The sequence below is a fragment of the Bacillus sp. L_1B0_5 genome, assembly GCF_000836715.1.
Taxonomy (GTDB): Bacteria; Bacillota; Bacilli; order Bacillales; family Bacillaceae_G; genus Bacillus_A; species Bacillus_A thuringiensis_S.
In genome coordinates, this window is record NZ_JXIS01000024.1 from 57672 (window position 1) to 115342 (window position 57671).

Sequence of the window (57671 nt, forward strand, 5' to 3'; positions counted from 1 at the left end):
TCTGTTGTTTCGTCTTCAATACCTAATTCTTTTTTAATCCAGTCGTAACCTTCAGCTTCTAGACGTTGTGCAAGCTCAGGGCCACCAGATTTAACGATACGACCGTTCATCATAACGTGAACGAAGTCTGGAGTGATGTAGTTTAATAAACGTTGGTAATGCGTAATCATTAGGCAACCGAACTCTTCGCCGCGCATTTGGTTAATACCTTTAGATACAACTTTTAATGCATCGATATCAAGACCTGAGTCGATTTCATCTAAGATTGCGATTTTTGGCTCAATCATCATTAATTGAAGAATTTCGTTACGTTTTTTCTCTCCACCAGAGAAACCTTCGTTTAAGTAACGTTGTGCCATTTCTGGATCCATTTCTAGGAATTCCATGTTTTTATCTAATGTACGGATAAATTTCATAAGAGAAATTTCATCGCCTTCTTCACGACGTGCGTTAATTGCAGAACGTAAGAAGTCAGCGTTTGTTACTCCGCTAATTTCACTTGGATATTGCATTGCTAGGAATAGACCTGCTTGTGCGCGCTCGTCTACTTCCATTTCTAATACATCTTCACCGTCGATGATGATGCTACCTTCTGTTACTTCATACTTTGGGTGACCCATAATCGCAGAAGATAAAGTTGATTTACCTGTTCCGTTAGGTCCCATAATTGCGTGGATTTCTCCACCTTTTACTTCAAGGTTTACACCTTTTAAAATTTCTTTGCCATCAATTGATACGTGTAAGTCTTTAACCGTTAATGTAGAACCAGCCATCTCAATACCTCCATTAATCCTATATATACATTTTAAAAATTCCTAAAACGTTCATATTCTCATTTTATTCTCATTCTAATCTTATATCAAATAAAATGATATCGCAAACGACGAAAAAAAGTAACAATTTTTTCACAAATGTATATAAGTATTTCCCTTGCATCCTTATATGATACACCTTTCTTCTTATTTATATAAAGAAAAAAGGACTGGTAATTTTCCAGTCCTTTCCTCATATTTATTCACTTACCGGAAGTACAGCACCTTTATATTCTTTATTAATAAAGTCTTGAATTTCTTTTGAATGCAGTACTTCTACTAATTCTTTAATTTCTTTTTTCTTCTCGTCACCTTTACGAACTGCAATAATATTTGCGTACGGAGAGTCTGATCCTTCAATCGCAATTGCATCCTTTGTTGGATTTAACTTCGCATCAATTGCATAGTTCGAATTAATGAATAAAGCATCTCCCTCATTATTTTCATACAACTTCGGTGAAAGTCCAGGTTCAACATCTGTTTTAAATTTTAAGTTTTTCGGATTTTCGACTACATCTTTTACTGTCGCCTTAACCACATCTACACCATCTTTAAGCTTAATCACGCCGCCTTTTTGTAACAATGCTAACATACGGCCACGCTCCGCTACGTTATTACTCATAATCACTGTCCCGCCATCTGGTAAGTCTTTTAAGCTTTTATATTTCTTAGAATAAATGCCCATTGGCTCTAAATGGATTTTTCCTGCGTTTACAATTTTATATCCTTTTTCTTGGATTTCTTTATCTAAGTAAGGAATGTGTTGGAAGTAGTTCGCATCAATTTCCTTATCCGCTAACGCTTTATTCGGCAACACATAATCTTGGAATTTTTTAATTTCTAATTTAATACCCTTTTTCTCTAATATCGGCTGTGCCTTTTCTAAAATAACAGCGTGCGGCACGTTAGAAGCTCCAACAACAAGCTTATTCTCCTCTTTCCCTCCGCAAGCAGCTAATGTAAATACAGACAGCGCTGTAACAACTGACAATAGAATCTTTTTCATATGATGTCCCCTTCTCCCCAATAGTTATGTAGTTATGAAAAAGAGCTGGCATCAGACCAGCCCTTTTCAGCAATTATTCTTTTACAGGAACAACTGCCCCTTTATATTCTTTATTAATGAAGTCTTCAATTTCTTTAGAATGTAATACTTCCACAAGAGCTTTAATCTCTTTCTTATCTTTATCGCCTTTACGAACAGCTACTATGTTTGCGTACGGTGAATCATTTCCTTCAATTGCAATTGCATCTTTTTCCGGATTTAACTTTGCATCAATTGCATAGTTAGAGTTAATTAAAACAGCATCGCCTTCTTTATTGTTATACACTTGTGGCAATAAACCAGGCTCGATATCCGTTTTGAATTTTAGATTTTTCGGATTATCTGCAATATCTTTTGGAGTTGCTTTAACTGGATCTACTCCGTCTTTAATTTTTAAAATGCCTTCTTTTTGTAAAATCGCTAAACCACGTCCATGGTCAGCAACTGAATTACTCATAATAATTGTTGCACCATCTGGAAGCTCTTTTAAGCTCTTATATTTTTGAGAATATACACCAATCGGTTCTAAATGAATTTTTCCTGCTATTTCAAAATCATATTTTTTATCTTTAATTTCTTTTTCTAAATACGGAATGTGCTGGAAGTAGTTTGCATCTAAATCTTTATCCGCTAACGATTTATTTGGTAATACGTAGTCTTGGAATTTTTTAATTTCTAACTCGATTCCTTTTTTCTCAAGTAACGGTTTTGCCTTTTCTAAAATAACAGCGTGAGGTACGTTAGAAGCACCAACAACAAGTTTCTTTTCATCTTTATCTTTCCCGCCACAAGCAGCTAAACCAAAAATTGAAGTTGAAATAAGTGCCGTAAGTAATAATTTTTTCATTTGAAACATCCTCCCGTTTTTTATTATCGTTTATCTATTCGAGTCGTTAAACTATCACCAATCCACTGAATTAAAAATACAACTAGTAATACACAAATTGTCGCAACAATTGTTACATCGTTATTCCCTCTCTGGAATCCTTCTAAGTAAGCAAGTGTCCCAAGGCCACCAGCACCAACAACTCCCGCCATTGCTGTATAGCCTACTAAAGCAATTGTCGTAACCGTAATACCAGATACTAATGCTGGTAACGATTCTGGAATCAATACTTTTAAAATAATTGTGCTTGTTTTTGCTCCCATTGCTTTTGAAGCTTCAATTACACCTTTATCAATTTCGCGAAGTGCGATTTCAACCATTCTCGCGTAGAATGGTGCCGCTCCAATAATTAAAGCCGGCAGCGCTGCACTTGCTCCAAGAATTGTTCCAAGAAGAATCTTTGTGAATGGGATTAATAAAATAATTAAAATGATGAACGGTATAGAACGGAATATATTTACGAATGCTCCAATCACCGTATTAATTGATTTGTTTTCCCATAAATTATCTTTTGCTGTCATGAAAAGTAACAATCCTAAAATTAGTCCTAAAACAAATGTCGCAAGAGCTGCGATTGCCGTCATATATAACGTTTCACCAGTTGCTTCTAACATTTGATTCCAATCAACATTTGCGAGTAACTTATCCATGTGCAATCACCTCCAGCTCTACTTGATCTTGATGAATTCCTTCTATTGCTTGCTGGATCGCTGTTTCCTCACCATTTAAATGAACAACTAAACTACCGTAAGAACCGTTATTCGTTTGTGCGATATTTCCTTGCAAAATGCTAACTTCTATATCACTACGTTGCATTAATCGTTGAAGCACCGGTCTTTCTACAGCCTCACCGATAAACTGCAAACGAATCACTTTTCCATCTGGATATTTTTCAATTAAACTTTCAATCGTTTCATTTGTATCTTCAGAATCTGTTAACTGCTGTACAAATCGTTTCGTAATATCTTGCTTCGGATTACGGAATACATCAAGTACTGGACCCGTTTCTACAATCTTTCCTCTCTCCATTACCGCCACTCGATTACAAATCTTTCGAATTACGTGCATCTCATGTGTAATGAGTACAATTGTTAAACCAAGGCGCTTATTAATGTCTAATAGTAAATCCAAAATTTGATCTGTCGTTTCTGGATCAAGAGCCGACGTTGCTTCATCACATAAAAGTACTTGTGGGTTGTTAGCTAATGCTCTTGCAATCCCAACGCGTTGTTTTTGTCCCCCGCTCAGCTGAGATGGGTACGCGTCTCCTCTTCCTTCTAATCCAACAAGATGAATTAATTCATTAACACGTTTTCTTCTCTTCGTTTTATCAACACCTGCAATTTCAAGTGGAAACTCTATATTTTCACGTACAGTTCGTGACCAAAGTAAGTTAAAGTGCTGAAAAATCATTCCGATTTCTTGCCTTGCCTTACGAAGTTCACTTCCTGTAATTGCTGATATAACACGATTCGCAATTGTAATTTGGCCAGAAGTCGGTTTCTCTAACTGATTAAACAATCTGATTAAAGAACTTTTCCCAGCGCCGCTATATCCGATAACACCAAATATTTCGCCTTTTTCTATTTTTAAATTGGCGTTATCTACAGCAGTGACATCACCGCTTTTCGCCTTATATATTTTCCTTACATTCTCTAATAGAATCATGATGTTCACCCCTTTTTTGTTTAGATAGACTCCGCATTTTTTTATTTTTGATGCGTGTAGTCCACCGCTATCACTACTTTTATTATTTGAATGTCCTCCACATTCAAACAACAAAAAACCTTTCCGCTTTAGAGAAGCAGAAAGGTTTATATGCGTATATAACAACATTATCCCTCTCTCTCATCTCTCAAAGCATTCGCTTTGCAGGAATTGGCACCATTTCAACATAAGTTGACGGTTGCCGGGCTTCACAGGGCACAGTCCCTCCACCTCTCTTGATAAGAGAAATCAGATTCAATTTTCGTCTGATTTGAAATTTATGAAATTGTCTATATTTTATGACTTGAATTGTATCAATATACACTTACCATGTCAACAGAAATTTTCGTAAAAAATGAAACTTCAGAATTTTAAGCACCTACTGACATCGGTTTACATATATGAAACATTGATTCAACTAATAACATCGTTCGGTACGTTCCCGAATATTGTACACGCCCATCGTTCATTAACATTTGCAATCGTACATTTCCATTCACCAATTGCTCTATATCTTTTTCATCTAAGCAAATGATTTGTTCCGTTCCTCTTTCCTCATGTAGCAGCTCTATATAATCTCTTGAAATTTGTAACGAACAACTTTCATCTCTAAAACGGAAATTAACAGTTTTTTCCTCTCGTCTTAAAAGCGGTTCTAAATGATATTGACCATTAGCGTAATTTACAAATGATTGAAGCAAAGAATATAATCTCACCCTAAATCACATCCTTCATATCACTTTCTATTACATACCATTCCCTCTCACTAAAGAGCAATCCTGTTATTTTCGCTCGACAAATACTGTATCCATCCTGCATCTCGACATATTTCCCAAGAAATATGTCGAGGCGGCAAAAATTTTGCCGCCTACTTTAATTCCGTATATAAATATTCAACCGAATGAAATGCATATATCTTCTTCATCAGTGTCCCATTTTCAAAAACAAGTAAACAAGGTACACTTTCAATCCCATACTCTTTCGCTAAATGCGGAGCATAATTTAAATCTAACATCCCAATTTTGAGGCCTTCAATTGTCATCTCAACGACTGTTAACATCTTTTTTGCTAATTGGCATGTTCCACACATTGGAGTATATACATATAACACTGTTTTTTCTTCGTTATCTATTAGGGCTGTAGCTTCGGCTCCTGTCCAATCAATCACTTCTATCATTCCTTACCGTAAATATTCTGTATAAACGTCAATGTCGGCTCCCCATAATACATTTGCTAAGTGTGTAGATGGCGCAGTTGCCACTTCTCGGTACGAGCGATCAATATAGATATGCTCGGCTTGCGGAAATTCTTTTCGAAATTGTTTCCTTAACTTTTCTCCAGCATCATCAGCATCCACTAGCACATACACTTCCTTATCAAAAAACTGATCAACGAGCTCATCCATTTTCGACAAACCAATTGTACCATTTGTACAAACAATTTCCACTGGTTCACGAATAATAGATTCAATCTTTCTTCTATCTGATGTACCTTCTACAATAATGACTTTTTCTACATAAATCATATGTCATCACCCGATCACCATATACTATATAACCTTGAACTTAGTATATAGTATATTCGTTATTTTCATGTTGTTTCCTGTTTATTTTTGCAAAAGAAAAGCGGAAGCGACTGTTTAGCCCTGTTGGCTAAGGTTCTTCCGTACAGAAGACGCTTTTTTTCTTCCCGTGCGGAAGGTTCTTAGACATGAAGGGCTAGGAGGTGGAGCTAGACAATGAAAAGCGGAAGCGGCTCGTTTAGAACAAGAATGTACCCGAACTCCTTCACTCAAGGCTCTTTTCGCCTCAAGTGAAGGAGTGAAATGCCCAACTTTTTATTCCTTTTGGCTAAAGTTCTTTCGCACAGAAAACGCTTTTTTGTCTTCTTGTGCAGAAGATTCTTAGACGTGAAAAGCTAGACAACGAAAAACAAAAGCGGCTAGACCTGCATAAAGATTAAACAAAAAAGTTTTTTCAAAAAACGTTCTCCTACACGATAATTAGTATATGATTCTACATTCATTATTTTACACAAAATAAAAAAGGACAGCACAAAGGCTGTCCTTTAGTCGACTATAATTAGTCTTGGTTTGTCATTTCTGCATATTTTTCTGCAGTTAATAACTTCTCAACTTGGCTTGCATCAGAAAGTTCAACTTTAACCATCCATGCACCCTCGTATGGAGATTCGTTAACAAGTTCTGGTTGGTCACTTAATTCTTCGTTTACTGCTACAACTTTACCGCTTACAGGTGCGTATAACTCAGAAACTGTTTTAACAGATTCTACGCTTCCGAATGGCTCGTCAGCTTCGATTGTTGCACCTACTTCAGGAAGTTCAACGAATACGATATCGCCTAGCTCACCTTGTGCAAAGTGAGTAATACCGATAACAACTTCATTACCTTCAGTTTTTACCCATTCGTGTTCTTCAGAGTAACGTAAATTATTTGGAATGCTCATGACTGTACCTCCAGTGAATGTATTAATTATGTAAAAATACCTTATTGGTACTTTTTCCACACACTTTCAAACTGCTCTTCGTTAAAACCAAGTGTTACATTCGTTCCATCTGTTACAATTGGACGTTTGATCAACATGCCATCAGATGCTAAAAGCTCATACATTTCGTCTTCGCTTGCATCTTTCAACTTATCTTTTAGACCAAGTTCACGGTAACGCATTCCACTTGTATTAAAGAATTTTTTTAATGGTAATTCACTTTTTTCATGTAAATTACGTAAATCTTCTTTTGATGGTGGATTTTCAACAATATGAATCATCTCATATGCTACATCGTTTGCCTCAAACCATTTCTTTGCCTTTTGACATGTGCCACACTTTGGATATGAATAAAATGTTACTGTCATAAATTCACCTACTTTTTTACTAACCTTTACCTTTATCATATAGAAAACGTTTTATTATTTCAAACCATTATTCGCTAAACTTTTACTTATTTCGTGATAATTTTTAATAATCCTGCGAATTTTTCTTATTTTTCCGCCATTTGTTAAGAAAAAAATAAATATATAAATTTTTTAAAATTCTGCACCAAACATATATCTTAAACAAGCGTTTGATTAATTTCTTATTTTTCTTTCTTAACCTTTGAACTACATGAGTTTCTTTCTACCGAACATACAGCTTAAACAAACGTTTGATTAATTCTCCATTTTTCTTTGTTAACCCTTGAGCTGCATCGGTTTCTTCCTACCGAGCATACAGCTTAAACAAACGTTTGATTAATTTCTTATTTTTCTTTCTTAACCTTTGAACTACATGAGTTTCTTTCTACCGAACATACAGCTTAAACAAACGTTTATTTTAAAAAAATAAGAAGCCTTTTTTACAGGCTCCTTCATCATCGACTTAAGTAATCCGAAATGGTTTGAAATACTACTATATACATATTATGAATATTTCGATCGGAAACAGTATCATTATATAATCCCATACCCCAATATTGACCTTCAGGGTTCCCCATATTTACAAACCCTTGCGTATACGTCATCGTTTTATCCTTTGGGGTATTATCATAATCTAAATCCTTGTTAGTAAAAATTAAATACGGTCTATCTTGCAAACCAATAAAAAATACCGGCTTCTTTAACGATAAAAATAAGTCCGTATACTGCTCCTTTGATGCCTCTTTAAAGTATTCTTTCATAACGAAAAAACCATCAACTTTTGCTGATTTCTCCTGCATTTCTTCTAACTTTATACTTTCAAACTTTACATTCCTAAACGTATCTTTCGGCTTTTCTCCAACAACTCCAATTACGAGTGCTCTTCCGTTATATTCTAATTTTTCTCCTTCGTTATTCTTTGCACACCCAGCACCTACTAGGCATAACAATATAAAAACTAAAAAATATGATAAACGCTTCATTTAGCACCCTCCCCCTTCTTTTTAGTCAAGTGACAAAAACGTAAGGTTAATTCAAGAAAATGTAAGTAAAATCGATAGCCCAATTCACGTTTCTATATTATAATCAATTGAATTTACTTACATTACTAAACATAGGAGATCAACATGAAGAAATTTAAACTTTCATCTTTTCTTCCGTTAAGTTATATACTTCTACTCGTACTCGTAAGTCCCCTTTACGATGTATTAAATAAAACAACTGTTCACGCAGTAGACGTTACAACTGTAGTAGATGATTGGATTCCATTTGTAAAAGCATTTATTATTCCTTATTTACTTTGGTTTCCATACTTATACGGTGCACTTATTTATTACTGCTTCGCTGACCGAAAGCAATATTATGTCACTTTAAGTAGTGTTATTTTTGGAAAGCTTGCTTGTTTTTCTATTTATTATTTTTGGCAAACAACTGTACCGCGTCCGACTGTCGTTGGAACAGATGTATTTTCTGAACTAGTTCGCTATATTTATAGTATCGATCAACCGGTAAACTGTTTCCCTAGCATTCACGTTCTTACTACATTTGTAATTATGTTAGCTGCCTTTAAGCGTAGAGAACAACATGCTTTTGAATATTACATCCTTACTTTCTTCGGTACACTTATTATTTTATCAACGCTATTTACGAAGCAACATGCCTTTGTAGATGCCGTTTCTGGAATGACACTTGCAAGCATACTTTACTTCGGTGTTCAACTTTTATTAGCAAAAGAAACAGTACGTGTTCCAGTAAAACAAAATCATAAAATGTAACATAAAAAAGCAGACTGTGGCTTCTCAGTCTGCTTTTATCTATTATTAAGGAGATTTTCAATTTAAGATTGCGGTACAGTCATATCACCAGAATGAATACGACCTGCTTTTTTAAGAGCAATGTAAAGTATATAAGAAACAGCTACTGGAATGACGATATAAGTAATTACCATCGCCGGGACAACTTCCCATCCTTCGCTGGAAATTAAATTAATTGGTGCGATAAGAGAACTTAATCCAAGACCTGCAATTTCTTTTCCTGCTTCCAGTTGGAAAATTAATGCGGATACCGGACCGACTATAGCACTGGCGACGACAGTTGGGACGAGAATCATTGGATTTTTAGTGATATTTGGCAACTGTACTTTCGGAGTACAAAGAGCTTGAGCTAATATGCCACCTAAATTGTTTTCTTTCGCTGATATGACAGAGAATCCGATAAACTGAGCGACGCATCCGGCAAGAGCTGCACCACCTGCAACACCGTCTAAGCTAAGTGCGATCGCTAACGCAGCTGATGAAGCTGGCGAGATAAGTAATAGTCCCCAAACTACTGCAATGACGATAGAAGCGATGAATGGGCTACCAGCTGAGCTATCTTTAATGAACGCTCCAACTGCATTTAAAACAGGAGTAATATTATGAGATAACCAAATACCAACTAAACCAGAACCTAATATGGCCGCAAATGGAACGAGCATCATATCTAAAGCAGTTTTTCCGCTTAAACGTTTACCAATATATACAGCTAAAGTTGCTGTTAATAAAGCACCGATTGGCTCACCTGTTTTAATAATTAGACCAGCTTCAGTAATTGAAATGGATCCGGCACCAATTGCTCCAGCCACCATAGCCGAGAAGATTACAAGACCATTTGCACCGAGCATAAAAGCAATTCCTGCACCAATCGCTGGTGCCATTAGTGATTTTGCAACAACTCCAATTGTAATAAGCAACGGAATATCAACAATTCTTCCTATATTTTCGATTAGTAAACCAATTCCGAGGGATACGAAAATACCTTGTGCGATACCAGCAGATGCTTTAAATACACGAGACATTATATATTCCTTCATTTGTTTCACCTTCTCCTATAAGTTAGTAACCAATTGTTTTCATATAATCACGTAAAATATCGTTTGATTTTGCGAATCGAGATTCTTCATCCTCTGTTAAATTGAGTTCTACAATTTCTCTTATACCGTCTCTAGTAATAATAGCTGGTACTCCTGTACAAATATCATATTCACCGTACTCACCATCTAAAATAGCTGATACAGCAATGACACGGTGATCATCATTAAAGATTGAGCTTGCAATATATGCTAGAGAATTTCCGATTCCGTAATAAGTAGTTCCTTTACGTTTATAAATTTCCCATCCGGCTTTTGCAGTCTTCTCAACGATTTCATCTAAATCTATTTCACCAAATCGTTCTTTTTGTTCTTCTAAAATTTGCAGAATTGGCTTTCCACCAACAGTTACATGAGACCAAGCAACCATTTGAGAATCACCATGTTCTCCTAATGAATACCCATGAATACTACGAGGATCTACATGTAACATTTCAGATAAAATTGTTCTTAGGCGAGAAGAATCTAATGATGTTCCTGTACCGATTACGCGATTTCTAGGTAATCCAGATAATTTCCATACTTCATATGTGATAATATCAACTGGGTTCGATGCGAGTAAGAAAATACCATCAAATCCACTTGCCATTACGCCGCCAACAACACTTTCCATAATCTTCGCACTCGCTCCTAAAGTATCTAAGCGACTTTGTCCAGGTTTTGGTGCTGGTCCTGCAGTAATAATGACAATGTCCATATCTTTGCAGTCTTCATAGCTTCCTGCATATACTTTTGTTCTTGTATTTGTAAAGTTAATGCAATGTGATAAATCCATTGCTTCCCCAACTGCACGTTCATGATTTATATCAATTAATAATAGTTCTTCGCAAATTCCTTGATTTACAATGGAATACGCACAACTTGATCCAACTAATCCAGTACCGATAATTGCAATTTTTCTTGTATGTCTTTTCATAGCAATCTCTCCTAAGTGATCATATAATCTATTTCTTTTGTTCTTTACACTCTTAATTATAGAGGTTCTCACGATAGAAACCATGGATACTTTGTGAAATATTGAGCAAAGTATTTGTCCTTTTTGTGAATTGTTATATTACATTTTCGTCATATTTGTTACAACTGGAAAAATATTTATTATGTATTTATTGACATACAAAAAAATAAAACGAGCGAATCTATTTTCGCCCGTTTTTTCATCCTATTATTCTGCACTTAACTGACTTTTTAATTGCTGCACGATCATCGGATTCGCAGGTGCTGCCGGTTTGTAATAACTCTTTTGCTTTGCGTACTCATACATATTACGTTGACGCATTTCATCTTGATTACGAATTTGGATTAACGTTTGATGTAACTGTTCATTATCAGACTGAGAAATATAATTTGCATAACTTGTTAAACTTGCATTTAATCCTGCTAAATAATCATTTACCATATCTTTTTCATTCATCTTTCTCTTCCTCCTATCCTAGGAAAGTCATTAATTGCTGTTTCGTATTTCTTGCATCTTGCGCATCTTTTTGTAGCATTTGTTTCAGTTGTGGATCTGTACACGTCTGTGCATACTGCTCCAACTTGTTAATAATCGTTGCGTGTCCACCAATTAAATGACGTAAGTTTTCTACTTCAAGCTCTGTTAAATTTTGCATGGAATACTCCTACCTTTCTTCTTTCATTCTTCCTTAGTATTCTGTTCTTTTTAAATCGTATTCATTAAAAAGTCTGCTAAATAATCATTTAACTAAAAAGAGCCTCTAAACGATTAGAGGCTCTTTCTACTTAAATTCCTTTCCGCTTCTTCAATCGCCCGTTGCATTTGTATTAACGGATTTTCAATCATTTTCCCATGCCCTGTCGCCAATAAAGACGGCTTATACTCCAGCAATTTCTGAGCACTCGTTAATGAAACTTCTGCATCCCAAGTCCCAAACATAGGAAACGGGAAAAGCCACTTCAACTGTCCTGCTACCGCTAATCCTCCTCTCGTTTGAAATGCATCTCCAACAATGAGTGCATCATTTCTTGTGTCTAAAAATGCCATTGATCCTGGTGTATGACCTGGAGCTCCAATCGCTACAAGAGAACCAACTTTATCTCCCTCTTGAAGAAAAATATCTGGGATCGTATGTATCTGTTTTGACACTCCCACTTTTATTGGTGTATTTCGTTCTCCCTCTTGTAGTGCCTTATCTCCTTCAAGTAAACAAGCATCTCTTTTAGAAATATAGACTGGAACATCGGGCATCTCTTGCTTTATCGCATCAAGCGCTCCTACATGGTCATCATGCGCATGTGTAATAACGATATTCGTAATCGGTTTTCCTATTTTCCGAGCTGATTGTAAAATCTTCTTTGCACAAAACGGTAAGGCCGCATCAATTAAAGTTAATCCTGTTTCTTCTTCAACGAAGTAACAGTTAATTGGAAATAGACGCGGTAAAAATGCAATTTGATGCACTGTTTCTACGCTTATTACCTTCATCTTCTTTACCTCCATAAAAAAGAGCTGTTTACACATACATATGTAAAACAGCTTTATTCAAGAATTCAGCAATAAAAAAACCAGTAGCCAACTGGCTACTGGTTCTCTCTCATCTATTAAACTGTGTAACGCTCATCTTCTAAAATTTTCGCAGCGATTTCACGTTTCTTCGGAATTACATTAAGTGGTGTGTGGCGAGTTAATTTACGTAATGATGATAACATCATGCGCAGCATGTCGCCATTTTCAACTGCGATAAGTGTTTCTTTCGCATCTGCTTCGATTTCGTTAAATGCTTCTTGGCAGAATACTTCAGTGTATAACACTTTTTGTTTATTCTTTTCAAGACCAGTTGTTTTGATTGCTTTTTCTGTACGAAGAACAGCTGACTCCATTGCGTATAGGTTGCTTACGATGTCAGCGATATTCACAAGAATTTCTTGCTCTTTATCTAATGCTTTACCGTATTTTTGAGCAGCTAATCCAGCTACCATTAAGCCGATTTTCTTCGCATTAGTTACTAAATACTTTTGAAGTGCTAATGGCTCATCGCCTACTTCTTCTGGCATCATCATCATTAACTCTTCTTGTAATTTTTGTGCTTTTTGAAGAAGTGGTAATTCACCTTTCATCGCTTTACGTAAGAACGTACCTGGTACGATTAGGCGGTTAATTTCGTTCGTTCCTTCGAAAATACGGTTAATACGAGAATCGCGGTACATTCTTTCAATCTCGTATTCTGCCATAAATCCGTAACCACCGTGAATTTGAACACCTTCATCTACTGTATAGTCTAATACTTCAGAACCGAATACTTTGTTTAAAGAGCACTCGATTGCATATTCAGCGATAGAAGCTGCTACTGCTTTACCGTCTTTTACTTCTTCTTCAGATAATGTGCTCATGCGGCTTTCGAATAAACCTACTGTACGATATACAGAACTTTCAGCTGCATATGTTTTTGCTGCCATATTCGCAAGTTTCTCTTGAATTAATGGGAAGCGAGCGATTGGTTGCTTGAACTGTTGACGTTGGTTTGCATATTGTGCTGAAATTTCTACTGCACGTTTCGCAGATCCAACTGTACCAACACCTAATTTATAACGACCGATATTTAAAATGTTGAACGCGATAATATGACCTTTACCGATTTCACCAAGTAAGTTTTCTTTCGGCACTAACGCATCTTCTAAAATTAACGTACGAGTTGATGAACATTTAATCCCCATTTTCTTTTCTTCTGGGCTTGTAGATACACCAGCGTATTCTTTCTCTACGATAAATGCTGAGAAATGCTCTCCATCAATTTTTGCATATACAACGAATACGTCAGCGAATGCAGAGTTTGTAATCCACTGTTTCTCACCGTTTAATACATAATGTGTACCTTCTGCATTTAAACGTGCAGTTGTTTTTGCGCCTAATGCGTCAGATCCTGAACCTGGCTCAGTTAATGCGTATGCAGCTAATTTTTCACCAGTTGCAAGTAATGGTAAATACTTTTTCTTTTGCTCTTCGTTACCGAATAATACGATGGGTAAAGATCCGATACCTACGTGAGCACCGTGAGTGATTGCAAAACCACCAGCGCGAGAGAATTTCTCTGCGATTAACGCTGAACTTACTTTATCAAGACCAATTCCGCCGTACTCTTCTGGCACGTCAGCGCCTAATAAACCAAGCTCCCCAGCTTCTTTTAAAAGACGAACTGAACGATCAAATTCATGTTGCTCTAAATATTCAAGCTCTGGAAGAACTTCATTTACGATAAAGTCCTCTGTCGTTTTTGCAATCATTTTATGCTCAGATGAAAAATCTTCTGGCGTAAACACTTGATCAATCGTAATCTCATCAACTAAAAAGCTACCGCCTTTAACCGCATTTCCTACTGTTTTTTCCATGAAAATTTCCTCCTTCATATTTTCATGAGCAGCTTCTCTCTTTTTGAAAGAAGCTGGCTCTCCCGTTTATTTTTTATAAACCTTTGTTGCTTCCATTCTTTGCTTTAGCGTCGTCTCGTTCTGAGCAAGCCGCTTGCACTTTTTTTATAATCCAGTTCCAGTGGCTAGAACAGTCGGTCGTTTCACCCCTTCCTGTGAGGCAAAAAGCGCCTCTTCGTCAGGGCTTCCAACGCCCTTCTGTTCTGAGCGAGCCACCTGCACTTTTTATCTAATCCAGTTCCAGCGGCTAGAATGTTCGGTGGCTTCGCTTCTTCCTGCGAGGCAAAAAGCGCCTCTACGTCTGAAGCTCCATCCCCCTCACATTCTGAACGAGCCGCTTCCACTTTTTATAGTAATTCAAATACTCCCGCTGCTCCCATTCCGCCGCCAATACACATTGTTACGATACCGAATTGTTCGTTGCGGCGTTTCATTTCGTGAATAAGAGATAATGTTAGTTTTGCTCCTGTACAGCCAAGTGGATGTCCAAGTGCGATTGCACCACCGTTTACGTTTACTTTTTCTTCATCTAAACCAAGTTCACGAATAACTTGGATCGATTGAGAAGCGAATGCTTCATTTAGTTCGAATAAGCCAATATCAGATAGCTCTAAGCCAGCTAGTTTTAACGCTTTTGGAATTGCAGCGATTGGGCCGATTCCCATTACTTCTGGTGGTACGCCAGCTACTGCAAATGAACGGAATTTCGCAAGTGGCTTCATGCCATCGCTCACTGCTTTTTCACGATCCATTAATAGTACAGATGCTGCACCGTCACTCATTTGTGAAGAGTTACCAGCTGTTACAGAACCGCGAACGTTAAATGCTGGACGTAATTTACCTAAAATGTCTAGCGTCGTCTCTGCTCTTACACCTTCGTCTTGTGCGAAAATGATTGTTTCTTCTTGCAGTTTATTGTTTGAGCCAACCGAGCGTAATGTCACATCTACAGATACTGTTTCATCAGCAAAGTTTCCTGCCGCTAATGCTTTGGCAGCACGTTGATGACTTCTTACTGCAAATGCATCTTGCTCTTCACGAGAAATTCCATATTTCACAGCAACTTGCTCTGCTGTATGTCCCATACCCATATAATATTCTGGAGCCGCTTCTACAAGGCGACTGTTCGGACGAACAACGTGTCCCATCATTGGAACTAAACTCATTGATTCCGCTCCGCCTGATAATACAGCTTCAGAGTGACCAAGCATAATGCGCTCTGCTCCGTAAGCGATACTTTGTAAACCAGAAGAACAGTAACGGTTAATTGTAATAGCTGGAACATCGTAAGAAAGTCCTGCTAGTCCGCCGATATTACGAGCCATATTTAAACCTTGTTCTGCTTCTGGCATCGCACAACCGAAAATTAAATCATCGATTGGTCCTTCATAATTTGCACGCTTTAACGTTTCCTTTACTACTAACGCCCCTAGATCGTCAGGACGAACTGTTTTTAATGAACCCCTCTTTGCTTTTCCAATTGGTGTTCTTGCTCCCGCAACAATGACAGCTTCTCTCATGAACGATATCTCCCCTCGTTATTAGTTACGTAATGGCTTTCCTTTTACAAGCATGTGCTGCATTCTTGCTTGTGATTTCATCTCACTTACTAAGCTAATAAATGCTTCACGTTCTACATCTAATAAATACTGCTCATCAACTTCTGTTCCGTACGGCACTTTTCCGCCCGCAATGACATATGCAAGTTTCTTCGCAATGTGAAGATCATGTTCAGAAATGTAACCTGATAAATGCATTGCTTCTGCACCAAGTACAAGAGTTGCATATCCTGTTTCACCAACAACTGGTATCTTTTTACGAATCGGTGCTTTATAGCCAGCTTCATATAAAGCAAGTGCTTTCTGTTTCGCATCATATAGTAAGTGATCACCATTCACACTAATACCGTCTTTATCGCCTAAGAAGTTGTTCAATACAGCTTCTTGTGCTGATGTAGAAACTTTCGCCATCGCTACAGATTCGAACACTTTATTCGCAACTTTTTGCAGATCAAACTCTACACCGTTTGGCATTTTATTTAAGTGTTTAATGTATAACTCTTTATTACCGCCTCCGCCAGGGATTAAGCCAACACCAACTTCTACTAAGCCCATATACGTTTCACTAGAAGCTTGAATGCTAGCTGCTGGTAAGCAAACTTCTGTACCTCCGCCAAGCGTCATACCGTATGGTGCTGCTACAACTGGCTTAGAAGAGTACTTAATTTTCGTCATTGCATCTTGGAAGTTTTTCACAACCCACTCAATTTCAAAGTAGTTGTCATCTTGCGCTTCCATTAAGATCATTGCTAGGTTCGCACCAACGCAGAAGTTCTTCGATTGGTTACCAATAACAAGACCCTTATAATTCTTTTCTACTTCATCAACAGCGTAGTTAATCATTTGCGTAATATCCATACCGATTGCATTGCTCTTCGAATGGAACTCTAAACAAAGGATGCCGTCGCCTAAATCAATTAAGCTCGCTCCGCTATTTTTCTTTAATACACCATTTTTCGCTTTTAATTGCTTAAGAGAAATTGCTTTTTTATTACGCTCGATTAGCTTATATTCGCCATTATCATAATAGTAGCTATCGCCGTTATCATGTTTATAGAAAGTAGTGAAACCTTTCTCTAACATTTCTTTCACCCAAGTAGGAACAACTACGCCGTTTTCTTCCATCTTTTGAACAGATTTTTCAACGCCGATTGCATCCCAAACTTCAAACGGTCCTTGCTCCCAGCCAAAGCCCCACTTCATCGCTTCGTCAATTGCAACAATATCGTCAGCAATTTCTTTATGAAGTTTTGCAGAGTATAAAAGAGTTGGTGTAATGATGTTCCATAACAACTCTCCTGCACGGTCTTTCGCGTATACAAGCGCTTTCAATTTATTCGCTAATCCTTTTTCTTGTTTACTTAACTCTACGGATGCAGCTTTTAATTTTTTACGCGCTTCGTATTCCATCGTTTCAGGATTTAATTCTAAAATTTCTTTTCCTTGTTTTAAGAAGAAGCCTTGACCCGTTTTACTTCCAAGCCATTTTTTCTCAAGCATGTCATGCATGAAAGCTGGTACTTTAAATACATCACGCTCTTCTTCTTGTACGTTTTCATACACGTTATTTGCAACGTGTACGAATGTATCTAAACCGACAACATCTAATGTGCGGAACGTTGCGCTCTTTGGACGACCAATAAGTGGGCCTGTTACAGAATCAACTTCCCCAATGCTATAGCCGCGTTTTACCATCTCTTGAAGAGTAACAAGTAAGCCGTACGTACCGATGCGGTTTCCAATAAAGTTTGGTGTATCTTTTGCGATAACAACGCCTTTTCCAAGAACGTCTTCGCCAAATAGTTTCATGAAGCTTAATACTTGTGGATCTGTTTCTTTCGTCGGTATTACCTCTAGAAGTTTTAAATATCGTGGTGGGTTAAAAAAGTGTGTGCCTAAGAAGTGTTTCTGGAAGTCGTCTGAACGACCTTCTGCCATTTTTTCAACTGAAATGCCTGACGTATTCGAGCTTACAATAGAACCCGGTTTACGAACAGCGTCTACTTTTTCAAATAATTTCTTTTTAATATCTAAGTTTTCAACTACTACTTCAATAATCCAATCTACATCAGCTAGAAGCTCAAGATCATCTTCTAAGTTACCTGCTTCAATCAGTGCTAGATTTCCTTTCACTGTCAGAGGAGCTGGTTTTTGCTTCAATAGTTTCTGTACAGCCGTATTACTAAAACGATTTCTCACACTTTTATGTTCTAATGTAAGTCCCTTCGCTTCCTCTTCTTTCGTAAGCGCAGGTGGTACAATATCAAGCAATAATGTCGGAATACCAATATTAGCTAAGTGTGCCGCAATTCCCGAACCCATTACGCCTGAACCTAGAACAGCAGCCTTTTTAATTTGGAACATCCAATTCTCCCCCTATTCTTGAATGAATGCTCATTCAATTTTTCGACATAAGTCGCAATCAATGAGTGAGCCTCTACTAATAAATATATGATACTGTTTAAATTTTCGCAATATATTTATTGATAAAATTTTCTGAAATAAATATTTTTCTTTCATTTGGCTATGCTATACATGTGTATTTTCTTTGTTTAAATGCACTTTTCCTTTTTATAATCTGACGAAACTGGAGGAATATATATGGCAAAACTTAAGAAGAACCCTTCAAAGGCTGGAATTAGTGCAGCTAGTGTAACTGGAAACGCAGGTCCACATAATCATGGTGTTGAAAAAGGACGCCAAGGTAATAACCAACAATATAAGAAGCATAATATGGGCGAAAAATAACGCTATATTTTTGGGCAGAGAACGTGGCATAATGATTAATGGCTACTTTTTCTGCCCAATTTATTTGTACATATGGAAAACAAAAGAGGGAACGATGATGAAACGAACAATAGTTATGATTGTAATGATTGCTACACTATTTACAGGGATGATTTTCTTCTCTTATGCACAAAGGCAACAAGCTGTAAGAGCTGATCAACCTAACATTACTGGGCAATATGGGGTTACAATCGATGCAAACACAGGTGAAATTTTGTATGGGAAACGCGAAGACGAACGTTCTTATCCGGCTAGTATAGCCAAAATGATGACAACCCTTCTTTTACTAGAGAATGTAAAAGAAGATGAAGAAATTACGGTTACAGAAAATGCAATTAAAACAGAAAGTCAAAGCAAGAAAATTAAACTTCGTGCTGGAGAAAAATTAAAGCGTGATGAGGCATTAAAACTTATGCTTATCATTAGTGCAGATCCAATAGCTGAATCAATTGCAGAACATATTGCAGGATCAAAAAATGAATTTGTGAAAATGATGAATGCTAGAGCGAAGGAACTTGGTACAAAGCATGCGACTTTCAAGAACGCAAGTGGTGCTGATGCAATTGGGAATAAAGTATCACCATATGACATTGCTATTATTACGAAAGAAGCATTAAAGTATCCAGTTGTTTTAGAATATATGAATTCAACACGTACAACTCTACATACTTCAGAACGCTCTCCAAACATCGCAAACTATGGACGAGAAGAACTATATGACGATCCATATGCGATTGGAAGTAAAAGCGGTCTATCAGCACTCGGCAAATATACGGTCGTAACAGTGGATGAAAAAGACGGTAAACGCGTCATTAATGTTGTATTATCTTCTTCTCGCACGCAACTATACCCTGATACGAAAAAAATGGCACATTACGCATTTCAGCAATTAAAATAACCAAGGAGTATTTTCTCCTTGGTTATTTTTTAACCATACCTTTTAACACGAACGCAACGTTTGCTGGACGCTCTGCTAGACGACGCATGAAGTAGCCATACCAGTCATTTCCATAAGGTACGTAAACACGCATTTTGTAACCTTCTTTTACTAGCTCAAGTTGACGCTCATTACGAATACCATATAACATTTGGAATTCAAATTGATCCCTTGGAATGTTGTGTTCTTCGGCAAGTTTTTTCGTATATTCAATAATCGCTTCGTCATGTGAAGCAATTGCAGTATAATTCCCATTTAATAAGTGCATTTTAATAATTTTTTTATAATTGTCATCTACATCTTTCTTGTCCGGGAACGCCACTTCTTCAGGTTCTTTATAAGCCCCTTTTACAAGACGTAAATTCGGACTATAAGCATTTAATTCTTCCATATCTTTTTCTGTACGATATAGGTAAGCTTGAATAACTGTACCAATATTATCGTATTCAGATTTTAATTGTTTAAAGATCTCAATTGTTTTCCCGCAGCGCGTATAGTCTTCCATATCAATTGTAATAAACACACCATTTTCTTTTCCAGCTTCTAAAATACGGCGCATATTGTTCATTACGATTTCATCAGAGATATCTAATCCCATAGAAGTCATTTTTAAAGAAAGCTGCGAATTAAGACCTTCTCTTCCAATTGCACGAATCGCTTCAATCGATTCGCTAGCCATTTCATTTGCTTCCGCTTCGTTATCAACGAATTCACCTAAATAATCGATCGTTACACAAAGACCTTGCTTATTTAATGCTTTAATTGCAGCTGTCGCTAATTCAATCGTCTCCCCTGCGACGAAGCGACCTGCACCAAAGCGCAAACCGTACTTTTTAGCCAGTTTTGTTAGCGCTTTATTTTTTGACAAGAAAAGAAACGAATTTCGCATTAATTGTTCCATGTAATTCACCCCTATGACTGTGATTTATCTGTTTTTTACCCCTCTTCAAAATTATATCATTGTTTAAAATTATTGGATACAAATAATTATTTAGATAATTTATAAAATACTATAAAAACATTTAAAAACCTATATTCTCGCATGTAAATATGAAGGGAATATTTTTCGACATTTAGAAAAAACGGGTTTACTAGGCATAAAATAGGCATGTCGAAAATATTCGACATGCTTATAAAACCCTTAATATTCCATGTAAATTATATAAGGATATTAATAAAGAAAACTTGAGGTAACATTCGCCTCAAGTTTTCTCACTGCTCATTTCGCTTCTCTTCATTCAGCCTTTTAATATCCGTAATTAACTGCACCATCTCTTCTTTCGCATCTGGATATGTCTCATTCCAATGCTTCACTAATGCCGGCATCGTCTTCGCTATGTAAGAATACAGTGCCCACTTCTGTACCTGTTCTTTTCTCTCTTCGCTACTCTCTCCAAGTAACAGCTCAGTGTATTTCTCTAGTAACCCGTCAAACTGCTCGTTAAACTTTTCATTCATCTTATTTACCTCCTATATGAAAAAAGCAGCGAAAACCGCTGCTTTTTCTTATAATTTTGATCGAACAGAGTTTAATTTCTTCTCCATTGTGCTTACTTTATCACGACGATCATCAATACGAATTGTTGTTGCAACACGCTGTGCACCTTTCGTATAAGGCACTTCATGCATTTGTTGAATTACTTCTAGAATAACAGGAAGATCTCCTTCAATAACTGTATTCATCGGTGTTAGTTGATACTTCACGCGATCTGCATTTTTCTCTAGCACCTTTTGTACTTCTGCTACATATTCACTAACACTTGGATTACCTGTTCCTACCGGAATAATCGATACGTCAACAATTGCCATAGTAATTTGCCTCCTATAATCGCTTCTTATATATCCATTGTCTATTTTACCGAAATCCTCATCATTTTACTAATATGTTACTCTTCCACTTTAAACTGCTCGACTAATCTTTCTAAATCTCTCATATGCTCTGTCAAACTTTCCATCGTGTGAGCTACCTTTTCTAAATGATTAACCTGTGATTCCGTTGCAGCATGTACCTCTTCGGAAACAGCTGCACTTTCTTGACTCGTACCAGCAATTGTATGCATTACCGCTGTAATTTCTCCTTGCTCGTAACCTATGTTATGTACCTCTTCTACAATTTTTTTAACTGAAGTACTAATCGTATTTACAACTGACATAATTGTGCGGAACTCCATTTCCGCCTCTGTCGTCACTTTATTTTGCACATCTGCAATGTCTTTCAATTTACTTACAACTTCTACAACCCTTTTTACTTCTACTTGCACATCACCAATCATCGTTGTAATTTCTCCTGTTGCCTCTTTTGATTGTTCCGCTAATTTCCGAACCTCTTCAGCAACAACCGCAAATCCCTTACCTTGCTCACCTGCACGGGCAGCTTCAATTGAAGCATTTAAAGCAAGTAAATTTGTTTGATCCGAAATACCTTTTATTAACTCAACAACATTTTGAATCGATCCAACTCTTTGTTCTAACTTACCGGATGCTTCTTCTGTATGAACAACAATCGAAGATGATTGTCCCCTCGTACGGACTAAGTTCCTCATTGTATTTAATCCTTGCTTAGATGCCTCTTCCGCTTTGCCAGCCACTCCTTTTATTTCATCAACAGAGCTATTCATTTGTTCCACTGACTCCGCCATATTTTCGAGCTGAGCAGAAACTTCATCCACACTATTCGCAAGAGTAGAAGCTCCTCCGCTCACATCATCCATTGCTCCTGAAACTTCTCTACTAGCCGCTACTGTTTCATTCGTTAAATAATGTAAACTATTCGTTGATTGTTGCACCGTTGATACGCTGTTTTTAATTTTACTTACCATTTCATTCATTTGTTCAACCATATCATTAAAGTGTTTCGTCAACTCTCCAACTTCATCTTTACTTGTCACTTTCATTCGCAGCGTTAAATCGCCTTCTGCTACTTTTTGCACGTGATTCTTTAATAGTTGCAGTGGTCTTGCTAATCTTCTTGAGAACAAGTAGGAAGCTACGATTCCAACTAATAAACTAATACATGCCATTATAATAACTGTATTTCTCGTACTATTTAATAGCCCATCGATCGTTTCTTTCGGATAAAAGATTCCTATCGTCCATTTCATCGTATCAAATGATTGACTATAAACAACTACATCTTCACCTTTTATTGTAGTGACCGCATATTTTGTTACCTCTTTATTTAAGCTCTTTATAAGTGGCTCTTTAGAAACATCTTTCCCTATCTTTTCTGGATAAACAAGAGCCATATTTTTATCATTTATAATAAACATTTCTCCGTCATTATTGTATTGAATATTGTGAAGCAACTTCTGAATCGTCCCAAGCGATACATCCATCGCAACAACGCCTAATACAGATCCATCTTGAGCTGTAATTGCTTTAGAAACACCTACACTTAACTTTCCTGTTGCAATTTCATAAGAAGGTTGTCCCCAATGGACCTTTTTTACATCAGCCTCTGAATCTTTATACCATGGTCTTGTCGTTGGATCATATCCTTCTGGCACTTGCCCACCTTCAGCAAGATTGGCACTTAATGTTTTTTTATCTTTCGTACCAATATATAAATCTAAAATACCAGGATGATTCTTTTTATACTCCGCAAACTCTTTCGTTAAAAATGCTTCCTCTTCTGGAGTAACCCCACCTTGAAGCATGTTACGAATCATCTCACTGTTCGCGTAATACCCCATATCTTCATCCGTTCTTTGAACAAATGTCGTAAGTTGCTCTGTCACAAGATCCATCGCATTTTGAGAATACTCGTCTAAGGAACGCACTTCCTTTTCTTTCTGTAATTGATACACAGCTGTACCCAATATTACGAACATCATAGAAATAAGTACTGAAAACACTACCGCAATTTTTAAACGTAAACTTCTTAACATTTTCCCCCAAGCATCCCCTTCGCATTGAATTTAAATCTTATTAATCATTATATTAAGTATAATAGATAAAATTAAAAAATTGAAATTAATTCTCATCTAAATTGAATTAAAAAAACTACCACCTCTTGTGTAAAAACAAATAGTTCATTATCCTTAAAATATAATCTCATTCGTTCGGAGGGAACTATGTTACAAAAATTCGGTTTCTCACAATATGAAAGCCAAGCTTATGAAGTTGTCGTATCAAGCAATGAACCATTAGATGCTACAACAATTGTGAAGCATTCAGGTGTTCCAAAAGCAAAAATATATGAAGTGCTAGCACGCCTAATCGATAAAGGAATGGTAATGGATTCTGTTTCAGAAAAGAAGAAGCTGTATACAGCATTACCACTAAAACTAGCAATTGAAAAATTAACGTCAGAATTCCAATCAAATATTAAAGAACTGGAAACAAATATATCAAAAAAATCATTTACAGATGACCGTGTGTGGAGCTTAAAGATGCAATCTTCTATTCGAGTTCAAAGTAAAGAACTCATTGAAAGTGCAAAAGAATCAATCCGTATTTCAGCTTGGAATGATACTCTTTTAGAATATCTCCCTTTACTAGAACAAAAAGCAAAACAAGGTGTTCAAATTGAATCCCTTATTGTTGGAGAAGTAGAAACAGACTTAGAAAACATGCATTTTCTAATCCCAGCTGAAGAGCCTAATGCATTAGAGCGCTACTTGCTACTCATCGTTGACGATCGTGAAATTTTATTTGCTGGCGTAGAACAAGAGTCATGGCAAGCGATGAAAACAATGTCACAACCTTTCGTAAAGTTCTTTACAGAATTTTTCTATCACGACGTTGCACTTGCAAAGATTACCCAGAAACACCATGACCTCTTTATGGAAGATGAGGAAATTAAGAGTTTGTTGATGAAGTTAAGATACTAATTAAATAATAAAAAGGAGTCTAGTTTTTCACTTAGACTCCTTTTCGTTTTGTTCCTTTATGTCCATCAACAGCTCAATGATTTTCTCATTTTGCTCTACCTGTTTCTCAGAATTTTTATAGATGAAACGAACCCATCTAAGTGCAAAAATAATAAGAAACAACGGGATCATTGAAATTAGAAAACCAATAATTGAAAAATTCGTATACATATACATCACCTCGCTATATACCCTTTTCTCCATTTACCTACTAAAGCCTGCAATTTTTTACAAATAAAAAAGAACCTATCAAACGATAGATTCTTCTTTCACGAACTGAGTAGAGCGTCCTCTCGTAATCGAGAAAATCGCGCAAAGCAGTGCTAATATAATAAAGCCACCACCTACCCAAGCATTATATATAACAGATGATTTTTCAATAACAACTCCACCTACTGTTGAACCAAGTGCAATTCCTAAATGAAGCGCAGAGTTATTTAAACCTTGCTGAATACCAGCTGATTCCGGTGCAATTTCAATTAAATAATTTTGCTGTGCTGGTGAAATCGCCCAGCTAAGCATACTCCAAAGTCCCATCATAATAATGAAGAGCGGGAATGAGAATGTCATTAATGGCAATATGAAGATTGCACATGCAAATACGATAATAATCGAGATAATACTTTTCTTCGATCCCCATTTATCAGCAAGCCATCCACCGAATCCGCCGCCGATTACTGCTGCGATTCCGAAAATGAAGTAAAACACACTAATCCAATTTGCTTCAACATGCATAACATCTTTTAAAAACGGTGTTAAATATGCATACAATGTTAAATGCCCCGTTAAAAACAAAAATGATGTTAACTGTGCACTTACAATTTTTTTATCTTTTAAAGTAGCAAGTTGTTCTTTTATTGATAATACCGATGTCGGTGGTACTTTCGTTAAGAACAATGAAATACAAGCAATTGCCATAACTGTTAATACCGAAATTAACACAAATGGTGCACGCCATCCGTATGCATTTCCGAGTACAAGACCAAGCGGTACTCCAAGTACAAGTGATCCACTAATTCCCATAAAAATGATTCCAATTGCACGCGCACGAAAATGCGGTTCTACTACACTAGACGCAAGTGTTACAGATAGTGCAATAATTAATGAACCACTCGCCGCACAAATAACCCTTGAGAACATTAGCATTCCGTAATTCACACTAAATGCCGAAATAATATTTCCGATTAAGAAAATCGATAATGCTCCAACATACAATGTTTTTCTTTCAAACTTCCCTGTCAAAGCTAATAAAACTGGACCTGACAAAGCAAATACTACCGAAAATATTGTTATAAGCTGACCAGCTGCGCTAATAGATACTCCTAAATCATTGGCAACTAAATCGAGCGTTCCTCCTATAATTAGCTCAACCGTTCCGACTACGAAAGCCGCGATAGCTAAAATATACACACGAAAATTCAAGTCTTTCCCCACGCTTTCTATTTTGGTTACTACGATTATAGTAACCAAAATAGAAAATGGAAGCAAGTACAATTTTTTTACAGTAAAAAAGGTAGACGTATTATACGCCTACCCTTCCATCATTCTGTTTCTTTCTTCTTATTCAAGTACCAATACACCGGCAGTCCAGTAAAGACAATTCCAATTGATAAGAAACAACTTACTGGATCGTTAATAATCGCACTACCGATTACAAAGAACGAACCTAAAATCGCTACGATTGGTACGATTGGGAATAACGGTACACTATATGCACGCTCTTTATTCTTATTACGTTTTCTTAAGATGAAGACACCAATAAACGTCATTACGTAGAAAATATAAATAATGAATACGGAAATCTCAGATAGCTTATTCGGATCACTAATAATCATTAAAATAATTCCTAAAATGATTTCAACAGTAATCGCATTTGCTGGTGTTTTAAATCTCGGACTTTCCTTTGCAATAAACTTAGAAAATGGAAGTTGTCCACGCTCTGCCATAGACATTGGAATACGTGGGAACGTTAAAATTTTTCCATTTAAACAGCCGAAAATAGAAACGATAATACCGATACTAATAATTTTCCCGCCATATTCTCCAAGTAACATGCCCGCAGCCGTCGCTGTCGCATTTTCTCCAAGGTCTACAATTTTCGCTGCTGGTAATACATTTAATAACGCCAAGTTAATTAATACGTAAGCAGCTGTTACGATTAAAATCCCAACTGTCATTGCTTTCGGTAATAACTTTGTTGGATTCTTCATTTCTCCACCAATCGAAGCAAGTAAAATCCAGCCGTCATAAGCAAATAACGTTGCTAAAATTGCCATACCGATACTTTGATTTTCTGATATCGGCACTACTACGTTAAAAATATCACTGTTTCCTTTCCAAAAACCTAACACGACAATTAATACAATCGGAATCATTTTCCCAATTGTCGTGATTGTTTGAACGATACCTCCGTATTTTGTTCCCATACTATTTACAAAGCCAAGGAACACAACTGTTCCGATTGCGATTGGTAAATTCCACACTTTATCTAAATAGAAAAAATTAATCATTAAAGAACTAAAGTATAAACCTAATGTTCCGATAATAGCTGGTCCATAAACAATTGTTTGCATCCAGCCTGATAAATATCCCCAAAAACTTCCGTAAATCTCCTCTAAATACGTATACAACCCACCATTTTTCGGGATTTGCGCTCCAATTTCAGCTACTGTTAAACCACTCGCTAACGTCAACAGACCACCAATTACCCAAGCAAGAATGGCCATATTAGAACTCCCTGAGTAATCTAATACGCTTCCTGGTTTCATAAATACACCAGACCCGATAATCGTTCCTACTACGATAGAAAGTGCTACTGTTAAACCAATTTTGTTCTTCTCATCATGATGCATGCTGCGTATCCTCCTTCCAATTCTAGTGTGATGCAAAAATGAAATAAAAAAACACTCCTCCCTAAAAAAGGGACGAGTGTTGTATTCGTGGTTCCACCCTTGTTTCAATTCGCAAAGTAACACACTTCACCAATTTCTCAAGTCTAAATAACGGTTTTTGCCGGCAAGCAATTACTAGATGTTCGTTCACTGCTGCAGTTCAGAGGTGGTAATCCATTTTTCCGTATTAGGAAGCTCACAGCCAAAGGCTTCCCTCTCTGAGAATCGTAAAAAATTGATCGTGTCCTCATCATCACTTCTTGATGTCGAATTTTGTAGTTATTGTTCATTATATTGAATTGTTAGAAAAAATCAATATTTTTTTTATATAACATAGGAAATATTTCTCTTCTTATATTATAACAGAAGATACAAAACTTCTCTAATTCCCTAAAAATGGTATAATCCATTTAGGAGGTGTACCAATAATGATTGCTGTCTTTTGTATCATCGCTACGTCTCTCTCTGTTCTATTCGCTATCATGCATCGGCACAAGTATCCTAGTTATAGCATTTTAGCGGTAGCTATTATACCAGCTGTTTCCTTCTACGTATTGGGTAAATATCAATATACGGAAGTGTTTATCGTTTTTGCAATCTTCTACTGCGTCTTCGGATACATACTAACAATGAAAAGAATTTCAATGCCTCATTAAAAGGGACCGATTTCTACTTATAGAAATCGGCCCTTGCACGTACCTTCCGGTTGCCCACACGAAAGATACGACTTCATTCAATTATTTCTCATCTTTTTTCATAAAAAACTTATGGTGCGGTAAATCAACATTCAACGCCTCTAATTGTTTCTTTTCATTCTCTAAAATCGCTTTTGCTTTTGTTTTTGTTGCTTCATCTAATCCCGCAAAGATGTCTTCACGCTTCTCTTTCTCTGGAAGTTTCACACCTAATTTTGTTAATTCTTCTTTTGCTTGCTCATGCGTTAATTTTCCAGATTTCTTTTGCTCTAAAATTGACTTCGCTTTCTCTTTTGCCTGTTCATCTAATCCTGCAAACATGTCTCCATGCTTACCTTTCTCCGGCATTTTCACGCCTAACTTTGTTAATTCCTCTTTTGCTTGTTCATGCGTTAATTTTCCAGATTTCTTTTGCTCTAAAATTGACTTCGCTTTCTCTTTCGCCTGTTCATCTAAGTTAGCAAACATGTCTCCACGCTTACCTTTCTCCGGCATTTTTACGCCTAACTTTGTTAATTCCTCTTTTGCTTGTTCACGTGTTAGTTTGCCGGATTTCTCTTGCTCTAAAATTGACTTCGCTTTTGCTTTCGCCTGTTCATCTAATCCTACAAACATGTCTTTACGCTTCTCTTTCTCCGGAAGCTTTACACCTATTTCCTCTAACTGTTTCTTTGTATCGTCCATAATTGTTTTTACTTTTTGTTTTGTAGCGTCATCTAAATCCTTTTTCGCCGTTTTTGCAGGCTGATCCACTGCTGGAGTATTCGTTGCCGCGAATGCCGGAATACCGACTCCTCCAATGATTCCGAATGATAAAGCACCTGCAATTGCTAAATACCCAACTGTTTTCTTCTTCATAGGAAATTTCCTCCTTCATATTTCTAAAGCATGTACACTTTCGTATACAATGCCAATAGTAATGTTGGTTTCTTAAAATTTCCTTAACGATGCAAATAAAAAACACCGCTCGTAATGAGCGGTGTTTCTCTATGCTTTTTGTAATTGTAACTCTTCACGTTCCATTATTTTTCTTAATACAATTGTTTGTGTCATTGTAAATAAGTTACCTGTTATCCAGTACAACACAAGTCCTGATGGCGCCGCAAACCCCATAAATAGAATCATTGCCGGCATCATAATTTGCTGCATCTTTAGCATCTGTACTTGTTCTCCAGGTGTAATATTCGATTGGAAAACTTTCATTTGAATAAATGTCGTTAACGCTGCAATAATCGGTAATATATGATATGGATCTGCATGTCCTAGGTTCACCCATAAAAACGAAGATGTGCGAATCTCTTCCGTTCTGCTAATCGCATAATACAAAGCAGAGAAAATCGGCATTTGTATAAAAATTGGCCAGCAACCAGCAAGTGGATTCCAACCGCCTGATTTCATTAGTTCTGACATTTCTTTTTGATACTGCTTTTGTTTTTCAAGGTCTTTGCTTACATCACCGTATTTTTTCTTTAGCTTCTGCAATTCAGGTTGCATTTTCTTCATTTTCGCTTGGCTGCGATATTGCGAAACAGCTAATGGAATCATTGCTGAACGAATAACGAGCGTCATAATAATGATAGCAATCCCAAAGCTAGCTCCAGGTATATGATGAGCGACAAATTGAATCATATACGAGATTGGATATACAAAATAATGATCCCAAATCCCAGTACTATGTGCATCAATTGGGGCTGCATTACTGCAACCAGATAAAACAAAAACAAGTAATAATGATAAACTAACGAGCACAGCTCGGTATGATTTTAACATGTTCATTCCTCCAATGTTTCGTAATTATTTAGCGAAACATTGGTGTATACGGACCGACCTCGTCATTCTCTTCACTTGATTCTTGTCTGCGTACAGAACGAATCATTCCATATTTATAAAAAATAGAAAATAGCGGTACATTTCCCGCACTATCTTCACATGTATCAACTAGCGCAAAAGCTCTTTGTCTACCGCTTGATGCCTGTTGACGCACAAAGCGAGAAACATTAGCAAGGAAGAAAACTTCTAATAAACAAAATGCCGTCGTTACAAACGATATATATAGAATTGCATCCTGCAATAAAAATTCCATCGCTTCACATCCTTAATAAGGTTATTTTAGCACATCGGGCAAACATTCTCTATTTCCTTTTATTTTCAAAAAAAGTATTTTGCATATTTTCTCAAGAAAACAATAATTAAGAAACGTTGTATTCGCTTTCTTTAGTATATTCACACACATCAATGAATAGGCTTGATTTATTAGAAATTTATAAAATTTTTGCATTATAATAAAACTATTGCCAGTTTTTGAAAAAACCTTTATTCTCTTCTTGTAATCAAAAATGAATATGGAGATGAAACATACTATGGGTCAACTAGGAGACGCCGATTACGTTCCCGACACCGCCTTTTTATCCTTCCCAGCAGCTAAAACATTTCACTTAGAATTTATGATACAGTTGGTTGTTATTTTTATAGCTTCTATTTTGTATGCAATTTCTATGAATATGTTTTTTATCCCGCATAACATGATTAGCGGTGGATTCGCTGGTGTAGGGATGATTATCGGTTATTTAATGCACTACAATATCGGTGCACTTATCTTTTTACTAAACATTCCTCTTCTTATTTTAAGTCACTTTTACTTAGGCAAGAAGACAACCTTTTTAACAGCTTACTTTGTAGCTGTATCATCGTTAGCGATGAACATTATCCCTGTACACCAGGTTTCAGACGATATTTTACTATCTTCTGTATTCGGTGGTGTAATCTGCGGAGCAGCTTCCGGAATCATATTCCGATTTGCTTCTTCAACAGGTGGCTTTGATGTTGTTGGATTGATTGTAGCGAAACATCGAGATATTTCAATTGGAGCAATCATCTTTGTATTCAACTTAATCTTACTTGTTGCAGCAGGTTTTATTTTCGGATGGGATATTACACTTTATACGTTAATTAGCCGGTTTGTAGTCAGCAAAGTTATCGATGCTGTGCATACGAAACATATTAAATTAACGATAATGACAGTTACAGAAAAAGGTGAGGAAATAAAAAGCGCACTACTACATCACGGCATACGCGGGGTGACAATGGTAGACGCTGTCGGCGGCTATACAAACCATAAGAAAAAAATGATTTACACTGTCGTGACTCGCTATGAGTTAGGCGAAATGAAACGTATTATCCGCCAAGTGGATAACAAAGCATTTATGAACATTACTGAAACAGTTGAAATTGTCGGCCGTTTCAAACGCATATAAAAAGGCGCAAGGAGCTAGTGTTCCTTGCGCTTTTTATTTTTTACACTTATTACAAAATCAGATAATTCTATTATTATGTCCTTAAATGTGTTATAATGAAAGCAGACTCACAAAAAAAGAGTATATAGACTTGGAAGTTTCTCTTATTTTACAAGCAAAAAGAAACGAGCAGTCGGGTATATTTCAGACACCATACACGTAACGGTTTAAACAACCGATCATCTTAGTTACTCTTCAATGATCTTTTTATAAAAAGATACGTACAATTAAAACTCACTTCAATATACTATACCTACCTTTTTGACTTCCAAATCATCTTATTACATAAGGAGATGAACATATGAATCAATATATACGATATACAATAGCTGTCCTGTTTGCTATTATCGGCGGAACAATCTGCTTCTGGACAAACACTCAGCTTGGAGAGAATATCATTTTTAATGGAATCGAAACGCTTGTAAGCGCTTCAATTTTAGGTGGATACATTTACTTCCTCTTCAATCCAGAAGAAAATGCTCAAAAAACAATGTTATTAACAATGATCGGAATCGTTGGTGGATGTATTTCCTACTCAATGACAAACTATACATTACCACTTCAATTAAGCTCAGCTTTCTTCCACGGTCTATGGACTTGGTTCATTGCATTCTGCCTAGCAGACGTATTCAACCTTTTACAAGACAATGAAGAAGAAAACGGTCGCCAAATTGAAAGTAACTCTTAAGCTGGAAGATACTCTTCCAGCTTTTTTATGTTGGTTTGCATACCCCGCATCACGATAAAAAGAAGTTACCCTCACGGCAACTTCTTTTCCACATACCCCACTTCGTATTCACTAAAATATATCAACGATTTTTCAAATATATCGATCGTTTCTCCACTTATATCAACGATTTTTTCATTATATCGACGCTTCGACACAAGATATCGATTTACCGACAACCTTCGACACTCAAAACGCACAACATACCCTAGCCCCCAAGCAACTTACTGCCGAACTCTACGATTAAAAAGATAATTAATAGGATCGCGAGTATCTTTAATGCTACATATGCTACTTTAAAAACAACATAAATGAGCAAGACTATCAAAATAATTGATAAAATTTCCATATTTACTTCCTCCAAGCTTTGCTCTTCTTATCTCATTTTACTCGCCCTAGGCTGTTTATGGAACCGCATAAGATGACATATAAAAAAGAGGATACCTCACCCATCGTAAGATACCCTCTCTTTCAGCTGCTTAAACCATTCTCTTTCTAATTGTAAATATCCCATCTCACTCTTCTCGGCGCTCTTTAATTCTTGATCAGCTTTCTTCATATAAGTACGGGACGCTTCCATATTGCCCTCTACATATTTAATAATTCCTTGTGTACGGTAATATCCACTTAGGTCCATTTTTGTAATAGCCTTTGCATGTTCCTTTGCTTCTTGCAAAGAAAGACTATCCATCTGATAAAGGGCTTTATATAAAAGATACCAACTATGAAAACTACTAACGAAAAACTTATTTTCTTTCGTTACAGGTAGTTGAACAATTCGTTCTATATACGGTATCGCTCTTTCCATTCCCTCTTGATCTGCACGAGCAAAAAAGACGAGCATAAGTCTACTCATTATCTCTCTTATCCCTTTATTCTCTTTTATTTTCTCCTCACTCAATTCTACTAATCTTTCATCCCAATCTTTCGGTCTTTTATAACTAAATAACTCACTCGATATTTGAATCTCATATAAGTGATTTCTAGCTCTTTCATCATCTTTAATTAAAATAAGAAATTGCATCCCATCACTCATAAGCATTCCTTTTATCGGCACAATTGTAACCGCAAAGATTGCAAAATGGAAAAAGGAAAAATATAAAAGATATTGATAATAACTCACCATGTATATGTAACCGGAAGTAATACCAAATAGTAAACTCGTAATCGGTCCACCTAAAGTGAGCCACGCCCACTTTTTCGAAAGATTCGGTGTCTCTATAGAAGGTGGTACTAGTGTTGCAACGCCTCCAAAGTACGCCCATAATTTATTTTCTCGAATGCGTAATTTCCCCTTTTCTTTTTGAATAGTAATAGGTCCTACTGTCATAAATTTAAATGTCAAACCACCTATTACACCAAATACTACATGTCCTAGCTCATGAATGGCTAACACTAACAATGAAATTCCAACTATTGCCCATAGGTTCAAAATTACTTCTAATTTCTCAGTTCGAATTACTACGTATAAAATGGACAAAACTAACGCCGCCGTCATGGAACCAGCTGGCCTTCTTAAAATATCCACCTTTTTCTCCCCTTAATAAATCATTTTTCTCTGCATTTCGTACATGAATTTTCCGAGATGCAATATCCAAATAAATGAGATTAAACCAATTAACACAAAATCGATATCACTAGCCGCTGTATATATAACGGCCGCCCACCATACATATGCCAATATTGTATTCGTAAATTCATACGCTTTATATCCAGCCTCATGCACAATGTGCTTTAATCCTTCATCTGCGTTTTTCGTCCACATTTTCATAGATTCCATATACGTTACACCTTGTTCAGGATATAGCTTGTTATAACGATTTTTTGTTATGAGTCCGATAATTACTACAGTAGTTAAACAAAGAATAGAAACTACTAAATTCCACACCGCAAATGAAACATTTGTATCCTGCAACAATGCACGTCTACATGTAATAACTGCATATACAAACCATGCCTGCGTAACTATATCACCTACACGTAAATATATACTTATAATGCCTAATTTCCTACCTTGTACGCTCTCTTCTTCATCGCGTGCCTCTGCTAACATACGTGTATTCTTCCAAGTATAGTACATCATTAAGATTCCAAAAATAGTACATATACCTATAAATGTATTAGATGATAATTTTCTCGGTTCATCCGAGAGTAAATTTAAAGCTATATAAGACGTTAAAAAGCCACCCATCATACTTACTGCTATTTTCCCCACAGAATCAAATTGTTTTTTTCGCTTACTCTTCATCGTCCTCTTCCCCCTCTACTAACGTAAATATTTCCTCCACTGGTACATTGAAAATTTGTGCGATTTTTAACGACAATACAATAGATGGTGCATAATCCCCACGCTCAATTAAACTAATCGTTTGCCGTGATGATCCAATCACTTTTCCTAAATCCCCTTGTGATAAACGATGCTTTGCTCGCAATTCCCTCACTCGATTTTGAAGCTTCATGTCTTCCCTCTTTTTCATTTATTTAATTAAAATTGTAAATAATATCCTTATACTTGTCAATTATAATTGTCATTTTGACGTTAATAATTGACAATTATAAAGATGTATTATGTTGGAAATAACCTATATAATGAATGTGAAATATTAAACAAAGGAAGTGACATATGAATAAAATATCTACTTTTCCCTATATTCTTACTAAGCTTACAGCGACTTTCTTGTTATTATTACTTATTAGTATGCTTCTCTTAACAACTAATCAACAGACATTATATAGTTTCTTAGCTGGATTACGAGAACTACTATATGTTCCCTTCGTTCCTATTCTTGCGGCATATGCAATTTTTTGTTCTATTTGCATCGATAAATTGAAATTAAAAACACATACAAGACTGAAGACATTATGCCTTTATATTTTTTGCGGCTATTTATTTTCTCTTCCATTCCTAATATTTAAAGAAGCTAGTCTAATACAGTTCTTGTTTCTCGGATCAATTGGAGCATTGTGTTCTCTTTTTTTCTACCTATGTACAGTTATAGCAACAAAATTTAAGTGGATACAATATGTCGTGCCAGGCATTATGCTTATTATATTTATCACAATCAACTTTATCGATTTAGAAAAGGTTGGAACATCAAAAGAACAATTGATCGAAACAAAAACAGAAAACTCTTTCGAAGCATCTTTTCAACATTTTAGCGGTGAACATAGAGTCCCCATTGAGCTAAGACGAGGTGACATATTAGAATTTACCATTGAATCACGAGCTGAAAATCCGGATGGCTACATGGAAGAAGTAAAAATGGCCAGTGAGTTTCAAGAGGAAGAAAATTATTTAGCCCCAACTGGCCCTAATACATATCATTTCGCAGCAATTAAGACAGGAACTTATTACATTATAGTTAGCGGAAATCAGCTAAAAGGAAAGTTAAAAATAAATTGGAACATAAAATAAAAAAGGCAGTGCTTTTGCACTGCCTTCCTAAATTCTGACATAGAATGGATTTCATATTAGCTTGCGTTTTGTAGTAATACTCGTTTTAACTGCTTACGGAAACGAATACCTAACGTAACCGCTACAATCACAATAACTCCAAAAATGATTTTACCGATATGACCTTCTAGCACTCCAAAGATATCATGTAAGTTTCCACCTAACCAGTAACCACCGATTAAGAAGAATGATACCCAAAATAGAGCGCCTGAATAAATTGTAATGGCAAAACGACGGAATGGTAAATTAATAATTCCTGCAAAGTATCCTGTGAAATGACGTACACCAGGAATAAAGAAACCAATAAAAATTAAGAAGTACCCATACTTATCAAACCACATTCTCGTTAAGTCAATTTTTCTTTGTGTTAAAAATACGTATTTCCCATACTTTTGAATGAAAGGCATACCTAATTTATTTCCTAAAAAGTATTGAATCGTCATTCCTACACTTGTCCCAATAAAGGATAGAATAATTAAAATCGGTAAACTTAAATCACCCTTATGTGCTAAAAATCCCGCATATGCTAACGTTGGCTCTCCCGGAAACGGAAGTGCAATATATTCTAACAGCAAACCTACAAGTACAACATAGTACCCGTATTGCTGAAATAATTCATGAATCCATTCCATGTCATCTCTCCTTTCAATCACGTACAACTTCTTACTATTATTGTATAAAAAAATTGTCGAAATAACTATCACAATAGCTTACATTTTTATTACATTTTTGTAAGGGTCACACTAATGATTTCCGTTCTTTATTAAGTAGCTAAAAGCATTTTTTAAGTCGAAATAACAAAAAGACGCAATAATAATATGTAAATTTTATCCATTTTTTTAACACTGAAAAACCTTTCTTATTTTGTTCTCAATAAAAAACCACCACAAACTCATGCTAACTTCATATTAGCTTCATATACGTATTGTAAGATTATATCGGAATTTGTTGAAAAATTTAACTAATATATGACTAAGCATTAATTTGAATAAATATAAGTCGTTTTTCGAAATTGAAAAAAGGGTGAATACGAAATGGAAGCATATAAAATGCACGATTTTATTAATACAAATGTTGAATCTCATCAAAATGAAACCGTTTTTAATTTACACATATGTGAAACAAGTGAATTTGACGTAAGTTTAACAAAATCTACAACACTATCTTTTATCGTTTCAAAAAAGAATATTAAAATTGTCACGAAAAAATGGACTAACTCAAACCAAGAAAGCATGATTGGCAAAAGCTACATCATTCCAACGAAAGCTTTTCACTATTTCTTACCAATTATTTCTGAAAATGAAGATGAGCTAAATATTCAAGTTCAAAGTTTTGGACTACGTGGTGAGCTTTTATTAAACGAAAGATTACTTATTGATAAAAACAACAAACACAACAGCAAAATCACTACATTCTTTGAAACATTAGATGAAAATGTAAATAAAGCATTACGAGGATTACAACTTCATTGTATGTAAGACTATTACGATAGTAAAAGGAGAATAACAATGAAAAAATTATTATTAAGCGCACTATTATCATTAGGATTTTTAACTCTTCCATTCGCTAGCGCAGAGGCTGCTACAACGAAAGATCAATTAATCGTAGACACTCAGTTAAATAAAATGGATTATTATCAGGATGGAAAATTTATAAAAAGTTTTACTGTCGCTACTGGAAAAGCTGCAACGCCTACACCTAAAGGCACTTTTCAAATCGTAAATAAAATTAAAAACCGCCCTTATTATACAGGCAAAATTAAAGGCGGCGATCCACGTAATCCACTTGGTGACCGTTGGCTTGGATTAAATATGGCAGGAACTTACGGAACAACTTATGCGATTCACGGAACTAACAATAATCAAGCAATCGGCAAATGGACAACACTTGGTTGTATTCGTATGTATAATAATGATATACACTGGTTATTTGAGCGCGTTCAGCAGCAAGCTACTGTCACTGTAAAATAGCCTAAAAACAAGATTTATGTGTAGCCAAGAATTTTATGTCTTGGCTTATTTTATTTATTCATTTACAGTAGCAAAACAACTGTATTTACATATATAATAGGAATAGATTTGATTAGCTAATATCTAAACATTGATAAACGTAGATATTAAAATTATACAGTTATAATATTTTATAAATTTTATAATACATACTATAATAGAACTACTGTAATTCTGAACTATTCAGTAACACTAAACTATTCCCCTTGCTACCTTCATGATTATTTTATAGCGGGGGCTTATTATATGTATAAACAATCTGAGTCACTCGAAAAATGATGAATTCGAATATTGCAGTAAAAAGCGTTATTTAGGAGGTGTTACTATGACGCATATACTGGTGATTGAAGACAACCCAGATATACAAGAACTTATTCGTGAATTTCTAATGGCACAAAACTTTACCGTTGATGTAGTTGGTGCTGGAACAGAAGGTATTCTTCTTTTCCAAAAAAATTCATATGATCTTGTCCTCCTCGATGTAATGTTACCAGATATAGATGGCTATAGTATTTGTAAAATTATGCGAGGACAATCTGATGTACCAATCATTATGTTAACAGGCTTACATAATGAAGAAAGTGAAATTAAAGGATTTGAGTTAGGTATTGATGACTATATTACGAAACCGTTCCATTACACTGTATTTATTAAGCGTGTAGAGGCTGTATTAAGAAGGGCAGCAACGAAGGAAGCAGAAGCTGCAACTATACTACAATTCCATGAATTGATGTTAAACTCTACAGCATATGCAGCTTATGTTCATGGTAATCAAATTGAATTGACAACAAAAGAATTTGAAATTATTTATACTTTACTGCAAAATCGAGGAAAAGTATTATCAAGAAGTGATTTGTTGAATAAGGTATGGGGCTATGAACATTATGGTGATGTAAGAGTTATAGATACACATATTAAAAACTTAAGAAAAAAATTAGGAATTACTTATATTAAAACGGTGAAAGGTATTGGCTACAAAATCGAATCGTAGTAAAGACAACATCACCAAAAATATTTTCATCAAAACCTTATTATTTTGTATTCTTTTATCACTTTGTCTTTATCAAATTATTTACTTTCTAGCTTCAAACTACGATAAAGAACGTTTTGCGAAAGAAAATGGAACGCCGACTACAGAACAGGCGGATTCAGATAAGCAAAACGATCAAAGTAAAACGAATCAAGATAAAGCTGTGTCAGAAGGGAACATTTCTAATTTCCAATCTTCTATTGTAGATTATAAATCTCTTTCTACAGCTATCAATCACCTTTTGCAGCCTAGCCAAACTGCAAAAGCAAAAGAACATACACAAAACCTTTCGGGGAAAAATAGCACTTCTAATCAGCTTACAGAAGCAGAAAAGAAAGCCGCTAATAATGATGCCTTACATACACAAAATGCAGCAAGTAAAACAAATGATACAAATGATAATCCAAAGTTAGCAGATGCGTTGCAGCAGTTAGCTCCACAGGTTGGCGCGACAATGCTTGCATTATCTCTACTCGGATCTTTAATGTACGCAAAACTAATTGCTAAACCTTTTCAATATATGAGCGATGCTTTAAAAGATATTATGAATCTTGATTTCTCAGATAAAAAGCTCCTTAACAAAAATTCAGATCAAACAGATTTTAATTTGTCAGTAGCCGCTTCACAAGTACCAAATATTGTGAAGAATTTACATGAAAGCAATCAAGATTTAAGAAATGAGCTCAAGAAGGAACAACAATTAGAACAATCTCGTAAAGAATTTATGTCTATGGTATCCCATGAATTAAAAACACCAATCGCAGCCGTTATGGGACAACTAGATGGCATGATTCACGGAATTGGAGCTTATAAAGATAGAGATAAGTATTTGAAACGTTCCTACGAGATGATGCAAGACATTAACATATTAACGGAAAAAATGTCGGAATTATCCAAAATACAAAACCCTCAATTTAAACCGAATTTAGAAGTCATTTCTTTATCTAATATTATTGAGGATGTTATGAAGAAAGTAGATTACTTTGTATCTGTAAAACAATTAAATGTACAATCTAATATTAAACACGACGTACAAATTTTAGCTGATCCTAAATTTATTCAAACTGCTATCTTTAACATTATTTCAAATGCAATTCATTATACAATTGACCATCAGCACGTATATATAAAGCTTTATGAAAAACCAAACGGTTACGCATTAGAAGTATTAAATACAGGTTCACAAATTGATGAAGATAAACTTGCTCATTTATTTGAGCCTTTCTATCGCGCAAACCCTGATAAACACGGTTTAGTACAAGGTAGTGGTCTTGGATTATATATCGTGAAACAAATATTAGATAAACATCAGTTTCCTTACGGGATACAAAACACAGCTCAAGGTGTAAAATGCTCTATTGTATTCCCAAAAGCAATGTAACATTCGCTATAATTACATACCCCAAACTCATACTTCATGTGTGAGTGGCGGAATTTTGTAGAGTGTCTTACTCTGTTTCGTTCGCCCGTTATCCTTATTTGGATAGCGGGCGTTTTTTATTACTTAAAAGGAGGATTTTTCATGGATAAGTTTAAATATTCATTGCTCGTTTTATTCGGTGCTTGCAGCTACGGCATACTTTCAACTATTTTCAAACTCGGGTTCCTAAGTGGATTTTCAGCACATCAACTACTAGGGGGACAATATGTCTTCGGATGGATTGGACTATTTCTACTCGTTCTTTTCTTTTCACGTCATAAAGTAACAAAAAAACAATTCTTTTCATTACTAACCGTCGGAACAACAATGAGTATGACTGGGATTTTCTACGCTATTTCTGTAGAAGAACTACCCGCATCTATCGCTGTCGTCCTACTCTTTCAGTTCACTTGGATTGGTGTCATTATCGAAGCAATTGCAAATCGAACATTTCCAAGCCGCGATAAGATCATATCTATCCTTATTTTATTTGCTGGTACATTGTTTGCAGGTGGTGTATTTGAAGGCCTCGGACAAAGTTTTTCTACGAAAGGGATTACCTTTGGACTATTAGCTGCTGTCTCTTTTTCATTCTATGTTTTTGCAAGCGGACGCGTTGCTACAGATGTTCCCCCTTATACGAAAAGCTTTCTTATGACAACAAGTGCGACTCTTATCGTATGCCTATTCTTCCCGCCGACCTTTTTAACAGATGGTGCCCTGCAAGCCGGTTTATGGAAATATGCTTTCTTTCTCGGATTATTCGGCGTTGTTGTACCTGTCATTTGTTTTTCAATCGGTGTACCAAAGGTTGGAACAGGACTCGGTACAATATTAGGTGCAGCTGAATTACCAACTGCTATTATCGCTTCTATTACACTTGTACATGAAGTCGTAACATTCATGCAGTGGATTGGGATTGTTTTTATATTGATTGGGATTTTCACTCCTCAGCTGCTTACAGCTAGAAAAGAAAGGAAACATAATCGCGTGCATAGCGCTTGAAAAAAATGCAGAATTTATCTGGAGGTATAAATGACTATTTTAAGCATCATATTTTTTGCTATTATGTGCATCTTCTTCCTAATAAGATATATGAAAGAAAAGAAATTTTACGATTTACTTCTCATTCCCGTTTGTATATATGCAGGAGCAGTGAAAACTCCTTTCGTAGAGTACTTAAACTTTAATACTACATTTAAAATAACGTATGATATTGCAGCTATTATTCTTGTAATCCTTGCTGTACTTTTCTTTTTGAAAGATAAGAAAGAGAATCATACTGCATAACAAAAGACCTTTCATTTACTTGAAAGGTCTTTTGTTATCTCTCATTTTACCACTCCATATAACTTCTCTATCTCATGCTCAATTTGTTTTACATCAATTCGTTCAAATAATGGCTGTACGCTATCAATTCTATTCGGCAACGTATTTTGAGGTTCCCAATTTCGTTTAACAATCGACAATGTATTTCGAACTCTTTCACTTGAAAATGGTAAAAATGGTTCAAGGAGATTTGCAAAATTAGCAATAAGATAAACACAGTTATAAATCGTTTCTTCACATGAAACTGGATCATCTTCTCTTTGTTTCCACGGCTGCTTTTCATCAAAATATTTATTTGCAAAACGTACTGCATCAAATATTGTCTCTAACGCCACCTTAAATTTAGTTTGCTCAATCGCCTCTCCTACATTTTTATATAATCCTTCTACTTTATCTTTCAGCTCTATATTAATAGTCACCTTTGGTACAGTGCCATCATAATATTTTTCAATAAACTTTAATGTGCGGTTCACGAAGTTTCCATATGCTCCTAACAATTCACTATTATGACTGTAAATAAATTCACGCCATGAAAAATCAGTGTCACGATTTTCTGGTGCATTTACTGTTAAAAAGTAACGGATAGAATCTGGATTGTAACGTTCTAATATGTCAGGTACCCATACTGCCCAATTTTTACTTGTAGATAACTTTCTTTTCTCTACTGTTAAATACTCATTCGAAACGATATGACGCGGGATTGCTTCCTCTCCTATTCCAAGTAAAACCGCTGGCCAAATGATGGAGTGAAATGGAATATTATCCTTGCCGTGTACATAATATGTTTGCGCATCACTATTCCAAAACTCATGATCATCTTTTCCTGTTTCTTCAGCCCAATGTTTACTCGCTGAATAATATCCTGCCACTGCTTCTATCCATACGTAAATTTTCTTATCTTCATACCCTTTCACTGGAATTGGTACCCCGATTGGTAAATCTCTTGATACAGCCCTATCTTGTAACCCTTCCTTTACATATCTTTCCGTTAATTGAATTGCATTATCACGCCATGTTCCTTTTTCTTTTGCGATTTCTACAGCTTGTTTAATTTGCTCCTGAAATGTATGCAATGCAAAATAGAAATGCTCTGTTTCCTCTACAGATGGCGTACTACCACATAACTTACATTTCTTTTCTAACAAATCAAGAGGATCTAAAATAGCAGAACAAGCATCGCATTGATCTCCTCTTGCTGCTTCATGGCAATGTGGACATATTCCTTCTACATAACGATCCGGTAAAAACTGCGTACACGTTTCACAATACGCTTGTTCCACTGTTTTTTTATAAATATAGCCCTCTTCTAATAAACGTAAAAAAACTTTTTGAACAGTTTCATGATGATGCTCGCTATCGGTACGTGTATAGCAATCATACGTAAAACCGAGATCACGAAAACATCGCTGAAATTCTTCATGATACTTATTAGCAATTTCTTTCGCTGTCACACCTTCTTGTTTTGCTCTAATTGCAATAGGTGTTCCATTGCAGTCACTCCCTGAAACATACAGCACATTCTCACCTTTTGCCCTGTAATAACGCGCTAAAATATCTCCAGGTAATAAACTCGCAATATGGCCAAGGTGTAACGAACCATTTGCATACGGCCAAGCGCCTCCAATAAAAATACTCATCTTACATTCCTCCTTTAAAATATAAAAAGCCCCACCCCTATCTTAAAAAAGATAAGGGCGGGGCTGTATAAACAGTCGCGGTACCACCTTATTTCGCCAATTACTCACATAATTAGCCTTAACAAGTACGGAGCTCTATGCTCTTATACTGTGGTTTTGATAACGAGTACCAACTCTCGTCGCCGCCTACTATTATCATTTGATAAGTTCAGGACGAAGCTCAAAGGCCATTGTTCAAATGAATATTCTTGCTTCTTTTCAGCTACCGAAGCTCTCTGGAAAGAATATTTTCATTCTACTTTTCCTTTTCAACGCTTTTACGTATAACACGTATTTTACGACTAACTAACAGAAAAATCAAACTTTAAATCAAAAAAAACAGGAAATCCCATCCTCCCGCCGAATACCTATACGTTCACAAAAGGAGTGATAACATTGAACCAAAAACAACTAAGCACTATAAATGAAAAAAGCTGGAATACAGCTGCTTATGAAGCTTGGACGAATCGCCATGGGGCACCGGAGGATTATGCGAAAAAAATCATGGAAGATCCCACACGCGAAGTAGCACATTATTTACCTTACATACAATCTCCAAAAGGAAAATGTATTATTAATTTACTCGGCTCAAAAGGAAATAAAGCTGTTGCTCTCGCCATTTTAGGCTCTGACGTAACAGTTGTTGATATTTCAGCGAGTAATGCAAAATATGCAAATGAACTTGCAGATGCCGCAGGCGTTTCTATTCATTACATCGTTTCTGATGTACTAAATGTAAATCTCTCAAAATCATTTGATATCGTATTGCTGGAGCTTGGTGTACTTCATTACTTTCTAGATTTAAAACCACTTTTCACAAAAATCTCTCAACTACTAAAGCCTGGTGGTATACTTATCCTTCGCGATTACCATCCAATATACACAAAGCTATTAGGAGTAGATCACCCATCATTTCGAGCAAGCGGAAATTATTTCGATGAAGAATTGATTGAAGATGATGTTGCTTACAGTATTCTTCTTACAGAAGCGCAGAAAGAGTCTTTACCGAAAACAACCATCCGTCGCTGGACGTTAGGAGAAATTATTACAACGCTCGCGGAAGAACATTTTAAAATTGAAAAACTAGTTGAAGAACATGGATCTCATCAAAGATGGGTCTTCCCTTCTACTGCACCAGAAGGAATCGAAGAACGTATCCCTGGTCTATATACAATAATTGCGACAGCATGCAAAAAAGGATCCCTTCACGGATAGGATCCTTTTTGCATGCTCACGCATATAAGTTGAGGTTGGAGATTACCATAATTCTGTAGAATAGGACACAAGATATTTCAACATATCGTCTCTGACTTACGTCGTCAAAAAGGGGTATGACCAACATAACGAAGAGTAATGTTTTAGTTGATATTGATAATCGTTATCAACTAATTAGAAGTATACATGATGTTATTTCAAATTTCAATAGCATTTCTAATATTTATTTATGAATTTTATGATATGCAAATGTATACATTTTAAGAACTTTTTCTAATACCAATCTGACCCCTTCCATTATCTGCTATAATTTTCATTGAACAGATTAATAACTTCATAATAATGTTTTTATTAATTTTGTTTTTAATATCTATAAATCATAATAAATAGTTTAAATGAGGGTAGGGGTAACGATGAAATATGTTAGTATTCGAAAAAAACTACTGTTCACACTCTTAAGCATTTCTTCTTTATTTAGCATTGCTCTTATTGTTATTCTTTCATTCGCCATGAATCAAGCAAGTGAAATCGAAACGTTAAAAAATGATGTATCGAAAAGAGCGACGATTTTAAAAGAACGTGGCGATTGGTTCCAAGCACAAGTTGCTGGTTTACAAGAATATTTGCTATCACATGATCAAAAAGGATTAGATAAGTTCAACCGAGAAGGGAAAAAATTAGCTGATACTAGAGAAAAAGTAACAAGTGACAAAAAGCTCCCAGAAGGAATGAAAGAAGCCATTTTAATGGGAGGAAAATGGCGTAGCATCATAGATAATGAGGTACTACCTCTTGCGCGTGAAGGAAAATGGGACGAAGCATCTAAAATTGCGTTAGCACAAACAGATTATGTAAATGATCTTTTAGGTCGTTTTAATAAATATACAAATGAAGAAAATGAGAAACGTGACGCATTAATTGCTGATGTCGAGTCTTCTTCATCACTTATTCAATATATCATTTTCTTCTCACTCATTACATGTACATTAACGTCTATTTTATTAGCATGGTGGTTCTCTGGTAAACTCGTTAAACCAATTCGACAAATTGATGAGAAGTTAAAAGAATTAGCTTCTCAAGATGGAGATTTAACGGCTAGATTACACGTAACGAGTAAAGATGAAATTGGTGACATTGCAAATTCCTTTAATCAAATGCTCACTAACTTACAGCATATAATAAAACAAGTTCAACAAACATCAACAAGTGTAAAAGAAGCTTCCGAAAATGTATTTATCGAAACAACCGCTTCTATGGAAAATACCGCAAGGACACAAGAGACTATGAATGCTCTTGAACACAATATTCGTTCACAAGTGTCTAGCATTGAAGAAAGTTCAACCGCAATGGATGACATGGCAACGAGTGTTCAACGTATCGCTGAGTCCGCCTCTTCTGTTACTAGTTTAGCTGTCACAACTTCAGAAAAAGCAGATGATGGGAATAAAGTCATTGAGAAATCTATTACACAAATGCATACAATTAACGAAGCCGTTAACGCTACATCACAAGTAGTTGAGCGACTCATTACACATACAAATCATATCGATACTGCACTTCAATCTATTTCGAATATCGCCGAGCAAACAAATTTACTCGCTTTAAATGCTTCTATTGAAGCAGCTCGTGCTGGTGAACACGGCAAAGGATTCGCTGTTGTTGCCGATGAAGTTAGAAAACTTGCTGAACAATCTCAACTAGCCGCAACTGACATTAACCATTTACTGCATCAAATTCAAGCCGATACAAAAATAGCAAATGACATGATGACACAAGGTCAAGCAGAGGCTTCTGAAGGAATTACGGTTATTCGTACCGCCGGATCTTCATTCTCAGAAATTGTTAACCACATTAACAAAGTCTCTACGCAAATGCAAGAAATGTCTGCAACTGCTGAAGAGATGGCTGCAAGCTCTGAAGAAATGAACGCAGCTTTAAATAATATCGCTTCTATTTCAAACGAAGTTGCTGCAGAAACATCACAAACAGCACATTCGGCTGGTGATCAAGTAAACAAAATGAGTATCGTGGCTAACAAATCATCTGAAATGAAAACAATCGTACAAGAACTTGAAGTTCTCGTTTCTCATTTCAAAACAAACGCTTAAAGTGAAAATGACACGAGCTCAAAGGTATAGGAAAGCAAGTTTTACAGTCTCTCTTTTTTCACTTTAAAATATCTCTTTCTATCTCTCATTCCGTCTGCTATAATTCCTAAAGGAAATAAGAAAGCTTTATTCCAACTGGAGTAAAGCTTTCTTTCAATTTTTTACATTTATTAATTCTAATACTAAGATTTCACAAAGGAGGCTTTTTATTATATGAATTTTGTAAGTATCAGAAAAAAACTTATGTTCATGATGGGAACGATTTGCGCTTTATTCGGTATCGCCTTAGCATTTATTTTATTTTTTGCTATTGACCAATCTCGTAAAGCTGAAACATTACAAAAAGAAATTTCTCCACTGGCAACAGAATTAAAAGAGCGTGGAGACGCCTATCAAGTACAGCTCTCTGCTTTAAGAGGTTATTTACTACAACATGATCAAGTCGAATTAGACAAGTTTAATGAGATGAGTAAACGTCTTGAGGATTCAAAAGATAAACTTCTTTCTAATCCAAATGCTTCTTCCTCCGTAAAAAGCACAATGGAATTAGGGTCTACTTGGAGAAAGTTCATTGAAGAAAAAGTATTCACTCTTGCAAAAGAGCAAAAATGGGAAGAAGCTTTACAAGTAGCTTCTTCAGAAAATGGCTCTGTTTATAAAGTAATTGGTGATTTCACAAATTACAGTAATGAGCAAGCTAAATTGCGTGATCAATCTATTGAAAAAATTGATCAATCTTCACTAGGAATTGAATATGCAGTCTTTCTATCACTTGTTATTTGTATCGTCGTTGCAATTATTCTTGCATGGTGGTTCTCTGGTAAACTTGTGAAACCAATTCAACAAATTGACACGAAACTAAAAGAATTAGCCTCTCAAGAAGGTGACTTAACGGCACGTCTACAAGTAAATAGCAACGATGAAATCGGTGCTATCGCAGCATCATTTAATAAAATGTTAGAAAACCTACAACATATCATTAATCGTGTTCAAAAAACATCAGTGGAAGTACAAACCGCTTCTGAAAATATGCTAGAAAAAACGAATACATCACGCGAGGCGACAATAAGAGTCCAAAGCTCGATGTCCAACTTAAATGCAAGTATTCAATCACAAACTTCTAGTATGGAAGAAAGTTCAACTGCAATGGATGATATGGCAGTAAGTGTTCAGCGTATTGCTGAATCTGCTTCATCTGTAGCGGAACTTGCTGTTGCCACATCTGAACATGCTAGCGATGGAAGTACCGTTATCCAAAAATCTGTTTCACAAATGACAACAATACACGAAGCTGTAAATGCTACGTCAGAAGTGGTTGAACGTCTAATCACTCATACGAAATATATTGATACTGCTGTACAATCTATTTCTAATATCGCTGAGCAAACAAACTTACTTGCTTTAAATGCTTCTATTGAGGCAGCTCGTGCTGGCGAGCAAGGAAAAGGTTTTGCTGTCGTAGCTGACGAAGTTCGAAAACTTGCTGAACAATCTAAAACAGCTGCAACAGACATTAATCAATTACTACATCAAATTCAAAATGATACAGAAACTGCTAGCTCTATGATGTCTCAAGGCCGTTCTGAAGCATTTGAAGGCATTAATGTTATTCGTGAAGCTGGTACTTCTTTCTCAACAATTGTAGAACAAGTAAATAAAGTATCTACTCAAATGCAAGATATATCAGCAACTGCTGAAGAGATGGCTGCAAGTGCTGAAGAAATGAACGCTTCACTTAATAACATCGCTTCTATCTCGACTGAAGTATCCAGCGAAACCGCCGCAACAGCACAATCTGCTGAACAGAAAGTTATCGTTATGAATGAAATGACAGTAACTGCTGGAAAAATGAAACAAACAGTTGCAGAGTTAGATCAACTCGTATCTCATTTTAAAACAGAATAGCTTTTCAAAAAATATCCCCCTTTCAAAGAGGGATATTTTTTTGAGCTCATTTCCTGCACATTATGCTCATTTCCGTTATAATGAGAATCGATATCATTAAATTGTAGGAGGGGCTGCTTATGTCACAAGAAGCATTTGAAAATAAATTATTTACCAATTTAGAAGCTGTTATTGACCCTGAACTAGGTGTTGATATCGTTAATCTTGGATTAGTGTATGATGTTACAGCAGATGAAAATAATAATGCTGTCATTACGATGACTATGACTTCTATCGGTTGTCCAATGGCTGGGCAAATCGTATCAGACGTTAAAAAAGTATTATCAACGAACGTACCTGAAGTTAATGAAATAGAAGTAAATGTCGTTTGGAACCCACCGTGGTCGAAAGAACGTATGTCACGTATGGCGAAAATCGCATTAGGTATTCGCGACTAGCGGGATAAAGAAAAAAAACCTGACACTTTAGTCAGGTTTTTTCTCTTATTATTTTACGCCTACTGCATCATAAGCTTTCGTTACAGCTTGTACAGCTTTAGAGTTTTTACCATATAAATCTTCAGCTGACTGAAGAGCAGCTTGACGCATCATTTTGAAGTCAGAGTTTGCAGTTAAATATTTCGTAAGAGCGCGGTAGTAAATTTTTTCTGTCGCTTCACGGCCCACTCCAGTTACTTTCACGCCGTAATGATCTCCGCCTTCAGATACTAAATAAGCAGCTTTATTATTAATACTACTGTTAATATGAACGCCGCCATTATCAGCTGTTCCAGTATAACGTTTATTATAGTGATCTGGGTAACCTTCACCTGGTTTTAATGGGTTTGGAATAGACGCTGGATCTTTTAATGAACGAAGTGCATCGCCTGGTTTACCAGGTGTATAAATGTCAGCACCTAAATCCCAGCTCTTCTTCTCAACCATAACACCCATAATATCAGATAACGATTCATTTAACGCCCCTGACTCATTTTTATAAACAAGGTTTGCTGTATGTTCAGTTACAGCATGCGTTAATTCGTGACCGATAACATCAAGTCCAGCAGATAATGGAATGAATGTTTTTCCATCGCCATCACCATACATCATTTGTACACCATTCCAAGCCGCGTTATTCCAGCTCTCTCCTACGTGAACAGTAGAAATAAGCTTCGCACCTTTATCATCGAAAGAGTTACGATTAAATGTCTTTTTGTAGTAATCATATACTTTTCCTGCATTTACATGCGCATCAACTGCAGCTTTATCTTCGAAGAACTTAGATTTACTTTCAACTTCTTCTCCTGTATATCCAAGCCATTGCGAGAATAAATTAAACCAGTTCTCGTCCATATTCTCTGCATCAAATGTATGGATACCTTGTCCTCGTTTACCATCAAACAAGTTGAATTGTCCTGTTTTCGTATCTTGAGCAATTTCAAATGATTGTCTAGCTCCTAATACTCCGTAACCAAATCCAGTAATGTTATCTACAGCGTTATATTTCTCAATAACATTTCCATTCGTTGCATCAACAAAATAATGCCAATACCCTGGAGCTGGTTTTGAAATCGATGCCTTAACTAAGTATGCAAGGTAGTAATTACCGTCCTTTTCATATACAAATAAATCTTTTTTCACACCGTCATAACTCTTTACTTTACCAATTTCTTTCTCAATATCTGCCTTTGCAATTGTTTCTGCTTGTTCCGCAGTAATACTTGCAGCTGCAGGAATATTTTTATCATCTAAATTCGGAATAACTTGTCCGAAGAATGCTTTTACATTATTTTCTTTATCAAGTGTAACAGTTTGATCAGAACCGTACACAGGAATGTTATTATGTTTCTCAACTAGCTTCACATGTGTCGTATCAGATTCAGCGTCTTTTTCTTCCCCAACGATATTAAAATGCTTTTCAATATTTCCTGCTAATTTAAACATATCTTTCTTACTCTCTAAGTATTGAAAGACCGTCTCTTTTTTATCTAGTCCTTCCGGTGCTTTCCATTCTTCACCTATGTATGCAGGTGTTTTAAATTCTTGATGATATTGAATTTTTTGTTCTTCCGCTTTCGTTGTCGTTGCCCCAAACGCTCCAAATCCCCCGGCGATAACAGTTAACGCTAATGCTGATGAAATGACTTGCTTTTTCACTATAACATTCCCCATTCCCATAAAGATTTTTGACACTTTTATAAAATTCTGATTTTTTCAGCCGATACCTCCACCGAAAATTTGAGAAACATTTTTCAGACAATTCCAATCAAAAAAGAGGACATCCTATTGGATATCCTCTTTTTTACATATTTTATTGTTTTTTCAATTCAATTGCTAAATAATGAGATTGCTCTTTTGCTTCAATATGAATATCTTCTTCTACCGCTTCTGCTGCATCACGCATAACAAGATTTTCACCATTGATTACACTGCTTCCTTCAATTTGTACAAGGTACAATTGACGGCCTTCTTTCACTGGAAAATGAATTTCTTTTCCAGCCTCTAATGATAAGGAGTATAAATTCGCATCTTGGTGAATTTGAATTGGTGCATTTCCTTCTACTGAAGATACCATATGAAACCATTCATTTTCGCGCTTGCTCCAATCAAATTTAAACTCACCATAGTTTGGTTTATGATCCGCACGGTCTGGTAAAATCCAAATTTGTAATAAACGCAGCGTTTCATCGCCTAAATTATGCTCGCTATGAAATACACCCGTGCCAGCACTCATATATTGAACATGTCCACGCTCAATCGTTCCGCGATTTCCCATGCTGTCTTCGTGTGTTAAAGCACCATCTACAACGTAAGAAATAATCTCCATATCACGGTGCGGATGCATATCAAAACCAGTTTGTGCTGCTACTAGATCATCATTAATAACACGTAACGCTCCGAAGTTCATGTTATTTGGGTTATAGTAATTAGCAAAAGAAAAATGAAAATGTGTATTTAACCAGCCATGATTTGCTCTGCCCATATTTTTATGATCAACTTTTCTAAACATACCCTTCACCTCATACTATCTCGAATTCGAGATTTATTTTAAAATTTCTTCTTACTGTAACTTTTTTAGTAATGTTAATAATTGCTTTTGTTCCTCTATATTTAAATTATGAAACTTCTCTGCTTGGAACGTTTCTTGAGGTGGGACGATTTCCTCATATAAAGCTCTTCCCTTTTCTGTTAAAGAAATATATTTCGTAGTACCCTCTTGTTCACGCGAAATCCACTCAAGCTGCTCCATTTTATTTAAAAGCTGCGTTACATTTCCTTTCGTAACAAATAGCTTATTTCCAAGTTCTTGCTGCGTTAAACGATCATGTCCTCCAACTTGAGCTAACACATCAAACTGGGCGGCAGATACATTCCATTTCTTCAAATGCTGATTCGTCTCACGAATACTCTTATTATAAAAACGTGATAAACGAAACCATAATAGTAGCCCTAATCTATCTCCTGTTTTCATTTCATCACCTCGCTCGTTTTATACCATTAGTTTAGAACTAAACTTTATAAAAGTCAAATACTTATTTTTAATAAGCACAAAGAAAGCACAGCGCTATTTCTCCACTATGCTTTACATTAACTTTCTATTCTTATATTCATCCAATTTCCTCTCCGCGAACTTCCTCGCATCTTTTTCAATCCACCGCTCTTCGTACCGTTCACTTCCCACATACAATATATCTCTCTTATGCTGCATCGCATGGCGAAATTCATGCAGTAGCGTTTTGAGAACTTGTTCATACTCTTCCCACATACAAACGAAAATTAATTGCTTTTCTTTATGATAAAAACCACCTACTGGAAATAAGAACTCTTCTTCCTCTTCCCCTAATGATAGAAGCACATCGTTTGCATCACACGTATCACAAAAAATAACGGGCGTTTTACATGCTTCAATAAGAGAAAACAAATCCTCTCTCAGCTTTTTGACATCCCAAGGAAGCTCCGAATCCAACACATACCAATTCTCTACCTGTTGATATACATTTTGAAACTGGAGTTCCATTTTTCTATAATCCCCTTTCCAAGCACCCTTTTTCTATATGTATGCCACAATATGGTAAATATTAAACGTATTCTTTCATCCTTGAAAAAATACCAATAAAAAAGGAACCTATGTCGACATAGATTCCTTTTCCGTAATCACTTTTTTTTCATCACTTTTTTTAATACAAAATAACCAATTGCACAAACAATAGCAGCAAGTGCAAAGTATTTCACATATGGCCCCGCAACTTTATTAATGCTTTCCCACTCTGTTCCTAATTTAAAACCTAAATATACAAACACAATCGACCACGGAATAACAGCTAATGTAGTTAGCGTAATAAACTTAGCATGTGACATTTTCGCAATACCCGCTGGTATCGAAATAGCATGACGCACAACCGGAATAAAACGTGCAGTAAAGATAACGCCAGTTCCATAACGATTAAACCAATCTTCAGCATAATCAATATGTTTCTTCTGAATTAAAATATATTTTCCATATCGTTCAAGAACAGGTCTTCCTCCATATCGACCAATCCAATAAATGAATAGTTGTGCGATTACACCACCAATTGTACCGAACGCGACAGCGCCCCAAAATGTAATGCTTCCTGTTGATACTAAATAACCTGCATAAGACAATACGATTTCACTTGGAATAACCTCTAGCATTAATCCCAGCATAATTCCCCAATAACCAAGTCCTTCTAAAAAAACTAAAACTGAATGAATCAACTCTCCTAGCATCATTTACCTCTCTTTACTGTTTTCATTGCAAAAATAAAAGTACAAGCAGGAAATATCTTGTACTTTTATTTTTTAAAATTTAGTTAGTCTTCGTATCCCACTTAAAGATTTTATTTAAGAATTTATATACATTCTTCGACTCTTTTGTCAGAAGTGGGCCTAAAATGGATAGTATAAGCACGTATAGTGCTGAGAATGGTTTTAAGACTGACATTAAACCACCGGCGATACCGATATTAGCCATAATGATGGAGAACTCTCCTCTTGAAACGATTGTTAATCCGATATTTGTTGATGCTTTATGAGATAATCCAGCTTGTCTTCCTGCAATCATTCCCGCTACAAAGTTACCGATTATCGTAAGAAGGACAGCACCTAACGTTAACCATATCGCTCCGCCTAATGAGAACGGATCAATACTTAACCCGAAGCTGAAGAAGAAAATAGCTCCGAAAAAGTCTCTAAATGGAACAACAAGATGTTCAATTCGGTCACTATGCTCCGTCTCAGAGAAAACTAATCCTAGAAGAAGTGCTCCAATTGCTTCTGCAACGTGAATTGTTTCTGAAAAACCAGCAATGAAGAATAAAGAAGCAAATACTACAATAATAAAGATTTCATCTGAGCTAATATTGAGCAATTTATTTAATAACGGTGTAGCCTTTCTAGCTACTATAAAGAATAGAAGCATATATCCTAAAGCAATTCCAATTGAAGTAAGGGCACCTAAGAAGGAAGCGTGATCCCCAAGTACTAAACCAGAAACAACTGATAAATATACAGCAAGGAATATATCTTCAAACATAATAATTCCTAAAATTAATTCGGTTTCATTATTACCAGTTCTTCTTAAGTCCACTAACACTTTAGCAACGATAGCGCTAGAAGAAATCGTAATAATACCCGCAATAATTAAGATTTCTAGTAATGGGAATCCCATTATAAATCCGTATAACAAACCAAGTGAAAAGTTAATTAAAATATAAATCGTTCCGCCAATCGCAATAGAGCGTCCAGATTTAATTAGTTTTTTCATTGAAAATTCTAATCCTAGATAGAATAGAAGGAATAGAACCCCAATCCGTCCAAGGAAGGAAATTACACTTGCACTTTCAATAAATTTGAGATCGATAACACCTATTGTCGGTGCATGCGGTCCTACTAACATTCCAAGAACGATTAGAAAAGGAATTACTGAGAATTTAAATTTCCCTGCAATTACCGCTGCAATTGCCACTAAAACTAAAGCTGTACCAACTTCAAAAATTAACGTATCCATCTAGTCAGTCCCCCCTATTTGAAAGTAATTCATTAATGATTTTTTTAATTTCTTCTCTCTCACCTGAAACTACAAGCATATCTCCTTCTTCAATTACTGTTTCTGGTCCTGGATTAAATAGCTTCTTCATGTTCTTCTTCATAACTGCGATGATCGTTACGCTATATGTTTTTCTTATTTCAAGATCGCCAATTGTTTTTCCGATTGCTGGAGCTGAATTCTCCACTTTAAACCACTCAATCGCTAAACCTTCAAAAACCATCTCAACATTTTCTAACGCCCTAGGCTTATATACCATTCCACCTAATATTGCTGCGATTTGTCTTGCCTCTGAGTCACGTAGTGAAATACTCGAGATGCTTTCTTCATGGTCTGAATCAAAATGATACATTTCTCTACGTCCATCATCATGAATGACAATTACCATCTTTTCGTTACCTTTCGTAACGATTTGAAACTTATAACCAATACCCGGAAGTTCACTTTCTCTAATATTCATTTTTAGCTCCTCCACAACTTTTTTATTTTAATTTTCTGTTTTTCTGTCTTTTATTCATGCAATCAACTTTAGAAATTCTAACCACTCAGGATATTTGTGGTTTGGAAATCTTTTATTGTAATAATAAGTGGCCCCTAAAAAGATACTTAAAGATGTAATGATAAAAAATATGTTGCTTCTCATTTTCAAACTCTCAAGGCTTACTTTCAATAAAGATTCTTCTCTCAAATTATCCCCACTTTCTCGCTTTAAATTTAGTTTTTTAAAATGTAAATAATTCTAAAAATATTACGATGTAACATAATCATAACACAAAAATGATTTAAGTAACATAACTTTTTAGAAAAATTGATTCTCGTATATTTTTTGCATATAATTTTCTTATTACGAAAAAAAGGAAGTGTATTATATGGTTGATATCTTTAGCAGATTCCTTGAGGTAACGAATAATATTTTATGGTCATATATTCTTATTGCAATGCTAATCGGCTTCGGTCTTTATTTTTCTTTTAAATTAAAATTTGTCCAAATTACTCAATTCAGTGAGATGGTCAGTTTAATTAGTAAAGGATTCAATCGAAAAGAAAAGAAGAAAGATAGCATCTCTCCATTCCAAGCATTTTGCTTAAGTGCAGCAGCACGTATCGGTATCGGGAACTTAGCCGGTGTAGCACTAGCAATTTCAATGGGTGGACCTGGCGCAATATTTTGGATGTGGTTTATCGCGATTATCGGAGCAGCTACTAGTTTTGTAGAATGTACGCTTGCGCAAATTTATAAAGTAAAAGATGGAAGCAGGTTCCGTGGTGGCCCAGCATACTACATGGAAAAAGGGTTAAACAAACGCTGGATGGGTGTCTGGTTTTCACTTCTTATTACAGTTACGTACGGATTAATTTTCAATTCAGTTCAAGCCAATACAGTAACAATAGCGTTTGAAAATGCTTTTGGTCTAGAGCGAACGATCGTAGGAGCTCTATTAGCTGTATTAGTTGCAGTTATTATTTTTGGTGGTATTAAAAGTATTTCACGTATTACTGAAATGATTGTTCCTCCAATGGCAATCGTTTATATCGGTGTGGCTGTTTTTGTTGTTATAAAAAACTTCAATATGTTACCAAGCATTTTCATGGAAATATTTAATGGTGCATTCGGATTAGATCAAGCCATCGCTGGTGGTATTGGTGCAGCAATCAAATACGGAATTCAGCGCGGTTTATTTGCGACAGAAGCAGGTATGGGTAGCTCTCCTAATGCCGCTGCAACTTCAGATGTATCTCACCCCGCTAAACAAGGATTCGTTCAAGCATTAGGTGTTTTCGTAGATACATTCTTAGTATGTACATCAACAGCATTTATCGTATTATGTTCTGGACTTTACAAAGGATCGAATTTAGAAGGTATCGAATTAACACAAAACGCATTAAGTTCACAAATCGGACCGTGGGCAAGCACTTTCTTAGCTATTATTATTTTCCTATTCGCTTTCAGTTCTCTACTAGGAAACTACTATTATGGTGAAACAAATATTGCATTCATTAAAGAAAGTAAAACATGGTTAATGATTTATCGTGTTGCAGTTGTCGGAATGGTATTCTTCGGATCAATCGCTGCTCTTAAAACAGTTTGGAGTTTAGCTGATTTATTCATGGGACTAATGGTATTCACAAACTTAATTGCCATCTCATTCCTTAGCAAATTTGCTTACGCTGCATTAGTAGACTATTTGAAGCAGAAGAAACAAGGAAAAGATCCTGTCTTCGTTGCAAACTCTATCCCTGGCTTAAAGAATACAGAGTGCTGGGATGGACAGGATGTAGAAGAAAAGCAAAAAGCTGTTTAACAAATAAAAGCAGAAGCGGCTCGTTTAAAACAAGAGCCATATCTCAAACAAAGGCCCTATTACTTCACCGTAATAGGGCCTTTTATTTACAACAGTTCATAATTTGTTCAAATTAATTCCAGCAAAAGGGTTGATTTATAGAGATTACTAGATTATAATAATTATAAATTAGTAATTGATATCACATAACAACTCAAAAGGAGATTGATCATAATGAACAAACAAGTAATCGAAGTATTAAACAAACAAGTAGCAAACTGGAGCGTTTTATTCACAAAACTTCACAACTTCCATTGGTACGTAAAAGGACCTCAATTCTTCACATTACACGAGAAATTCGAAGAACTTTACACAGAATCAGCTACTCATATCGATGAAATTGCAGAACGTATTTTAGCAATTGGCGGCAAACCAGTAGCAACAATGAAAGAATACTTAGAACTATCTTCTATTCAAGAAGCAGCATACGGAGAAACTGCAGAAGGGATGGTCGAAGCAATCATGAAAGACTACGAAATGATGCTAGTCGAACTGAAAAAAGGCATGGAAATCGCTCAAGACTCTGACGACGAAATGACATCTGACCTACTACTAGGCATCTACACAGAACTAGAAAAACACGCTTGGATGCTACGTGCGTTCTTGAATCAATAATAGACTTTAAAGCAGAAGCGGCTCGTTCAGAACAGGAGGGTGTTGGAACTCCTGATTACGAGGCGCTTTTTGCCTCGAATGAAGGAGTGAAACAACCGACTGTTCTAGCCG

At 35.9% G+C, this 57671-nt stretch carries 63 protein-coding genes, 1 riboswitch and 2 other annotated features (2 of these 66 cut by a window edge); of the genes, 21 read left to right on the forward strand and 42 right to left on the reverse strand.

All coding sequences use genetic code 11. From position 1 onward, the window contains the following. From sufC to RT27_RS07715, 11 genes are all read right to left on the reverse strand, one after another. Positions 1-773: the 5' portion of a Fe-S cluster assembly ATPase SufC gene (gene sufC / locus RT27_RS07665; RefSeq protein WP_000929163.1), read on the reverse strand. The gene continues 13 nt to the left of window position 1, outside the view; only the first 773 of its 786 coding nucleotides appear in the window; the start codon lies at positions 771-773; its stop codon lies beyond the left edge, outside the window. Positions 774-1011: 238 nt separating this feature from the next. Next, the gene (gene metQ, locus RT27_RS07670; RefSeq protein ID WP_000722401.1) at positions 1012-1818 is read right to left on the reverse strand and encodes a methionine ABC transporter substrate-binding lipoprotein MetQ; all 807 of its coding nucleotides are present in this window, start codon (positions 1816-1818) and stop codon (positions 1012-1014) included. Between the two features lie 73 nt (positions 1819-1891). Next, positions 1892-2704, reverse strand: a complete 813-nt coding sequence (gene metQ, locus RT27_RS07675; protein ID WP_043935771.1) for a methionine ABC transporter substrate-binding lipoprotein MetQ — start codon at positions 2702-2704, stop codon at positions 1892-1894. A 23-nt stretch (positions 2705-2727) separates the two neighbouring features. Next, positions 2728-3393 (reverse strand): methionine ABC transporter permease, encoded by a 666-nt coding sequence (locus tag RT27_RS07680; protein WP_000359401.1) that lies wholly within the window; start codon positions 3391-3393, stop codon positions 2728-2730. Beyond that, positions 3386-4411, reverse strand: a complete 1026-nt coding sequence (locus RT27_RS07685; protein ID WP_029443532.1) for a methionine ABC transporter ATP-binding protein — start codon at positions 4409-4411, stop codon at positions 3386-3388. The genes RT27_RS07680 and RT27_RS07685 overlap by 8 nt, the downstream gene beginning before the upstream one ends. A 177-nt stretch (positions 4412-4588) precedes the next feature. Continuing rightward, positions 4589-4696, reverse strand: a riboswitch (SAM riboswitch). 125 nt (positions 4697-4821) lie between these two features. Continuing rightward, a complete protein-coding gene (locus RT27_RS07690) occupies positions 4822-5166 on the reverse strand; it encodes a hypothetical protein (protein WP_029443533.1) in 345 nt (114 codons plus the stop codon). Positions 5167-5318: 152 nt separating this feature from the next. Continuing rightward, positions 5319-5627 (reverse strand): thioredoxin family protein, encoded by a 309-nt coding sequence (locus RT27_RS07695; protein WP_082044861.1) that lies wholly within the window; start codon positions 5625-5627, stop codon positions 5319-5321. 3 nt (positions 5628-5630) lie between these two features. Then, positions 5631-5975, reverse strand: coding sequence for a toprim domain-containing protein (locus RT27_RS07700; protein WP_000640870.1), 345 nt, complete (start codon positions 5973-5975; stop codon positions 5631-5633). Between the two features lie 556 nt (positions 5976-6531). After that, a complete protein-coding gene (gene gcvH / locus RT27_RS07705; protein WP_000026896.1) occupies positions 6532-6915 on the reverse strand; it encodes a glycine cleavage system protein GcvH in 384 nt (127 codons plus the stop codon). A 41-nt stretch (positions 6916-6956) separates the two neighbouring features. Next, entirely contained in the window at positions 6957-7322 is a 366-nt protein-coding gene (locus tag RT27_RS07710; protein ID WP_000218968.1) for a Spx/MgsR family RNA polymerase-binding regulatory protein, read from the reverse strand. A gap of 494 nt (positions 7323-7816) precedes the next feature. Then, a complete protein-coding gene (locus RT27_RS07715; protein WP_000826910.1) occupies positions 7817-8344 on the reverse strand; it encodes a hypothetical protein in 528 nt (175 codons plus the stop codon). 144 nt (positions 8345-8488) lie between these two features. On the opposite strand from RT27_RS07715, the gene RT27_RS07720 reads away from it, so the two are divergent. Continuing rightward, complete coding sequence (locus tag RT27_RS07720) at positions 8489-9136, forward strand: phosphatase PAP2 family protein (protein ID WP_016079828.1); 648 nt, start codon at positions 8489-8491, stop codon at positions 9134-9136. A 62-nt stretch (positions 9137-9198) separates the two neighbouring features. Here the strand turns inward: RT27_RS07720 and RT27_RS07725 are convergent, their stop codons facing one another. The 8 genes from RT27_RS07725 to RT27_RS07765 all read right to left on the reverse strand — a co-directional run bounded on the left by RT27_RS07725 (position 9199) and on the right by RT27_RS07765 (position 18575). Continuing rightward, the gene (locus RT27_RS07725) at positions 9199-10212 is read right to left on the reverse strand and encodes a PTS sugar transporter subunit IIC (protein ID WP_000666170.1); all 1014 of its coding nucleotides are present in this window, start codon (positions 10210-10212) and stop codon (positions 9199-9201) included. Positions 10213-10234: 22 nt separating this feature from the next. Next, complete coding sequence (locus RT27_RS07730; protein ID WP_224413694.1) at positions 10235-11299, reverse strand: L-lactate dehydrogenase; 1065 nt, start codon at positions 11297-11299, stop codon at positions 10235-10237. A gap of 132 nt (positions 11300-11431) precedes the next feature. Continuing rightward, positions 11432-11680, reverse strand: coding sequence for a spore coat protein (locus RT27_RS07735; RefSeq protein ID WP_001002992.1), 249 nt, complete (start codon positions 11678-11680; stop codon positions 11432-11434). A 13-nt stretch (positions 11681-11693) separates the two neighbouring features. Further along, a complete protein-coding gene (locus RT27_RS07740; RefSeq protein ID WP_001180555.1) occupies positions 11694-11879 on the reverse strand; it encodes a hypothetical protein in 186 nt (61 codons plus the stop codon). Between the two features lie 113 nt (positions 11880-11992). Beyond that, the gene (locus tag RT27_RS07745) at positions 11993-12712 is read right to left on the reverse strand and encodes an MBL fold metallo-hydrolase (RefSeq protein WP_043935773.1); all 720 of its coding nucleotides are present in this window, start codon (positions 12710-12712) and stop codon (positions 11993-11995) included. Between the two features lie 116 nt (positions 12713-12828). Beyond that, complete coding sequence (locus RT27_RS07750) at positions 12829-14613, reverse strand: acyl-CoA dehydrogenase family protein (protein ID WP_000416293.1); 1785 nt, start codon at positions 14611-14613, stop codon at positions 12829-12831. A 386-nt stretch (positions 14614-14999) separates the two neighbouring features. Then, positions 15000-16172, reverse strand: a complete 1173-nt coding sequence (locus RT27_RS07760) for an acetyl-CoA C-acetyltransferase (protein WP_001206331.1) — start codon at positions 16170-16172, stop codon at positions 15000-15002. 21 nt (positions 16173-16193) lie between these two features. Beyond that, positions 16194-18575, reverse strand: coding sequence for a 3-hydroxyacyl-CoA dehydrogenase/enoyl-CoA hydratase family protein (locus RT27_RS07765; RefSeq protein ID WP_043935774.1), 2382 nt, complete (start codon positions 18573-18575; stop codon positions 16194-16196). A 237-nt stretch (positions 18576-18812) separates the two neighbouring features. Here RT27_RS07765 and RT27_RS32345 point away from each other — a divergent pair, with 237 nt between their 5' ends. Both RT27_RS32345 and RT27_RS07770 read left to right on the forward strand, forming a co-directional pair. After that, positions 18813-18959, forward strand: coding sequence for a YuzL family protein (locus RT27_RS32345; RefSeq protein ID WP_001096344.1), 147 nt, complete (start codon positions 18813-18815; stop codon positions 18957-18959). A gap of 97 nt (positions 18960-19056) precedes the next feature. Next, a complete protein-coding gene (locus tag RT27_RS07770) occupies positions 19057-19896 on the forward strand; it encodes a serine hydrolase (protein WP_043935775.1) in 840 nt (279 codons plus the stop codon). 22 nt (positions 19897-19918) lie between these two features. Here RT27_RS07770 and RT27_RS07775 read toward each other — a convergent pair whose 3' ends face one another. The 4 genes from RT27_RS07775 to RT27_RS07790 all read right to left on the reverse strand — a co-directional run bounded on the left by RT27_RS07775 (position 19919) and on the right by RT27_RS07790 (position 23822). Continuing rightward, positions 19919-20836: a proline dehydrogenase gene (locus tag RT27_RS07775; protein ID WP_000436767.1), complete on the reverse strand. Its 918-nt coding sequence runs from the start codon at positions 20834-20836 to the stop codon at positions 19919-19921. A 311-nt stretch (positions 20837-21147) separates the two neighbouring features. Continuing rightward, positions 21148-21393 carry a YusU family protein gene (locus RT27_RS07780; RefSeq protein ID WP_016079823.1) on the reverse strand — a complete coding sequence of 82 codons (246 nt, stop codon included), beginning with the start codon at positions 21391-21393 and terminating at the stop codon, positions 21148-21150. Between the two features lie 48 nt (positions 21394-21441). After that, positions 21442-21744 (reverse strand): MTH1187 family thiamine-binding protein, encoded by a 303-nt coding sequence (locus RT27_RS07785; RefSeq protein WP_001018862.1) that lies wholly within the window; start codon positions 21742-21744, stop codon positions 21442-21444. Positions 21745-21821: 77 nt separating this feature from the next. After that, the gene (locus RT27_RS07790; protein WP_043935776.1) at positions 21822-23822 is read right to left on the reverse strand and encodes a methyl-accepting chemotaxis protein; all 2001 of its coding nucleotides are present in this window, start codon (positions 23820-23822) and stop codon (positions 21822-21824) included. Between the two features lie 186 nt (positions 23823-24008). Here RT27_RS07790 and RT27_RS07795 point away from each other — a divergent pair, with 186 nt between their 5' ends. Further along, positions 24009-24767: a TrmB family transcriptional regulator gene (locus tag RT27_RS07795; RefSeq protein WP_016079821.1), complete on the forward strand. Its 759-nt coding sequence runs from the start codon at positions 24009-24011 to the stop codon at positions 24765-24767. Between the two features lie 27 nt (positions 24768-24794). On the opposite strand, the gene RT27_RS07800 is transcribed toward RT27_RS07795, so the two are convergent. From RT27_RS07800 to RT27_RS07810, 3 genes are all read right to left on the reverse strand, one after another. Beyond that, positions 24795-24977: a hypothetical protein gene (locus tag RT27_RS07800; protein ID WP_029443540.1), complete on the reverse strand. Its 183-nt coding sequence runs from the start codon at positions 24975-24977 to the stop codon at positions 24795-24797. Positions 24978-25055: 78 nt separating this feature from the next. Beyond that, positions 25056-26300 (reverse strand): MFS transporter, encoded by a 1245-nt coding sequence (locus tag RT27_RS07805; RefSeq protein ID WP_105434335.1) that lies wholly within the window; start codon positions 26298-26300, stop codon positions 25056-25058. Between the two features lie 47 nt (positions 26301-26347). Beyond that, positions 26348-27658 (reverse strand): amino acid permease, encoded by a 1311-nt coding sequence (locus RT27_RS07810; protein ID WP_000546308.1) that lies wholly within the window; start codon positions 27656-27658, stop codon positions 26348-26350. A 65-nt stretch (positions 27659-27723) separates the two neighbouring features. Then, positions 27724-27960 (reverse strand) — a binding site (T-box leader). A gap of 165 nt (positions 27961-28125) precedes the next feature. Here RT27_RS07810 and RT27_RS07815 point away from each other — a divergent pair. Then, on the forward strand, positions 28126-28353 hold the full coding sequence (locus RT27_RS07815) for a hypothetical protein (protein ID WP_043935778.1): 228 nt from the start codon (positions 28126-28128) through the stop codon (positions 28351-28353). Positions 28354-28434: 81 nt separating this feature from the next. Here the strand turns inward: RT27_RS07815 and RT27_RS07820 are convergent, their stop codons facing one another. From RT27_RS07820 to RT27_RS07830, 3 genes are all read right to left on the reverse strand, one after another. Beyond that, positions 28435-29250, reverse strand: coding sequence for a hypothetical protein (locus RT27_RS07820; protein WP_029443542.1), 816 nt, complete (start codon positions 29248-29250; stop codon positions 28435-28437). A 129-nt stretch (positions 29251-29379) separates the two neighbouring features. Next, a complete protein-coding gene (gene yidC, locus RT27_RS07825) occupies positions 29380-30162 on the reverse strand; it encodes a membrane protein insertase YidC (RefSeq protein WP_016079814.1) in 783 nt (260 codons plus the stop codon). A gap of 28 nt (positions 30163-30190) precedes the next feature. Beyond that, positions 30191-30475 (reverse strand): hypothetical protein, encoded by a 285-nt coding sequence (locus RT27_RS07830; RefSeq protein ID WP_043935779.1) that lies wholly within the window; start codon positions 30473-30475, stop codon positions 30191-30193. 277 nt (positions 30476-30752) lie between these two features. On the opposite strand from RT27_RS07830, the gene RT27_RS07835 reads away from it, so the two are divergent. Then, positions 30753-31646 carry a YitT family protein gene (locus RT27_RS07835; RefSeq protein ID WP_016079813.1) on the forward strand — a complete coding sequence of 298 codons (894 nt, stop codon included), beginning with the start codon at positions 30753-30755 and terminating at the stop codon, positions 31644-31646. A gap of 340 nt (positions 31647-31986) precedes the next feature. Next, positions 31987-32373 carry a DUF3938 domain-containing protein gene (locus RT27_RS07840; protein ID WP_001077775.1) on the forward strand — a complete coding sequence of 129 codons (387 nt, stop codon included), beginning with the start codon at positions 31987-31989 and terminating at the stop codon, positions 32371-32373. Between the two features lie 247 nt (positions 32374-32620). Here the strand turns inward: RT27_RS07840 and RT27_RS32990 are convergent, their stop codons facing one another. The 4 genes from RT27_RS32990 to RT27_RS07855 all read right to left on the reverse strand — a co-directional run bounded on the left by RT27_RS32990 (position 32621) and on the right by RT27_RS07855 (position 34871). Next, entirely contained in the window at positions 32621-32761 is a 141-nt protein-coding gene (locus RT27_RS32990) for a DUF3985 family protein (protein WP_000404758.1), read from the reverse strand. Between the two features lie 96 nt (positions 32762-32857). After that, positions 32858-33910, reverse strand: coding sequence for a cytochrome c oxidase subunit II (locus RT27_RS07845; RefSeq protein ID WP_042969178.1), 1053 nt, complete (start codon positions 33908-33910; stop codon positions 32858-32860). 42 nt (positions 33911-33952) lie between these two features. After that, the gene (locus RT27_RS07850; RefSeq protein ID WP_000837722.1) at positions 33953-34660 is read right to left on the reverse strand and encodes a DUF3169 family protein; all 708 of its coding nucleotides are present in this window, start codon (positions 34658-34660) and stop codon (positions 33953-33955) included. Continuing rightward, a complete protein-coding gene (locus RT27_RS07855; protein WP_000776173.1) occupies positions 34650-34871 on the reverse strand; it encodes a helix-turn-helix transcriptional regulator in 222 nt (73 codons plus the stop codon). Before RT27_RS07855 ends, RT27_RS07850 begins: the two co-directional genes overlap by 11 nt. Before the next feature lie 164 nt (positions 34872-35035). Between RT27_RS07855 and RT27_RS07860 the strand changes: the two genes are divergently transcribed. Further along, complete coding sequence (locus RT27_RS07860; RefSeq protein WP_043935780.1) at positions 35036-35827, forward strand: hypothetical protein; 792 nt, start codon at positions 35036-35038, stop codon at positions 35825-35827. 56 nt (positions 35828-35883) lie between these two features. On the opposite strand, the gene RT27_RS07865 is transcribed toward RT27_RS07860, so the two are convergent. Then, positions 35884-36498, reverse strand: a complete 615-nt coding sequence (locus tag RT27_RS07865; RefSeq protein ID WP_000454754.1) for a DedA family protein — start codon at positions 36496-36498, stop codon at positions 35884-35886. A 402-nt stretch (positions 36499-36900) separates the two neighbouring features. On the opposite strand from RT27_RS07865, the gene RT27_RS07870 reads away from it, so the two are divergent. The 6 genes from RT27_RS07870 (at position 36901) to RT27_RS07895 (ending at position 41615) form a co-directional block, all read left to right on the forward strand. Beyond that, positions 36901-37344 carry a DUF3978 family protein gene (locus tag RT27_RS07870; protein ID WP_000388762.1) on the forward strand — a complete coding sequence of 148 codons (444 nt, stop codon included), beginning with the start codon at positions 36901-36903 and terminating at the stop codon, positions 37342-37344. Between the two features lie 30 nt (positions 37345-37374). Next, entirely contained in the window at positions 37375-37836 is a 462-nt protein-coding gene (locus RT27_RS07875; RefSeq protein WP_000735058.1) for a L,D-transpeptidase, read from the forward strand. A 364-nt stretch (positions 37837-38200) separates the two neighbouring features. Then, complete coding sequence (locus tag RT27_RS07880) at positions 38201-38866, forward strand: response regulator transcription factor (RefSeq protein ID WP_000148834.1); 666 nt, start codon at positions 38201-38203, stop codon at positions 38864-38866. Next, positions 38844-40286, forward strand: a complete 1443-nt coding sequence (locus RT27_RS07885; RefSeq protein ID WP_029443545.1) for a HAMP domain-containing sensor histidine kinase — start codon at positions 38844-38846, stop codon at positions 40284-40286. The genes RT27_RS07880 and RT27_RS07885 overlap by 23 nt, the downstream gene beginning before the upstream one ends. Before the next feature lie 141 nt (positions 40287-40427). Beyond that, on the forward strand, positions 40428-41330 hold the full coding sequence (locus tag RT27_RS07890; protein ID WP_016079809.1) for a DMT family transporter: 903 nt from the start codon (positions 40428-40430) through the stop codon (positions 41328-41330). A gap of 30 nt (positions 41331-41360) precedes the next feature. Continuing rightward, positions 41361-41615 carry a hypothetical protein gene (locus tag RT27_RS07895; protein WP_000154123.1) on the forward strand — a complete coding sequence of 85 codons (255 nt, stop codon included), beginning with the start codon at positions 41361-41363 and terminating at the stop codon, positions 41613-41615. Between the two features lie 41 nt (positions 41616-41656). Here the strand turns inward: RT27_RS07895 and metG are convergent, their stop codons facing one another. Next, entirely contained in the window at positions 41657-43291 is a 1635-nt protein-coding gene (gene metG, locus RT27_RS07900; RefSeq protein ID WP_043935781.1) for a methionine--tRNA ligase, read from the reverse strand. 50 nt (positions 43292-43341) lie between these two features. Then, positions 43342-43612: a binding site (T-box leader), on the reverse strand. 114 nt (positions 43613-43726) lie between these two features. On the opposite strand from metG, the gene RT27_RS07905 reads away from it, so the two are divergent. The 4 genes from RT27_RS07905 (at position 43727) to RT27_RS07920 (ending at position 48995) form a co-directional block, all read left to right on the forward strand. Beyond that, positions 43727-44545: a class I SAM-dependent methyltransferase gene (locus RT27_RS07905; protein ID WP_029443547.1), complete on the forward strand. Its 819-nt coding sequence runs from the start codon at positions 43727-43729 to the stop codon at positions 44543-44545. 413 nt (positions 44546-44958) lie between these two features. Next, positions 44959-46653, forward strand: a complete 1695-nt coding sequence (locus tag RT27_RS07910; RefSeq protein WP_016079806.1) for a methyl-accepting chemotaxis protein — start codon at positions 44959-44961, stop codon at positions 46651-46653. Between the two features lie 213 nt (positions 46654-46866). Then, positions 46867-48558 carry a methyl-accepting chemotaxis protein gene (locus RT27_RS07915; protein WP_016079805.1) on the forward strand — a complete coding sequence of 564 codons (1692 nt, stop codon included), beginning with the start codon at positions 46867-46869 and terminating at the stop codon, positions 48556-48558. 119 nt (positions 48559-48677) lie between these two features. After that, positions 48678-48995, forward strand: coding sequence for a metal-sulfur cluster assembly factor (locus RT27_RS07920; RefSeq protein ID WP_000076420.1), 318 nt, complete (start codon positions 48678-48680; stop codon positions 48993-48995). 48 nt (positions 48996-49043) lie between these two features. On the opposite strand, the gene nprB is transcribed toward RT27_RS07920, so the two are convergent. The 7 genes from nprB to RT27_RS07955 form a co-directional block, all read right to left on the reverse strand. Further along, the gene (gene nprB, locus RT27_RS07925; protein WP_042969179.1) at positions 49044-50693 is read right to left on the reverse strand and encodes a neutral protease NprB; all 1650 of its coding nucleotides are present in this window, start codon (positions 50691-50693) and stop codon (positions 49044-49046) included. 154 nt (positions 50694-50847) lie between these two features. After that, complete coding sequence (locus tag RT27_RS07930) at positions 50848-51546, reverse strand: pirin family protein (RefSeq protein ID WP_000488928.1); 699 nt, start codon at positions 51544-51546, stop codon at positions 50848-50850. Positions 51547-51597: 51 nt separating this feature from the next. Next, complete coding sequence (locus RT27_RS07935; protein ID WP_016079803.1) at positions 51598-52008, reverse strand: MarR family transcriptional regulator; 411 nt, start codon at positions 52006-52008, stop codon at positions 51598-51600. Between the two features lie 111 nt (positions 52009-52119). Beyond that, positions 52120-52554 carry a DUF3920 family protein gene (locus RT27_RS07940; protein WP_043935782.1) on the reverse strand — a complete coding sequence of 145 codons (435 nt, stop codon included), beginning with the start codon at positions 52552-52554 and terminating at the stop codon, positions 52120-52122. A gap of 137 nt (positions 52555-52691) precedes the next feature. Next, complete coding sequence (locus RT27_RS07945) at positions 52692-53285, reverse strand: DedA family protein (protein WP_000900216.1); 594 nt, start codon at positions 53283-53285, stop codon at positions 52692-52694. Positions 53286-53364: 79 nt separating this feature from the next. Next, a complete protein-coding gene (locus RT27_RS07950) occupies positions 53365-54564 on the reverse strand; it encodes a cation:proton antiporter (protein WP_000380223.1) in 1200 nt (399 codons plus the stop codon). A 4-nt stretch (positions 54565-54568) separates the two neighbouring features. Then, positions 54569-55063 carry a cation:proton antiporter regulatory subunit gene (locus RT27_RS07955; protein ID WP_016079800.1) on the reverse strand — a complete coding sequence of 165 codons (495 nt, stop codon included), beginning with the start codon at positions 55061-55063 and terminating at the stop codon, positions 54569-54571. Positions 55064-55472: 409 nt separating this feature from the next. Here RT27_RS07955 and RT27_RS07960 point away from each other — a divergent pair, with 409 nt between their 5' ends. The 3 genes from RT27_RS07960 to RT27_RS35150 all read left to right on the forward strand — a co-directional run. Beyond that, positions 55473-56906: an alanine/glycine:cation symporter family protein gene (locus tag RT27_RS07960; RefSeq protein ID WP_016079799.1), complete on the forward strand. Its 1434-nt coding sequence runs from the start codon at positions 55473-55475 to the stop codon at positions 56904-56906. A 213-nt stretch (positions 56907-57119) separates the two neighbouring features. Further along, the gene (locus tag RT27_RS07965) at positions 57120-57560 is read left to right on the forward strand and encodes a Dps family protein (RefSeq protein ID WP_016079798.1); all 441 of its coding nucleotides are present in this window, start codon (positions 57120-57122) and stop codon (positions 57558-57560) included. After that, positions 57530-57671, forward strand: partial view of an NADH dehydrogenase gene (locus RT27_RS35150; protein WP_080990856.1) — the 5' portion only. The gene runs 17 nt beyond the window's last position; 142 of the gene's 159 nt are visible here — the first part of the coding sequence; it begins with the start codon at positions 57530-57532; its stop codon lies beyond the right edge, outside the window. Before RT27_RS07965 ends, RT27_RS35150 begins: the two co-directional genes overlap by 31 nt.

Excerpts from the sequence above, each read along its gene's own strand:
- RT27_RS07735 (WP_001002992.1), bottom strand. The coding sequence starts at position 11,680 with ATGAATGAAAAAGATATGGTAAATGATTATTTAGCAGGATTAAATGCA.
- RT27_RS07725 (WP_000666170.1), bottom strand. The coding sequence starts at position 10,212 with ATGAAGGAATATATAATGTCTCGTGTATTTAAAGCATCTGCTGGTATC.
- RT27_RS07820 (WP_029443542.1), bottom strand. The coding sequence starts at position 29,250 with ATGAAGAAGAAAACAGTTGGGTATTTAGCAATTGCAGGTGCTTTATCA.
- RT27_RS07770 (WP_043935775.1), top strand. The coding sequence starts at position 19,057 with ATGAAACGAACAATAGTTATGATTGTAATGATTGCTACACTATTTACA.
- gcvH (WP_000026896.1), bottom strand. The coding sequence starts at position 6,915 with ATGAGCATTCCAAATAATTTACGTTACTCTGAAGAACACGAATGGGTA.
- RT27_RS07835 (WP_016079813.1), top strand. The coding sequence starts at position 30,753 with ATGGGTCAACTAGGAGACGCCGATTACGTTCCCGACACCGCCTTTTTA.
- metG (WP_043935781.1), bottom strand. The coding sequence starts at position 43,291 with ATGAGTATTTTTATTGGAGGCGCTTGGCCGTATGCAAATGGTTCGTTA.
- RT27_RS07745 (WP_043935773.1), bottom strand. The coding sequence starts at position 12,712 with ATGAAGGTAATAAGCGTAGAAACAGTGCATCAAATTGCATTTTTACCG.
- RT27_RS07715 (WP_000826910.1), bottom strand. The coding sequence starts at position 8,344 with ATGAAGCGTTTATCATATTTTTTAGTTTTTATATTGTTATGCCTAGTA.
- RT27_RS07855 (WP_000776173.1), bottom strand. The coding sequence starts at position 34,871 with ATGAAGCTTCAAAATCGAGTGAGGGAATTGCGAGCAAAGCATCGTTTA.
- RT27_RS07765 (WP_043935774.1), bottom strand. The coding sequence starts at position 18,575 with ATGTTCCAAATTAAAAAGGCTGCTGTTCTAGGTTCAGGCGTAATGGGT.
- RT27_RS07875 (WP_000735058.1), top strand. The coding sequence starts at position 37,375 with ATGAAAAAATTATTATTAAGCGCACTATTATCATTAGGATTTTTAACT.
- RT27_RS07700 (WP_000640870.1), bottom strand. The coding sequence starts at position 5,975 with ATGATTTATGTAGAAAAAGTCATTATTGTAGAAGGTACATCAGATAGA.
- metQ (WP_000722401.1), bottom strand. The coding sequence starts at position 1,818 with ATGAAAAAGATTCTATTGTCAGTTGTTACAGCGCTGTCTGTATTTACA.
- RT27_RS07950 (WP_000380223.1), bottom strand. The coding sequence starts at position 54,564 with ATGGATACGTTAATTTTTGAAGTTGGTACAGCTTTAGTTTTAGTGGCA.
- RT27_RS07865 (WP_000454754.1), bottom strand. The coding sequence starts at position 36,498 with ATGGAATGGATTCATGAATTATTTCAGCAATACGGGTACTATGTTGTA.
- RT27_RS07940 (WP_043935782.1), bottom strand. The coding sequence starts at position 52,554 with ATGGAACTCCAGTTTCAAAATGTATATCAACAGGTAGAGAATTGGTAT.
- RT27_RS07860 (WP_043935780.1), top strand. The coding sequence starts at position 35,036 with ATGAATAAAATATCTACTTTTCCCTATATTCTTACTAAGCTTACAGCG.
- RT27_RS32345 (WP_001096344.1), top strand. The coding sequence starts at position 18,813 with ATGGCAAAACTTAAGAAGAACCCTTCAAAGGCTGGAATTAGTGCAGCT.
- RT27_RS07800 (WP_029443540.1), bottom strand. The coding sequence starts at position 24,977 with ATGTATACGAATTTTTCAATTATTGGTTTTCTAATTTCAATGATCCCG.
- RT27_RS07760 (WP_001206331.1), bottom strand. The coding sequence starts at position 16,172 with ATGAGAGAAGCTGTCATTGTTGCGGGAGCAAGAACACCAATTGGAAAA.
- RT27_RS07895 (WP_000154123.1), top strand. The coding sequence starts at position 41,361 with ATGACTATTTTAAGCATCATATTTTTTGCTATTATGTGCATCTTCTTC.
- RT27_RS07740 (WP_001180555.1), bottom strand. The coding sequence starts at position 11,879 with ATGCAAAATTTAACAGAGCTTGAAGTAGAAAACTTACGTCATTTAATT.
- RT27_RS07935 (WP_016079803.1), bottom strand. The coding sequence starts at position 52,008 with ATGAAAACAGGAGATAGATTAGGGCTACTATTATGGTTTCGTTTATCA.
- RT27_RS07850 (WP_000837722.1), bottom strand. The coding sequence starts at position 34,660 with ATGAAGAGTAAGCGAAAAAAACAATTTGATTCTGTGGGGAAAATAGCA.
- RT27_RS07930 (WP_000488928.1), bottom strand. The coding sequence starts at position 51,546 with ATGTTTAGAAAAGTTGATCATAAAAATATGGGCAGAGCAAATCATGGC.
- RT27_RS07880 (WP_000148834.1), top strand. The coding sequence starts at position 38,201 with ATGACGCATATACTGGTGATTGAAGACAACCCAGATATACAAGAACTT.
- RT27_RS07750 (WP_000416293.1), bottom strand. The coding sequence starts at position 14,613 with ATGGAAAAAACAGTAGGAAATGCGGTTAAAGGCGGTAGCTTTTTAGTT.
- RT27_RS07830 (WP_043935779.1), bottom strand. The coding sequence starts at position 30,475 with ATGGAATTTTTATTGCAGGATGCAATTCTATATATATCGTTTGTAACG.
- RT27_RS07955 (WP_016079800.1), bottom strand. The coding sequence starts at position 55,063 with ATGAATATTAGAGAAAGTGAACTTCCGGGTATTGGTTATAAGTTTCAA.
- RT27_RS07890 (WP_016079809.1), top strand. The coding sequence starts at position 40,428 with ATGGATAAGTTTAAATATTCATTGCTCGTTTTATTCGGTGCTTGCAGC.
- RT27_RS07845 (WP_042969178.1), bottom strand. The coding sequence starts at position 33,910 with ATGACGGCGGCGTTAGTTTTGTCCATTTTATACGTAGTAATTCGAACT.
- RT27_RS07710 (WP_000218968.1), bottom strand. The coding sequence starts at position 7,322 with ATGACAGTAACATTTTATTCATATCCAAAGTGTGGCACATGTCAAAAG.
- RT27_RS07815 (WP_043935778.1), top strand. The coding sequence starts at position 28,126 with ATGATTGCTGTCTTTTGTATCATCGCTACGTCTCTCTCTGTTCTATTC.
- RT27_RS07695 (WP_082044861.1), bottom strand. The coding sequence starts at position 5,627 with ATGATAGAAGTGATTGATTGGACAGGAGCCGAAGCTACAGCCCTAATA.
- RT27_RS07870 (WP_000388762.1), top strand. The coding sequence starts at position 36,901 with ATGGAAGCATATAAAATGCACGATTTTATTAATACAAATGTTGAATCT.
- RT27_RS07785 (WP_001018862.1), bottom strand. The coding sequence starts at position 21,744 with ATGGCAATTGTTGACGTATCGATTATTCCGGTAGGAACAGGTAATCCA.
- RT27_RS07810 (WP_000546308.1), bottom strand. The coding sequence starts at position 27,658 with ATGCATCATGATGAGAAGAACAAAATTGGTTTAACAGTAGCACTTTCT.
- RT27_RS07790 (WP_043935776.1), bottom strand. The coding sequence starts at position 23,822 with ATGTTAAGAAGTTTACGTTTAAAAATTGCGGTAGTGTTTTCAGTACTT.
- RT27_RS07775 (WP_000436767.1), bottom strand. The coding sequence starts at position 20,836 with ATGGAACAATTAATGCGAAATTCGTTTCTTTTCTTGTCAAAAAATAAA.
- RT27_RS07680 (WP_000359401.1), bottom strand. The coding sequence starts at position 3,393 with ATGGATAAGTTACTCGCAAATGTTGATTGGAATCAAATGTTAGAAGCA.
- RT27_RS07965 (WP_016079798.1), top strand. The coding sequence starts at position 57,120 with ATGAACAAACAAGTAATCGAAGTATTAAACAAACAAGTAGCAAACTGG.
- RT27_RS32990 (WP_000404758.1), bottom strand. The coding sequence starts at position 32,761 with ATGGAAATTTTATCAATTATTTTGATAGTCTTGCTCATTTATGTTGTT.
- yidC (WP_016079814.1), bottom strand. The coding sequence starts at position 30,162 with ATGTTAAAATCATACCGAGCTGTGCTCGTTAGTTTATCATTATTACTT.
- RT27_RS07945 (WP_000900216.1), bottom strand. The coding sequence starts at position 53,285 with ATGCTAGGAGAGTTGATTCATTCAGTTTTAGTTTTTTTAGAAGGACTT.
- RT27_RS07910 (WP_016079806.1), top strand. The coding sequence starts at position 44,959 with ATGAAATATGTTAGTATTCGAAAAAAACTACTGTTCACACTCTTAAGC.
- RT27_RS07780 (WP_016079823.1), bottom strand. The coding sequence starts at position 21,393 with ATGAATGAAAAGTTTAACGAGCAGTTTGACGGGTTACTAGAGAAATAC.
- RT27_RS07920 (WP_000076420.1), top strand. The coding sequence starts at position 48,678 with ATGTCACAAGAAGCATTTGAAAATAAATTATTTACCAATTTAGAAGCT.
- RT27_RS07685 (WP_029443532.1), bottom strand. The coding sequence starts at position 4,411 with ATGATTCTATTAGAGAATGTAAGGAAAATATATAAGGCGAAAAGCGGT.
- RT27_RS07720 (WP_016079828.1), top strand. The coding sequence starts at position 8,489 with ATGAAGAAATTTAAACTTTCATCTTTTCTTCCGTTAAGTTATATACTT.
- RT27_RS07840 (WP_001077775.1), top strand. The coding sequence starts at position 31,987 with ATGAATCAATATATACGATATACAATAGCTGTCCTGTTTGCTATTATC.
- RT27_RS07960 (WP_016079799.1), top strand. The coding sequence starts at position 55,473 with ATGGTTGATATCTTTAGCAGATTCCTTGAGGTAACGAATAATATTTTA.
- RT27_RS07915 (WP_016079805.1), top strand. The coding sequence starts at position 46,867 with ATGAATTTTGTAAGTATCAGAAAAAAACTTATGTTCATGATGGGAACG.
- RT27_RS07795 (WP_016079821.1), top strand. The coding sequence starts at position 24,009 with ATGTTACAAAAATTCGGTTTCTCACAATATGAAAGCCAAGCTTATGAA.
- metQ (WP_043935771.1), bottom strand. The coding sequence starts at position 2,704 with ATGAAAAAATTATTACTTACGGCACTTATTTCAACTTCAATTTTTGGT.